Source organism: Fodinibius sp. AD559 (assembly GCF_052712805.1).
The window spans coordinates 575840-633510 of sequence record NZ_JBQPVW010000001.1 but is presented as its reverse complement, the minus strand read 5'-3'; the positions used below and the strand labels follow the sequence as shown (position 1 = coordinate 633510).

Sequence of the window (57671 nt, the reverse complement as noted above, 5' to 3'; positions counted from 1 at the left end):
TGTTAAAAATTGTAGCATTTCTTACCTTTACCTATTCTAAAAGTAATACCAAATTTATACGCTTTTTATGTCTGTAACAAATGATGAAATTGCCGGACGCCTGCGCGAAATTTACCAACTGATGCAGCTTGCCGGTGAAAACCGATTCCGTGCCATTGCTTTTGACCGCGCCGCACAAACCATTGAATCACTAAACGAAGATATTAATGACTATATCGAAAATGATTCGCTAACCGACATCAAAGGCATTGGCAATTCTATTGCCGAGGATATCCAATCGTACGCCGAGACGGGAACCATTGAAGTACTGGAAAGTCTGCGCGAACGTATTCCCGAGGGCATTATTAAATGGCTCGATATTTCGGGATTGGGACCCAAAAATATTGCTAAAATTCACGACCAGCTGGGTATTTCTGAACTTGATGAGCTCAAAAAAGCCTGCCAAGACGGTCGGGTGGCATCTCTCGACGGACTGGGAGAGAAATCGGCACAGAAAATCTTAAAGTCCATTGAGTGGATGGAACAGTTCGACGAACGCTGTCGGCTGGATGAGGCCACCGAAATTGCTGAACCCATGTATAACTTTCTCAAAGATCAGGAAGGCGTTGAGTCTATTGAAATTGCGGGTTCGCTCCGTCGGTCAAAAGAAACTATTGGCGATGTAGATATTCTAATTGGCGCCCAGGAAAAATACATCACAGATTTATTTGACGCTTTTGTGGATCACGACTTGGTCGTCGAAGTGCTGGGACGCGGCGAAACCAAGAGCTCCATCAGAACAGAAAACGGTCGTCAGGCTGACCTTCGCATCGTTAAACCCAAGCAATTTCCCGCTGCACTCATGTACTTTACTGGCAGCAAAGAGCATAACGTGGTTTTGCGTCAACGGGCCCGAGAGCGGGGACTCTCACTCAATGAATATGGACTATTCAAACTTGATGACGAGGGCAACACCGACTTCGACCGACCTATAGATTACAGCTCTGAAACGGATATCTACGAACATCTGGACCTGCATTTTGTACCCCCAGAACTGCGCGAGGACCGCGGAGAGATTGAATTCTATGAATCTCATCAATCCATGAACTTGGTGACCAATGACGATATTCGCGGCGTGCTGCATGCCCACAGTACGTACAGCGACGGCAAGTTTTCCATAAGACAGATGGCCGAAGCCTGTATCGAGCGCGGCTATGAATATTTAGGGATGAGTGACCACTCTCAAACAGCTGCTTATGCAGGTGGATTATCTATTGATGAAATCAAAAAGCAGTGGGAAGAGATTGATCAGCTTAATAAAGAGTTCGCCGATAATGGTGTCGACTTCAAAATATTCAAGGGTATTGAATCGGATATCCTAAGTGACGGAAGCCTGGATTATGAGGATGAAATTCTTGACGGATTCGATTTTGTGATCGCCAGTGTACACAACGGATTGGGGATGTCGCGCGAAAAGATGATGACCCGTTTCCGTAATGCCATCGAAAATCCCTATACCGATATCGTGGGACACCCAACCGGGCGACTTCTGTTACAACGTGACGGCAGTGACCTGGATATGAACGAACTTATTGAGCTGGCCGCAGAGCATAAAACGGCTATCGAAATTAACGCTAATCCCCGCCGCCTCGATTTAGACTGGAGGCATGGCAATAAAGCCAAAGACGTAGGATTGATGTCTGCCATTAATCCCGACGCGCACAGTAAAAAAGGCATTGACTACATTCCCTATGGGGTACGTATTGCCCGAAAAGCAAAATTCGAGAAAGAGCGTATCCTAAACACCAAAAGTACTGACGAACTTAAGGAATGGTTTCAAAGCCACCGGTAACGATTACGACTGTTTCTCTGTCGAGCCACGCTTGACTAAAACAGGATCAGAAACCTGTTGAAAAACAGGACTGTCGGCGGCACCAATCAATTTGGTCATCTGTTTTATAGCGTTAACCCCAATGGTATACATTTTTTGATCAACGGTTGTCAAGTCAAGATATTTACTCAACTTAATATTATCATATCCCATTACAGCCACGTCCTCGGGCACATCAATACCCAACCGTGAAAGTGCATACATCGCTCCAACAGCCAAGGTATCATTCAGACAAAAGATCGCCTCGGGAAATGTTCCCCGTTTGTTGAATTTCTGAATAGCTTCAAAGCCCGACTCTTCCGAAAATCCGGCATGTTTGCTTATTGATCCCCGGACAAAATGCTCGTTTTTCACCTCAATGCCCTGTTCTCTCAGATAATCCTGAAATCCTCCCGTGCGTTCTTTTGTCATAGCTGATTTTTCAGCTGCCGAAATAATACCGATAGACTCATACCCCTGGTTTACCAGATGCTCGGCTGCCAGATAACCCCCTTGATAATCATCAACCTGAAAATAGCTGTGTTCAGAATGAGTAGAATTTACCAGCACCGTTTGTACTTCGGTAGCCTGTAGCTGTTTATGGATGCGTTCGGGGATATCAATTGAAATAATTATCAGCGCATCGGCGATCCCTCGTCCGAAAAACTCTTTTAATCCTTTCTGAGGGTCATCGGAACCGGTATTATAAATCATCATATCCAGATCGGTATAACCAATTTCATCCTTTATCCCCTTAAGCACTTCATTGAAATAGGGTGTTGTAAACGAGGGTACCACCACACCCAAAAGTTCCGCTTTGCTACTGGCCAGCTTTCGGGCCGTTAATCGCGGGGCATAATTCATCTCACGCATCGCTTTTAAAATACGCTTCTTTGTTTTGTCCGAAACGCGCGGCGAATCGTTAAGCACCCGAGAAACAGTAGCCGTACTTACGCCAACTTTTTTGGCAATTTCGTAAATGGTGGGTTTCTTAGCCATAGCACAAGCTATTATCTCACTTTTAAATTATAATCCGTTCCCCTTTTTTATTTTATATAACAAGTCTTACAGCACAAATTGGATAGTACACATATTATTGATGAACTATTTAAACTGCAAAATAAAACCGGCATCTTTCGAGTTAATTACATAAGACATAGCACCAAATAGTATTGAAATTATGAAACGATTATCTATTTATACATTTACACTCCTGCTGGGAATATTCTGGATGATGAGTAATACAACAAATGTTAAAGCCCAACAAACAAAAAAGATTATTTTGGCGGGCTATAAACATGACCCTCCCGTTCCTACCAGTGGCTCGGGGCTCGCTACTGTTACCCTGCATGGCGATACACTAACGGTGAAAGGAAAATTTGAAGATTTAAGTGCTAACTATTCGGGTGCTTATCTAATGGTGAGTATTCGAGGACAGAGCGGGAATCAGCTACACCGTTTAAAAGCAGAGCTGAACGAAGATAAAACGGGAGGCAAGCTACTTGGCAAAGAGAATCGATTTGTGCTTTCAAAAGCACAAAAAGCATTGTTAAAAAAGGGGGGTTTCTATATCAATATTAGCTCCTTTGAAAATCAAAAAGGGGAACTCCGTGGGAATATTGGTCCCTTGGGAAAATGATTATACTTACCCCTCTAATTCTTTAACATGGAATGATCCCTTTTAAAAAATGGGTTATACATCCCAATATCTGAAATCAACTATTAAACGCTGACAATATTTTAATATCATTATGAAAATTGTTCTTTCACCTGCAAAATCATTGGACTATGAAAGCGAACTCCCTACTGATAAAGCCACAGAACCTCGTTTTTTAGAGGAAGCAGAAACCCTAAATAATGAGCTGGCCCAAAAATCTAAAGACGAGCTCAAAGAGCTCATGGACATTAGCCAGAATCTGGCTGACCTAAATTATGAACGTTACCAAAAGTTCTCCACTCCATTTACCAAAGACAACGCCCGTCCCTGCATTTACGCCTTTAACGGCTCCGCCTATAAAGAGTTAGACGCCTTTACCATTGATGAAGAACATATTGATTTCCTTCAAGATAGTCTGCGTATTCTGTCCGGAATGTATGGTATTCTTCGTCCGCTGGATCTGATGCAGCCCTATCGTCTCGAGATGGGAACTAAAATGCAGGTTAATGGACACGATAGGCTATACGATTTTTGGGGCGACAGCCTTACCGAAGCCCTCAACGACGAGCTAAAAGATGATGAGCTATTTGTGAACCTTGCCAGCAAGGAGTATTTCAAAGCACTCCAGGCCGATAAGTTAAAGGTGGATGTGATTAAGCCGAAGTTCAAAGATTTCAAAAATGGAGACTTAAAAGTGATTGGGTTCTACGCCAAGAAGAACCGTGGAACCATGTCACGTTATCTTATCGAAAACGAGATCGATAGCTATGAGGGTTTACTGGGCTTTAACGGCAATGACTACAGCTACAGCGAAGAGCATACCGAAGATAAAACCAAGCCGGTCTTTGTGCGATAATAATTACCTTAAATGAAGTAAGGACACGTCCTCGCGTGTCCTTACAATATCATCAAGCTTATTAAGCTAAGCTCTGAAAACTCCTCCCTTAAACAGACTTAGATAAGAAAAATCAATTTTTGGGTATTGGCTATGAGACAAAAATAAATCTACAAACTTATCATCTTTTTGCCACGTTATGACCCAGCGGGATTTTATCCACCGCATCAAGTGCAGGAGTAGGATCTCCCATAATATAGAAATGGATCCCCGGTGCACCGCCCTCCAACAGTTCGGTACACTGCTGAGTCGCCCACTCAACACCAATTTCTCTGGCATTATTGGGATTGGCTTGTACTTCATTCGATAAGGCTTCCGGAATATTCAGGTGAAAAAATTTAGGTAAGAAATTCAGATGCCGCTCGCGTGTAAGAACCTTTAGGCCCGGTACAATCGGGCACTCTATTCCGGCATCCCTACACTTTTCTACAAAACGGAAATAGGCATCGTTATTAAAAAACATCTGCGTAACGATGTAATCACCGCCCGCATCAACTTTTTCTTTTAGTCTTGCTATATCAAAATCGAGATTAGGGGCCTCAAAATGTTTTTCGGGATAGCCCGCAACACCCACACAAAAATTTGTCTCATGAGCATTTACAATATCTTCAAGATATTCTCCCCTATTCATATCCTTAATCTGTCGTACCAGATCAATGGCATATTTATTATAGGTTCCATTTTTAATGCGGGGAGTAGAATCGTCGGAAGCATCCCCACGAATAGCCAGCACGTTATCGATTCCCAGAAAATTTAACTCGATCAGGGCATCCTCAGTTTCCTCCTTTGTAAATCCTTCGCAAATCAAATGCGGAACCGGATCTACATCATATTTATGCTTAATTGCCGCACAAAGTCCGATTGTCCCTGGTCGCTTTCGCTTGATATGCCGCTTGATCGTTCCATCCGACAGCTCCTCGTAATACGATTCCGCGGCGTGATAAGTCACATCTATAAAAGGCGGATTATACTTCATTACCTTATCTAATGACTCAAAAACCTTACCAACCGAACCCCCTCTTTTGGGAGGAATAATCTCAAATGAGATTAACGGTTCCGTTGCTCTACTGTAATGCTCGATTACTTTCATTTACTATATTTTTCTTTGTACCTTTGAGATCCAAAAACTTTTCTGCAAGTTACGCGATTTTCGTACAGAAAATCTAACAGTGTCTAAGGTAATCACTTCGTAGCTTAGTTGAAAAGTTTTTGTGCAACCACAAGCACCTTATAACTTATTACCTGAAAACTACTTACATGAAATTTGATCAAATTACCGATCTGCTAAAAGATCGCATCCTGATTCTGGACGGCGCCATGGGCACCATGATTCAGAATCACAACCTTTCTGAAGACGACTATCGCGGCGAACGCTTTTCTGATTTTGAGAAAGCAGATGACCTCAAAGGCAACAACGACCTGCTGAGTATTACACAGCCCGAGATCATCAAAGATATTCACCGGCAATTCCTTTCTGCGGGATCTGATATCATTGAAACAAACACATTTAACAGCACCTCCATTTCGCAGGCAGATTATGAAATGCAAGATCTGGCCTATGAGCTCAATGTGGCAGCTGCAGAAAATGCACGCGAAGTGGCCGATGAATTTACGGAGGCAAATCCCAGCAAGCCCCGTTTCGTGGCCGGCGCTATTGGTCCCACAAACAAAACCCTTTCGCTTTCACCGGATGTAGAAGATCCCGGCTACCGCGCAATCACTTTTGATCAGCTTAAAGAAGCTTACGCTGAACAGATTCGCGGGCTGGTCGACGGCGGAGCTGATATCCTGCTCGTCGAAACCATTTTTGATACCCTGAATGCTAAGGCCGCCATTTACGCCATACACAAATATGTCGAAGAAACAGGCAACGAGATTCCCGTTATGATTTCGGGGACCATTGTTGATCAAAGCGGGCGTACGCTTTCCGGCCAAACTACCGAAGCATTCTGGATTTCAGTATCCCATACCAAAAATTTACTAAGTGTGGGGCTTAACTGCTCACTGGGATCCAAGCAAATGCGTCCTTATATCGAGGAGCTCGCTAATATTGCAGATTGCCATACGAGTCTCTATCCCAATGCGGGACTGCCTGATGAGATGGGTGATTACAACGAGACGCCCGAGTTTATGGCCGACCAGCTGCGCGATTATGCTGAATCTGATTTTGTAAACCTTGTTGGCGGATGTTGCGGTACCACTCCCGAACATATTGAAGCTATTGCTGAAGCGGCCAAAGAATGTGAACCACGAGAGATCCCCGAGCAAAAACCGTATTTACGTCTTAGCGGGCTGGAACCGCTGGTAGTTCGTCCCGATACCAACTTTGTGAATATCGGTGAACGTACTAACGTGATGGGTTCGCGAAAGTTTAAGCGACTCATCAAAAACGAAGAGTACGAAGAAGCACTCTCGGTAGCACGTCAACAGGTGGAAAACGGCGCTCAGATCATCGATATCAATATGGATGAGGGCATGCTCGAATCCAAAGAAGTGATGGTGGACTTCCTCCAGCTTATTGCCGCCGAGCCAGATATTTCACGGGTGCCGATCATGATTGACTCCTCCAAATGGTCAGTCCTCAAAGCGGGTCTAAAAGCTGTCCAGGGGAAATGTGTCGTAAACTCTATTTCTCTCAAAGAAGGCGAAGAAGAGTTCAAGGAACATGCACGCGAAATCCTCAACTTTGGAGGTGCTGTGGTCGTCATGGGCTTCGATGAAAAAGGTCAGGCCGATAACTACGAGCGACGCATTGAGATTGCCGAGCGAGCCTACAACATCCTTACCGAAGAAGTTGGTTTTGCCCCGCAGGATATTATCTTAGATCCTAATATTCTGACGGTAGCAACCGGTATCGAGGAGCACAACAACTACGGCGTAGACTTTATTAAAGCTACTGAATGGATTAAAGAGAACCTTCCGTTGGCAAAAGTGAGTGGCGGACTCAGTAATATTTCATTCTCTTTCCGCGGTAATAATAAAGTTCGTGAGGCCATGCATTCGGTGTTCCTGTATCATGCTATCCAAGCAGGACTCGATATGGCCATCGTCAATGCCGGTCAGCTTGAAATATATGAAGAGATTCCCGAGAAACTGCGCGAGCTGGTCGAGGATGTTATCCTAAACCGCCGCGATGATGCCACTGAACGACTGGTTGATTATGCCGAAGAGATCAAGGATGATAAGACCGAAACAAAAGAGAAAACTCAGGAATGGCGCACCAAATCCGTAGAAAAACGGATAGAGCACGCGCTGGTAAAAGGCATTGTTGATCATATTGTGGATGATGTGGAGGAAGCCCGACAAAAATTTGATCAGCCTATTGAGGTAATTGAAGGTCCGATGATGTCCGGCATGGATGTAGTCGGAGATCTTTTTGGATCGGGCAAAATGTTTCTCCCACAGGTGGTAAAAAGTGCCCGCGTGATGAAAAAAGGCGTGGCCCATCTCATCCCCTACATCGAGGAAGAAAAAGAGAAGAATCAAAACAGCGAGCCTAAAGCCAAGGTGCTCTTGGCCACGGTTAAAGGTGATGTCCACGATATCGGTAAAAATATCGTTTCAGTGGTCCTGCGCTGTAATAATTTTGATGTGATTGACCTCGGTGTCATGGTTCCGGCAGATAAAATTCTGGAGGAGGCCCGCAAAAACAATGTCGATATTATTGGGTTGAGCGGCCTCATTACGCCCTCACTGGATGAGATGGTGCACGTTGCTAAGGAACTTAAGCGCGAAGACTTTAAACAGCCATTAATGATTGGGGGAGCTACGACCTCCCGCACGCATACAGCGGTCAAGATTGAACCAAATTATGACCAACCCGTGGTACACGTGCTGGATGCTTCGCGAAGTGTGTCGGTAACGGGAAACCTGGTATCCAAAACGCTGCATGATGAGTTCGTTAAAAAAATCAAAAATGATTACGTGAAACTGCGCGAACGTCATGAGGGGCGTTCCAGCCGTAAGACCTATTTGCCCATTGAAGAAGCACGAGAAAATGCCACGCAGATCGATTGGGAATCATCCGAAATCGTAAAACCGAACCAGCTGGGTATCCAGGAATTTAATAATTATCCGCTGGAAGAAATCCGAAATTACATTGACTGGGGACCGTTTTTTATTGCCTGGCAAATGAAGGGTAAGTTTCCTGATATCCTGGAAGATGAAAAGTACGGCGAAGAGGCACGCAAACTATATAATGATGCCAACGAACTACTGGATAAAATTATTGATCAAAAATTACTAAAAGCTCGTGCGGTTTTAGGTTTGTATCCCGCCAATTCGGTGGGCGATGATGTGAAGCTTTATACCGATGACAACCGTGACGAAGTCCTTACTACATTCCATATGCTGCGTCAGCAAGCTAAAAAACGACGAGGTCAACCCAACAAGGCACTTTCTGATTTTGTGGCTCCAAAAGAATCAGGCATCAAAGATTATATGGGCGGCTTTGCCGTGACAACAGGAATTGGCGCTCCTGAGCTGGTCAAACAGTTCGAAGATGATCACGATGATTACAACGCCATTCTCACCAAAGCGCTGGCCGACCGGCTGGCAGAGGCTTTTACCGAGCTATTGCACGAAAAAGTGCGCAAGAAAATATGGGGTTATGCGCCAAATGAAAGCTACAGTAATGATTCCCTTATCCGTGAGCAGTACGATGGCATTCGTCCTGCACCGGGTTACCCGGCACAACCCGATCATACCGAAAAGCGTATTCTGTTTGATCTGCTGGATGTGGAAGATAAAGCGGGAATTACGCTGACAGAATCTTTTGCCATGCATCCGGCCGCCTCAGTTAGCGGATTGTATTTTGCTCATCCTGAATCGGATTATTTTAATATAGGTGATCTTAAGAAAGATCAGATTGAGGACTATGCCGACCGCAAAGATATGAGCGTTAAAGAAGTTGAGCGCTGGCTGGGACCTAACTTGAATTATGATCCTGAGTAAGGGGGAAGTGTTATTTCTAACCAAGGCTTATAAAGCTTTCAAACTTCAGCAAGTCATATCTTTATTTACTTTTCCTACGAATCCAATACGACACATTCCCGACTAAAATTACAATAGCACTGCCAACAACAGTGTACAGTGGCCAAGCAATCACAAGCGGCTCCCCGGGTAGAATAGCATGAATAGGTCCCTCTACCATAAACAGCAACGAAATCATTCCTGCAAAAAAGCCAATCATCGCATCGGTTTTATCGGGTTCAGTAAAAAATCGGCCGAGTAAAAAGGCGCCCAGCAACCCACCATAAGTATAAGATGCAATCCCGAGGCCAAGCTCTACAACAGCCGGACGTTCGCCCTCCTGCAGTTGTAAAAAGGCAAAGAAGAAAGCAGATCCCGTTAAAATTACGTCCCATATCATTGTAATAATGCGGGATATTTTCAGATCCTCGGCTTGCGTATTTTCCTTTCCAAAATAAGGCTTATACAGATCCAGCGTTGTTGAAGAAGCCAGGGAGTTAAGTGACGAACTGAGACTACTCATTGCCGCTGCAAACAGTGAAGCTATAATCAATCCGGACAGGCCAACCGGCAACTGCTCAACAATAAACTTCGCAAAAATCTCGTCAGTCGTTGCCAGTCCTAATGCTTGAGCAGACTGCGCATCATAAAAAGCGTAGAGCAACAGGCCAATAAACAAAAACAGCCCGAACTGCAGGGCAACTACGACCCCACTCCATACCAACGCCCGCTGACTGTTATCCACATTGCGAGTAGTAAGCAGACGCTGCACGATAAGCTGATCGGTACCATGCGAAGCTACTGAAAATATCGCGCCCCCAATCAATGCTGTAAAAAAGGTATAAGGCTGCGCAATAAAATCCGAGAACGGCTGTCCGAATCCAAAATCAAGGATTTGCAACTTATCCGCATCCGCGGCAACAGATAACGCACCACTCAGACCATTCGGCAAATCAACAAGGATAACCCCAATAGCCAGCGCCGCACCCCCTATATACACGCCCATCTGCATTACATCCATCCACACAACAGCTTTAATCCCCCCAATAAGTGTATAAATAAGTGTAATAATTGATATCGCAGCAATCGCTAACAAGTACACTTCGAAATCAGTCCACCCTATCAACGCACCTCCAAAGCGAAGGATAATCGCAAGAGGAATAGCCGTGGCAAAAAGGCGGACACCATCGGCCAGCAGGCGGGTAATCATAAAAGTCGTACTCGTAGCATTTCTCATAGCGGGACCGAACCGCTGTTCCAAAAACTGGTAGGCCGTAGTTTGCTTTCCCTTAAAATAGGCCGGAAGTAAAAGTTTACTTACCAAAATACGTCCTACAATATAACCCAACGTTATCTGTAAGAAAGTGAGATCCCCCCCATAGGCTACCGCAGGAATACTGATAAAAGTAAGCGTGCTCGTCTCGGTTGCCACCACTGAAAACATGACTGCCCACCACGGTAACCCCTCTCCGCCCATAAAATAATCAGATGTAGAGGACTGACGACCCGCAGCGTATATTCCCAACCCAGCTACACCAACGAGATATATTACAATGACAATATAATCTATTACGGAAAATTCCACCTTGGCGTTCTGTTATTAATATTCACGGTGATTATTTCAAAGTCGGAATTATAGTAATTTATTTTTAGGATTACAGAACATACTATAACATCACGCAGAATTTTCTCTTTTGAACCTTGTACAATTCCACTCTGTAAAAACAGCATTAGCATAAATTTTTAATTGTAATCAATCCTCAAATACCGTTGATTATAACATCTTCGTGATTTCTCAAATCCAACAGTTTTGTTCATGAATTCCGCTATTCAAAAGCTCTATGACATCACTCAAAAACCAAATAGAATCATCATTGGTTTGATGTCAGGGACTTCTCTGGACGGACTGGATATTGCTCTATGCCAGATTAATGGCAGCGGCAAAACAACTGAGGTTGAACTAAAAAACTTCGAGACCATTTCCTATGACCCTAAATTCAAAAAACGTCTCAAGAGCATTACCTCCGTCCCAAAAGCTTCAATGGAAGAAGTCTGTCTACTACACAGCCGGCTCGGTAATTATCACGGTAAACTAATACTTGAGGCACTTGAGAAGTGGGGAATTGACTCAACACAGATTGACTGTATTGCCAGTCACGGGCAAACAATTTATCATGCCCCAAAAAGCCAACACAATCAGCCAGACATGCCCAACGCTACGTTACAGATTGGGGATGGAGATCATGTTGCTCATAAAACGGGTATTCTCACCGTCAGCGATTTTAGGCAAAAACATACTGCGGCCGGAGGTGAAGGTGCACCAATGGCCGCTTTTGTTGATCAAATGCTCTTTACGCATGACACCAAAGAGCGAATTCTTTTAAATATTGGGGGCATTGCCAACTTTACCTACCTGCCACCTCATACATCTGATAAAAAATCAATTACTACGGATACCGGTCCCGGCAATACCCTCATTGATAACGCTGTTCAAAAATATTTTGATGAGGATTTTGATAAGGACGGCCGTATTGCAAAACAGGGTTCTGTAGATCCAACTGTACTTAAAGCACTAAAATCGGATCCCTATTTCCAGAAATCGCTCCCTAAAACAACCGGACCTGAAATTTTTAATCTGAATTGGATTGAGAAGCAGTTGTCAAAAATGGGAATCACAGATCTTCCCTCAGATAATTTAGTTGCTACGCTTACCCAATTGTCGGCAGAGACCATTGCTGAAGCAATCCAAAAAGTTAATTTACAAAATATCCAAACTGCTATCTATGTCAGCGGTGGAGGGCTTCATAATCCGATATTAATAGAATGGATCGACGAGCTTTTACCGAATTGCACTATTCGTAATTTTGAAGAGATCGGCTTTGATCCCGATGCCAAAGAGGCCGTCATTTTTGCCATATTAGCCAACGAAATGCTTGCCGAAGAAGGGTTTTTAATTAATACTGACAGCGAAAAAAAAGTTAATTTTGGAAAGATCTCTTTCCCTGATTAACCTCTACTTCTGCTCTTCAACCCAATCATAAAATTTTTGAATGGCTTTTCCCCGGTGACTGATTTCATTTTTAATCTCCGGCTCCAGCTCGGCAAATGTTTTTTTATAAGCTGCAGGAAGAAATACCGGGTCGTATCCAAATCCACCAGACCCCCGTTCTTCTGAAATAATCATCCCGCGACAAACACCTTCAAAAGTATAACTGTCCTCATCCGTAACAAAGGCGGCAACGGTTCGAAACTGAGCACCTCGCCGCTCCATAGGTATACCCGCAAGCTCATCCAAAAGCTTATCCACATTATCCTGATCCCTTGCATCTTCTCCCGCATATCGTGCCGAAAACACTCCCGGACGACCATTTAAAGCATCCACTTCAAGACCGGTGTCATCAGACAATGCAGGCAGTCCCGTCTTTTTGCACACATATCGAGCTTTTTTTAGAGCATTACCTTCCAGTGTATCGGCGTCCTCCTCAACTTCCTCCAGCTCAGGAAAATCATAGGTTGACTTTAGCTCAATGCCCAATGGTGCCAATGTGGCTCGAAGCTCCTCAATTTTATGCTTGTTTTGCGAAGCTAAAACAATTGTATCCATAATTTTGACTCCTCCTCTCACTTACTCAGCACCTTTCGCTTCATTCAATATTTCCTGCATTTGGTGCCATTTCAATCGAGGACCAAATTGGGATACCACTTTTGATCCGGCAAGACTGGCCAGCTTCCCGGCCCCGGCAAACCCCATTCCGTTCGTGATACCATATAAAAATGCACCGGCATACATATCACCTGCTCCATTTGTATCAATGGCATTTACATCGTAGGGCTCAATATCAATAAACGTGTCGCCATCATAGATCATAGCGCCATTGGCTCCCTGTGTTATGACAAACCGCTCTGCCTCTTTCTTCAACGCTTCACGTGCCTCATCCAGATTATCTTTGCCGGTATAAATTTTCGCCTCTTTTTCATTACAAAAAAGAAGATCAACAGAAGCGCCAATAATTTCATCAAATCGACCTTTGAATCCCTCTACAATAGCAGGATCAGATAAGGTAAGTGCCGTTTTTACATCATTTTGCTGGGCTATTTTCTTCGTTTGATTCATCGTCTCAAAACCGTTTTCTGAGGTCACCAGATATCCTTCGATATACACATATTCAGAATCACGAATAGCCAGCTCATCAATCTCCTTGGTTGACAAATTTTGTGTAATACCCAAATACGTATTCATGGTTCGTTCGGCATCATCGGTAACCATCACCAAGCACTTACCGGTTATACCTTCTTCTCGCTCCTGACGATCAAAATTGGTATCAATGCCGGCCTCTTTCATATCCTCCAAGTACAAATCTCCAAAGTGGTCCTTAGCCACCTTGCAAGAATAAAATGCTTTTCCTCCAAATTGACTTACGGCAAAAACCGTATTCGCTGCTGATCCGCCCGGCTTCTCAACCGTTTCTTCTCTGCTGATATCATCAATAAGACGCGACTGGGTTTTCTCGTCCACCAATGTCATAACACCCTTCTCGACGTCGTGCTTTTCTAAAAACTCATCACCGATTTCGAATTCCATATCCACCAGCGCATTCCCAATACCGTAAACGTTGTACTTCTTTTTCATAAAAGATTCTGATTGTTCAAACTGTAATTTACCTACCAAAGTGCGGAAAATACGAACTCTTAAGGCCCCAATAAAGTTCAGATTGCTAAATAAAAAAGGCACCTGCCTAATAAAAGACAGATGCCGAAGTTGTAAAGGAAATATCGATCCTTATTGCGATATGATTGGATCAGGATCTCCGTCCGGATCGCTTGATGCAGATCCGTCACTTGTTGCATTGCCTCCCGTAACCAATAGCACTCCCGCAGCATGCGGACTTGCCATTGAAGTTCCGCTGATGGTATTTGTTCCTCCATCATTCCAAGTAGAGAGAATATCTACACCGGGTGCGGCATATTCTACAGGCGGATCGGTTGGTCCGGACCAATTAGAAAATGATGCAAACACATCGCTCTCATCCGTAGCAGAAATAGTCCAAACATTATTATACTCAACACGTGCGGGGGAATAATTATTAGCATCATCACCGTCATTTCCTGCAGCCACAGCAAAATAAACACCTTGATCTGCTGCATTACGTACCGCATCATCAACAGCATCAGAAGTACTGCCACCTAAACTCAAATTGGCAACATCACCAGCGGATGCATTTTGGGCAACATAATCAATTCCATCAATAACTCCGGAGTACGAACCACTTCCACGGCTATCTAGTACTTTAACGCCTACGACCGAAGCTCCGGCAGCAACACCTACAACGCCAATATCATTATCAAGTGCAGCAATGGTTCCCGCAACATGGGTACCGTGACCATTTCCATCATCAGCATCTTTGGAATCCTTGCCATTCGTTATAAATGTAGCACTTCGAGACGCATCTACATTTAAGTCAGGATGATCTAAATCAACACCGGTATCAATCACCCATGCGGTTCCGTTGCTGGCTGCGGCACCGCCTACGCGATCAATGCCCCAAGGGGTTACCTGGTTACTTCCTCCGCCATCACCACCGTCATCTTCATCTTTACAACCTGGCCAAGGAGAACATGAACCCGGAGGTGCTAATGTAAACATCTGATCTTCTTCAATATAATCAACCCGATCATCTTTTTTTAGATCAGCTAATTGCCCATCACTTAATTTAGCGGCAAAGCCTTTCAAGGCTACATTATATTCACCGACGACGGATTCTTCTGTAATATTGTAATCGGTAAACATCTTGCTTCTAACCTTTTTTAACTTAGATATATCAGAACCAAGAGCTTTACCTTGCGTATCCTCATCTTTGAAGACCACGATATACTGGCCATCAATAGTTTGATTAGCTTCAGTTTTCAGTTCTTCTTGCTGATTATTCTGATCGACATTAGTAGTTGGCTGATCACAAGCGGTGATCCCAAAGACAACTAATGCAACAATCAAAGTCATTCTAAAAAATGCATTTCGCATAATTTATCCCTGATTTATTAAAATTACATTCGCCAATTTGACGAATATGAAAGAGCAGGATTTTATATTTTGGCCTATTGCCCTACAAGAAATAAGGTAATCCAGCCATCCCGCTATATATTTTAAGATTACCAAACAACCTATTTGTTACGAATTAATCATTTTTTTATAAGAGAACTTTATTTTTAGCAACAATAATTAAATTAAGTACTCTGTTTTTCACTTGTATATTTACCACCTTTAGTTTTCTTTAACATAGAACACTTAAATAGTTTTTATTCATAATAAGCTGCTGTTAATTTCCATTATCTTTGTTTAACAATGCACCAACTCATCCCCTTTTTAGAACAACGTTTATCTCAAAGCCTGCCGGGTAAAAAGGCCCAAATTGAGATGGCTCCGGAACCGGTTGATGGTGGCGAAATTCGAGAGATGGAGCCACCACCGGAAGTCAACAAGAGCAGTGTGCTAATTTTACTTTTCCCCAACGAAGATGATGAAATGGAGCTGGTATTAACGCTGCGAAGCCATGATATTGATCACGGTGGACAAATTAGTTTTCCGGGTGGGCGTGCTGAAAAGGGAGAATCACTACACCAAACGGCCCTTCGGGAAGCAAAGGAGGAAATCGGGATATCTCCTGATATAGTAACAATCATTGGGGAGATCAGTGAGCTATATGTAAGTCACTCTAATAATCTTGTTACTCCGGTTGTTGGCTTTACAGATCGCAGACCTGAGTTTGAAATAAACCCTACCGAAGTCGAAGAAGTGTTTGCAGTAGAATTACATTCTCTGCTACATAAGAAAAATATCACTGTTGAAGATTGGGATCTACACTCTTATACCTACCGAGTCCCCTACTGGAATCTCCACCAGGTCCCTCTCTGGGGTGCCACCGCTATGATGCTCAATGAATTCCTCGATCTATACCGAGAATTTAAGAATAAAAAAAGTTAACCCTTTTGCTCTATCATGAAGGCTGAACACTGTACCCTTTGCGAACTTGAAACCCCTGACCCACCAGTTACAGATTCCGACGTAGATGGCGTTTTTTGTTGCTCGGGATGTCTGCATGTATATAAGCTACTCCAAAATATGGAGGGCGAACAAGCTGAACAACTCCGCAGACAAACAATCCAAAAAAGACGGAAGGAGCAGAAGCAAGATACACTGCCTGAAAATTACGAAGAAGCTTTTTTTAAAGTAAATGGCATGCACTGTTCAACCTGCGAATCGTTCGTCGAAACATTAGCGGATCGACAAGATGGTATCTATAAAAGCGAAGCCAGTTACGCTTCGGAAATGATAAAGGTTTACTATGATCCAACATCTATAGAACCCCGTATCCTTCCGCAGAAATTGAGCAAGCTGGGCTATGAGGTTAAACCGGTAGAATCATCAGAAAAAGAGGAACAGCTCAATGAAGTAGCCCGCATTATTATCGGGGGATTTTTTGGGATCATTGGCCTGTTGCTATATGTACTTTTCCTGTACCCCACCTATTTGGGCGGTGACGGTATAGTACCTTTGACTACCTCGGAAAAACTGTTTTTTATTTCCAACATTTTTGTGATGACCACTTTTGTTTTGGGATACACCGGCTTCCCTATTTTACGCGGAGCATGGGTTTCTCTTTCCGTACTTAAGCCGAATATGGATTTGCTCATTACTATTGCGGCCGTCAGTGCCTATGTATACAGTGTCGGGGCTATGCTTACCGGATCCTCCGAAGTCTACTTTGACGTAACCATGGCGATTATTCTGGTCGTTTCAATCGGTAATTATTATGAGAAAAAAATTAAAGCAGGCAAGCAAGATCTGCTGGCAAAGCTTACCGAAAAACGCATCCACTACGCGCGGTTGCTTCAAAATGGTGACACCAAGGAGATAGCTATTGAAGACCTCAACCCCGGAGATCGCGTATTGGTTAAAGCCGGAGAACGCATCCCCATCGACGGTACCATTGTAGATGGTCAAGGCGTTGTTAATGAATCTCTGATGACGGGTGAATCAATGCCGGTTTCGAAAGGTGTAGGAGATTCTGTACTCAGTGGCACTATTCTTACACAAAATGCTCTTACCATCGAAATTGGTGATACTGTTGAAAGTACCATTGACGATCTAATGCAGATGATGTGGAATATTCAAACGGCCCGTCCCGGCCAACAGCGGCTGGCTGATCGTATTGCTGCTTGGTTTGTCCCTGCTGTTATTCTCTTAGGGATCGCTACGTTTGCCTACCATATATCGAGCGGTGCTGGTGCTACAGAATCGATGCTTGCCTCACTGGCTGTTCTTATTGTCTCTTGTCCCTGTGCCTTGGGACTGGCTACTCCTCTTGCCATTGCTTCGGGCATTCGAAGCGGCCTGGAGAACGAGATTATTTTTAAAACAGCGGCCGTATTTGAAGAACAAATGGATACTGCTACTATTGCTTTTGATAAAACCGGCACCCTAACAACGGGTACGATGCAGCTCTTGGATAAAGGAAATAATCAACAAGCACTCCGCTATGCAGCTCAGTTAGAGCAATATGCTTCTCATCCCATTGCCGAACCTCTTGCTGCATATGCAACAGATCAAAATAGCGCAGATAATTTCACCTCTTATTCTACAGGGATTTCGGGAGAAATAGATGGAAAACATATTTTTGTTGGGCAACCTGAATGGATTGGTGATCACCTGCAAATCACAAAGAAACAGTGGAAACAGATTGATTGCAGTAGAAATGAGGGGAATGTTCCCGTTGCCGTGGGATGGAATGGGCAGGTAGAAAGCATACTGGTAGTCGGAGATCAAGTCCGACCAGAAGCTCCAAATATCATCCAAAGCCTGCAAGCAGCCGGCAAGAAAGTGGCTATTATTACCGGGGATAGTAAACAAGCCGGAGATGCAATACGCAAAAAGCTAAATCCTGACTTCCTCTTTACGGAAACACGTCCCGACTCCAAATCCAATATCATTGAAGAGCTGCGAAAATTTGGCCGAATTGCAATGATCGGTGATGGAAGCAACGATGCTCCCGCTCTTGCTCAAGCTGATTTGGGGATCGCTTTTGGTAATTTAACCGCCATTGCCGCTGATTCAGCTCATGTCGTCATTCCAAAAGAACAACTGACGTTAATTCCAGCTGCTTTTAATGCCATAAGACTAACCAAGAATCGAATCCGTCAGAACCTGGGATGGGCATTTTTATATAATATCATTACCATCCCCCTGGCTATTGCGGGAACCATAAATCCACTATTCGCTGCAGTGGCTATGGCTACGAGTAGTCTGTTGGTGGTAGGAAATTCTTCGCGGAATATGAACCTTATGTCCGAAGAATCTTACTCTTGATTATAGCGAACCGGTATCTTATCCAAAGGTATTGCACGGCTTACCTGAAGTGTGGAATCCCCCGCTATTTGTTGATACATACTTATAAATAGCTTCGTGGGAATATCGCCATTCGGTAAATCCCATTCGCCATATATTTTAACTGGCTTCGATTGCCTTACTTCCCAACTGCTACTATCATTGCCTAATAACATCTTATCGCTTTGTAAGCTCAGGCTGTCAACCCGGATTTGTAGCCTGTTTTGACTTATACTGTCTATTGAAGTCATCCCCAATGCAAACCGCCACTGCTGGGCACTTACTTTAACACGAAGCTGATCAATAAGAACTGCTGATTCCTGGTCGGCAAAAAGGGTGTCCCCTTCACCAAAACCACGCACATCTTCTACATCAAATCCTTGACTATTCGCATCCTTTTCATCTTCAAAAACTTGAACATTAATCAGGTTAAAAAGAGTCATTAACTCCACCAACACGGGAATTCCAATTCCTACGATCACTAAAATTTGTACCAATCGTTTAGTAGAGTTATCAGATTTTTCCTCAGGCATAACTTTTCAATCAAACATTTTAAATCAGTAAAAACACTTCATTAAAAACAAAAAGCCCTTGTCCGTTCAAAACAGCAACAGACAAGGACTTTCTTGCATCTAACAAATTCTAAGTTATCAAGATGGTCTTGGTAATGCTCCCGGTGAAAAGATACCATCGGCTACCATTTCCCAAAGCGGGAAGGCGTAAGCCAGTATTACCAGCACGAGTGCCAAAGTAAACCAAAGCTTCATGTTATCCAATATAGCCGGGGTATGTTCAACACCTGACAGTGGTTTAGGGATATAATCATCAACGGGTTTGTCGGATTTCTCACCGGCAAGCCATGAGGCAACTACAACCCAAAGAAAGAGTATCAGCGAAATGGTAAGTATGGTTCCGCCAATAGCAATCTGCCATTTCATTTCCGTCATAGTCCCAAAAATAGGCTCAAAGTCAAAACCTGAATATTCGGGCTCTGCCGTTCGTCGGGGAACACCAGCAAGTCCGGCACGGTGCATCGCGTTTGACATCAATGTCATTCCCAGGAACCATGCGTATGGCTGTATCAAGGCAAGCGTTTTATGCTTGAGTTTTCTACCGGTAAGCTGTGGAAGCAGCCAGTATGTTATGGCCATAAATGTTAACGCCACGGCCGTTCCTACGGTAAGGTGAAAGTGGCCCGGTACCCAGATCGTATTATGGATAAGAACATTGATATTCATTGACGCATTAATCATTCCGCTAAAACCACCGGCGGCAAACATAATTCCGGCAAGGGCACAACCTACAAACGCGGGGCTGTCCCAAGGCAACTTTTTAATCCATTTAAGATATCCTTTTCCTCCACGCTGACGTGCGCCGTGCTCCATACTGGCTACAACCGTAAACAGCGTAATTAAACTTGGAAGTAGAAGCAGGAGCGTACTTGCCATTGCATAGAATTTAAATCCAACAGAAATTCCTGCATCAGCATATTGGTGGTGGTATCCTACCGGAGTAGAAAGCAGTAGAAAGATGATAAAAACAATTCGAGTCATTGAATCACTGAATAAGCGTCCGCCCGAAAGCTTCGGCAAAATAGCATACCACACGTAGTAAGCTGGCAGCAGCCAGAAGTACACAACAGCATGTCCAAAAAACCAAAATAGTGTTCTCGGCAATAAGGGTTCAATCTCTGTAACCAAGCCAAGCGACCATGGTATTAACAGACCAACAACCTCAAGCGCCAAGCCGATGGTACAAACGTACCACATCAGCATAGTAAAGAGCGCCATAAAAGTGAGGATGGGAATCCGTTCATTGGGGTTTTCTGCGCGCCATTTTCGATACGACCAGAACCAATCTGCACCGGCCATCCACGAACCTATAAGTACAAGTGCCAATCCAATGTAAAACATGGGATGAGCCTGTAAGGGCGGATAAAAAGTGTAAAGCACAGCAGCTCGGATTGAACTATCCGGAACGAGTCCGCCCAAAATAGCTACTGCTGCCATTACCAATCCAATGGTCATTAACCAAAACCATGACCACGTAAAAGTTAAATTTTCAGGTTCACGATCGAGACTCCGCGTTACGCCCCATACAAACAGGCCGGCGATGAAGAATGTGGTGAAGATTAGCGCCAGCAATACACCATGGCCTGTTAATAGCGTATAATATTCCCCGGAATTAAAAAAACCACGAAATACATTGGTGCGGTGGAGCGCTTGGACGAAACCAAAGAAACCCCCAATAGCAAGCGCTATAAAAGCAACAATGAAATTAGCTTTGGCAACTTTTGCAGCTTTCGGATACTTGTGTATAAATGTCATTCTACCAGATTACTTTTGTCAAACTCAGATTTAGGTACTACCTTTATTTTACCCTCCATCACATGGTGGGCCGGTCCGCAATATTCATTACAGACGATACCGTACTCACGTACTTCGGGAAAGATAGTTGTAAACTTTGCCACCTGTCCCGGAATAGACATGGTATTTAGATTGGTCCCCGCGACATCAAAACCGTGCAGCACATCAGGGCTTGTTATATAAAACGTAACCCTGGTATCTACCGGTACTTCAATGGGCTGTGCGGTACCCGGATTAAAGGCAAACTGAATTGTTTGCACATAAACTTCATATTCAGTCTCTCCATTACGAGTAACTTCCCGCACACCGGGATTCCCAAACGGCGTTTCCGATAGGTTTTGCGGATCAACGGTTGCATGATCTCCGACCACCTTTAGATCCATCGCCACAAAACCATACACTACGGTAGCGATAAAAAAGGCAATCAGTACAAAGGATAGTTTTATCCAGAACTGTTCGAACTTATGTATATGCATATCTTTGGTTTATTAACTAATCTATAATGGAAGGAGCATTTCCGGCAAATTCCACGAAATACATAAAAACCCACATCAATGCTACAATGGCAAAGTAGATTAACGTGAGTGTTAATGTTCCGTAAGGCTTATACTCATCGATTGTTATTTCGCGAACAATATCCGGATTCTGTTCTTCCCAACTCTTTGTAGATTCGTTACTGTTAGTTGGATTATTTACTTCTTCTGGCATAACAAGGGATTTTTTTTATTTAGCATGCCCAATTGTTTGGAGACAATTAAGTATTAAATTGGTATAACTTCAAGCCATATATTCTATTTAGATTTAATTTGTCAAAAAAATATCAAGGACTTATAAGAGAAATCCTTTAAAATATATCAGCTTCAAATGGGCATCAATACTGACCACCTATAATAATGATTTCATTCTGAATTAGTCCAATAAGACGAATCAAGCAGGCGATTTCCTATTTTATCAAAAACGGCATAATTAAATCCCTCTTGGACACTATACCCACCAAACTGTCCTTTTTTATTGATAGCAATAAATCCAACCTGGATATTATTCAGAGCATCATTTTGCCGGACAATTCGCCGGACGGCCTTTTTACAGGCTGTCTTTGGATCATCGCCCCGTCGCATATTTTCAACTACCAAATGGCTACCGCATGTTCGAATTACTTCTTCGCCCAAGCCTGTAGCTGCAGCTGCCCCAACCTCATTATCAACAAACAGTCCCGCGCCAATTATAGGAGAATCTCCGACTCTCCCATGCATTTTCCATGCGGTACCACTGGTTGTACAAGCTCCCGACAGATTTCCCTGTTTATCTAAAGCAAGCATTCCAATGGTATCGTGATTTTCTATATTAACTTCAGGCTCGTACTCTGCATTCTTTTTCCATTTCTCCCATTCTTTCCGGGCTTTATCGGTTAAAATATTTTCTTTCTCAAACCCCTGTTCCATTGCAAAATCCAGTGCACCATCTCCCACTAACATGACGTGGGGCGTTTCTTCTTTTACTTTTCGGGCTACCGAAACTGGATGCTTGATATGTTGCAAGGCCCCAACCGAGCCACACCGATTTTCCTGATCCATAATACAAGCATCAAGGGTAACAAATCCATCGCGATCAGGCCGACCGCCGTACCCTACGGTCCGCACTTCGGGGTCAGCCTCGACAACCCGGACTCCAGCTTCCACGGCATTCAAAGCGGATCCACTTTCAGCTAATACTTTCCAAGCAGCTTCATTAGCAGGTATACCGTGATTCCAGGTTGATATAACTACCGGCGTACCCTTCTTTTGGGAAAATGATCTTTTTGTCCATTTCGTAAAAGGAGTTAGACCGCCCAGCAGAGTATATTTCAAAAATTTTTTGCGACTAATCATAATCAATTTTCCAGAGATTAATATATAATTCGAATTTATTTAGCACTATAAAGTACCATAACACTCAAGTTGAAAAGACTATATATTTGCTACGATTCAAGCATATCTGATGCACTCCGTCCCACTTCCATTCCAATGGCAATACCCATTCCGCTTAAACCTGCAGCCACAAACCGATTTCTATCAAGCTGTTTTATAATAGGTGTTTTGGTAGATGAGAATCCCATAATGCCCGACCACTCGTAATCGATATTGCAATGGTTCCCAAGCTTTAATGTTTGTGAGACAAATTCTTTAAGATGAGCTTTAATCGTTTCATTGGTTCCAAACTGGTCGGTCTGCTCTCCATCCTTATCTAAATTTCGCGCTCCGCCAATTAACAGCCTGCTTCCAACATTCCGAAAATAAATATATCCTCGATCGTGATGGAAGATCCCCTTCCACGGTAAATTCTCCTGCTCATTTGTTACCATGACAAATCCGCGCGCCGGATTTATCTCAAGCTCAGGCAACAACCTTCGGACAAAACCATTGGCCGCAAACAATACCTTATTAGATCGAATTTCCGGTCCCTCAGCAATACTAACGATACCATCTTTAGTTACATCCTCCACCCTGCTATTCCACTTGATATCCACCCCGGCAGAACTCACCTTTTTCGCCAGCGCCTCCATCATTTTACCGGGATGCAACGCTCCCTCCAACCTATTTTTTATTACCGGATATCCCTGTAACTCATCTTTCGAATAAACATCATACTCACCGACCAGCTCCTTCATCCATCCGTTAAACCGATCAATTTCGGCCGATACTTTCTCAAACTTCTGTCGTGATTTAAAGAATTCAAATCCACCACAATGGTCATAGCCAATTGCTTCTTCACCCAGCGTCTCTTTCAGCAGCTGGAGTCCTTCATAACGGCGTTTAATTCGTCTTTTAATATTCTCCTCAGACTCTTTTTCCATATCCGCCAGGTGTTCACCGATCGACCCAACACATGCAAAACCAGCATTGCGCGTACTGGCACCCTGTGGCAAATATCCTCGTTCAAGTACCGCTACTCTGGCTGACGGATTTTGTCGCTTATAAAACAGGGCCGAAGATAATCCCACAATGCCTGCACCGATAATGACAAGATCATACGGTTTCAAGAATGAATCTTTTTCCCAGAATGATGATGAATAACTCATACCTTTAATTACTTTAACATGATCTATCGTGTCACAACGAAATTTAAATACAGGTCATTAGCTTTTAGGAATCGGCTCAAAAACTACTGAAGCCATTAAAGCAGCACCCGTTAAAAAGCAATCTTCATCAATATTATACTTGGGATGATGCCAGCTATAGGTCGATTCCGTCTTTTCACTTCCACTTCCTAAAAAGAAAAACGCACCCGGGAACTCCTGCTGATAAAATGCAAAATCTTCGCCGGCCATTATGGGATCATCCAGCAGATGCACCTGTTTATCCCCCAAGATAGTTTGAGCGGCATGAACCAAATTATCCGTCGCCCAATCAGTATTCGTAACTGCGGGATATCCGTAATCAAAGTCAAAAGTATAACGCCCCCCGGAAGCTTCTGTAACACCTTTTGCAATAGCCTCAATACGATTTTTTATCATATCGGCTGTTTCCTGGGCAAATGTTCTAACAGTCCCCAACAGTTCTACTTTTTCGGAGATAATATTATGCGTTGATCCCCCGCTAATTTTTCCCACCGTCACTACCGCTGGCTCGGTGGGGTTCACATTTCTACTTACAATTGTTTGCAACTGATTAACAATTTGGGAGGCCATCACAATGGGATCCACCGCTTGGTGTGGCGAAGCCGCATGTCCCCCTTTCCCAATAACTTCTATCCGAAACTCATCCGGGCGCGCCATCAGTGGTCCTTCTTTTACGGCAATTTGCCCGGGTTCCAACTCAGGGTAGGAATGCAATCCATAAATAACATCTACTCCCTTTTCCTGTAGATATCCCGTATCGCAAAGAAGTCGGCCACCGCCCGGCAGTTTTTCTTCGCCCGGCTGAAATACCAGTAATACCGTTCCCTCTATTTCATCTCTCAAATCAGCAAGAATGTGAGCAACACCCAACAAATTCGCGGTATGGGCATCATGTCCACAGCAGTGGGCAACACCTCCATTTTCTGAAAAAAACTCACTTTTATGATCTCCCTCTTCGCTAATAAGTAAGGCATCAATATCGGCGCGCAGAGCTACCACTTTTGAAGATGACTTTCCTCCTTCAATGATCCCAACACAACCCGTTTCAAGGGGGCGATCAACAGGAATATTGAGCTCATCAAGCTGTTTGATAATATATTCAGTCGTTTCATGCTCTTGAAAACTCAGTTCCGGATGACGATGCAGGTGGCGACGAATACCCACCATTTTGCTATGATATGCTTTTGCCTTCTCTTTAAATTTAGTTATTTCCATATGTCCTGTTTTAGTTAGGATGGGTTGTTACTGAAAATAGAAATTTTCTTGAAAGTCTATGAAGATAATTCTGCAACAATATCAATACAGTATTCGTAAGCTTTTTAAGTTAAACAATGCATTATCCAATGACTTAACCAGAAAACCATGATTAAGCGTAATATTTCTTGGGAAATTGTGATAGCCGGTATCACATTTATCGGTATTGCCATTTATCTGCTTTCTAATGCTTCTTCCGATCCTTCTTCAAAAGCTTCCGCACCAAATTCAGAAAGAAGTATCCGATCGGTTCCAACCCCTCCTTCACCATCAAATTCTATCGTCATTGATTTTCAAAACCTGGAAACGCTTAAAAATCTTGAGAAGCTCCGCAATATCAACGATCTGAAAAATCTTAACCAACTTGAGTTCGAAATCAAAAATCTGGACAAATTAATCCAGCAATATGCACAAAAGGACCTCCATGAGGAAAGTTTAAAGGTGGAACTACAACAACTCGAACGAGAGCTTCAAAAAATTAATCAAAGTGATTTCAACGTCAAACTTCAGGACCAAAAGCTATATATCAACCGAAAGTACGATATAGATAAATCGCATTGGACCGAAGTGAGCTCCGGTGTTTTTGTGTATCAAGATTCGTTTTCTGTCGACGACTTAGAATCGCTAGATTTCTCAGTCGAATTCGGAAACCTGAACATCGTTGGCAATGACTCATCCAGCAGTAAAATTACTCTTCGTGCCACTGGTGATATTAATGATCCTGCCGTCATTGCCCAAGAATTAAGCATTCAAAAAAACATTGACAATACTGATGCCAAATTTGAGGTAAACCCTGCCAGTGGAAGTTCTATTTCCGAAAAAATAAATCTGGAAGCCACCTTGTCAGTCCCCCAACATCTTGCACTTATAGCTAAAACATCCGGCGGACATATTACAGCAAGCCAATTACAAAACACCCAAAAGCTAAATACTTCCGGTGGCCACATTACCCTGTCAGATATTGACGGCACAACCAATGCCAAGACATCCAGCGGACACATCACAGCCAATCGAGTTTTCGGCGATATAACAATGAGTACGGGTGGCGGTCATATCAAGATACAGGAAACCGGTGGCAACCTGGACGTTAAAACAGGCGGCGGTCATATTGATATACAAAATGCCGAAGGCAGTATCTCTGCAAAAACTTCCGGCGGCAATATTTCATCCACTATAAAATCGGCACATGATCAGTTGCGCTTCTCGACTTCTGCCGGTAATATTTCGCTGTCATTGCCCAAAGACATCGCTGCCGATCTGGATATATCCGGTACGTCAGTAAATTTAGATGATGGGTTCAATTTCAACGGCACAAAGAATCGGGGCAGTATTACCGGCACACTAAACGGGGGCGGGCTGCCAATCGTAATCAACTGTGGATATGGGAATGTTAATATTAGTACTAACGATTAATGACTGATTCAAAGGAACAACAATCAAAACTTGTAACTACCCGCGACGGCTCACATACCCTTTACTCCTCCGAATTTGATCAACACTATCACAATCCCAACGGTGCCGTAGCAGAAAGCAAGCACGTTTTTTTTGGGCAATCTCAATTATTGGATGATCTTGAGACCTCTAACCCGGTCACCATCTTAGAGGTTGGTTTTGGCACCGGACTCAACCTTCTTTTACTGATGGACTATTACCTGGATCTGAACTCAGATTCTACAATTAATTTTTACTCTATCGAAGGATTTCCAATCAGTCCCCAAACGGCAGAGAACCTAAACTACAACCAACATCTCAACCATCCCGAACTGGCCAATCACTTATCCGTTATTTTTGATCACTTATCTGACGGAATGAATGAGTTTTCGCTCACTTCCAATATTACGCTTCATTTGTTCAATGGTATGTTCGAGAACTTTAATCCAGAGAATTTGGATGCTGATTATATTTTCCAGGATGCCTTTTCCCCGGATGTCAATCCGGAATTATGGACCGGCGACACATTTAAAAAGTTAGCCAATTTCAGCAATGGGGATGTAATACTGACAACCTATTGCGCGGCCTCCAAAGTCCAGGGAGCAATGGCATGGGCCGGATGGAAAGTAGCTAAAACACAGGGCGCTTTGGGCAAACGGGAGATGATTGTTGCTTCGCTAAGTGAGGAACCACTTGCAGAATTCAAGCACATCAACGAAGAACACTACTCCCGCCGCTACCAGGAAGGAGATTTTGATTAAGGATCCCATCCGCTGGCTGCGTTTGCCATCGCATGGATTGGAGTGAACATCCAGACATTACTACTCGTCCGACTGCAAACCCAGTATTCGGACGAAGATTACTGCTCTTTTTCCTGGTTCTGAAATCGTCGCAGTAGTCGTCCCAAAAACTTATCAGCATAAACCTTATTGATATGATCCATATCAGCCAATAACACCAGTCGCTCCTTACTACGCGAAAAAGCTACATTTAACAGGCGTGGCACAGCCAGTCCATTTTTCTCCTCATCAAATGGACGTACTGAATAATGCCGGCGTCGGCCATACTGCTGCTCCCCGCTCATCACCGTATCAAAAATGATAACATCCTTTTCTCGACCCTGGAAAGTGTGGATCGTCCCAACCTCGATCATCCCAAAATCATTTTCATACAGCTCATTCCGAATATCATAAACCGTACTTCGAAAAGGCACGATAATTCCAATCTCGTCCACCGGCACCTGATTTTTTAGCACCAGCCGCCTCACCATTTTAATCAAAATATGACTGTGTACCTCATTGACCGGACTAAATCCCCGACCCTCATCCTTTTGCGTTAACACGGGACCATATTTTTGACTGTCAATCACGTTAACCGTAGGCGCACTACTTTCTTGCGGGGTTATGGCGGGATCTAAATCTTCATCCGCTTCTGCTGTCTTCAGGCGTCCCTCATAAAACACCGTACTCAATACCTCTGCTAAGTCTTCGTTCAATCGATACTGGGTATCATAAAACGTGGTAAGCGGACGATTTTCATCGTGCCATACAAACAGGTCTTCCGTGGTATCAGCACCCGAAGCAAACGTAAAAATATCTTCCTCCAAAAACTTACGGGCATGTGTATCATCCGTCAACGCAATGGGCGGCAACTGCATGGGATCGCCCACCACCACAATATGCGACGTTGCCTTTGCAGCAAGCACCATCAAGTAGGGCAAATTCGCCATCGATGCCTCATCAATCACAACCGCATCAAACGTTTGTCCATCAAAAAGGTCGGAGGTGCATACCTTGGCCAAAGTTGTAGCTACCAGCTGCTTTTTTTCCAGCTCAACCCGCTCATTTACGGTGATCAATCGATCAATTTCCTCTTCCAGTGCTGCCTCACCACCATGTTCATCAACGCGTTCCCCCAGCATATTTATACGCTCTTCCAGCTCCTCAGGCACACTTTCGCCATGCTCCATCAGGTTATCAATCTCTTTTTGCAGCTTCTGATATTCGCCCAACAGATTATCTAAATTCCCCGCCTTTTCCTTGCCCTCCTGCTTCTTCTGCTCAACGTGCCGATCAAAAAGCACATTCGCCAGACGATCACCCTCCAGGGCCATTTCACCAAATCGAGTAACCTTTTCTTCGAGATGTTCTTTCTCTACGGAAGTCAATGCCTGCAATGCACTCAACAGTCCCACATCCACCGCTCGATTGGTATTGGCTGCAAAAAGCACGCGCTTACCTTTGATCAGATAATTGGCAATCATAAACCCCAGCGTAGACGTCTTGCCCGTACCCGGCGGACCCCAGACATATAGCACTTCATTTTGCAAGGACTTTATAAGCGATTCATACTGAGATTTATTTCTCCTGCTATCATCCAGCACTCGCGTACTTTCATCATCGGTATGATATTTTTCCGGATCGGGGTAAAAAAGTCGCCCCATTCGCTTTCGAGCTTTTTTATCGTTGGATTCGAGCAGTTTTTCCAGCTCCATTCGCAACCGTCGCAGTACAAAATCGTTTTCCCACTCCAGTTTCACCTTGGGTAACGTAGATCCAAAATTATGCGGAAAATGAAGGACCACTTTTTCATCCTCAACCGTCACCGGATAGAGCTCCAGCTCATCCTCGTGATCTTCCATTTCTCCCTTGATGACCTCCGCAAACCGGAGAGAGGTATTCCGGGATTCAAATTCATAGTAAAATGTATTGGCCGGATGATCTTCACGGCGCTTCCCATCAAATAGCACATCACGGGCCGGCTTTTCACGAACCGATTCTATCTCAGATGAGACAGCATCAAGAGCACGGTTAATTAATTTTTTAATCTTTTTGTCGTTACTCATTCAATTATAATAGTTTCTTTCATTCAAGTATCCTTACAAAAGGCAAATGGCAGACGTGCAACGGGAAGTCGAATTTACGTTTCACGTTTGCCTTCTCTCATCTATCCTACTGATCCCAAAGCTCGGCCCTAATGGTATCAGCACTTTGCTCCGAAATACTGTATTCAAGCTTAATACGCTTGCGCTCCGGAATCTTTTTCTCGACAAGCTTTGCACTTTCAGAGGTGTATAAAATCAAATCTGTTTCCCGGACAAACAAAGGTAACGATTCTCCGTACGTGGCCCCGGCCACAAATGATCCGCCAAATTTAATACTCGCCTTCAACTCATCAATAATTTTAGGGATCGACTGATCATCGGCCGTTACCAAACCGATCGTATCGATAGCCGCGCGATCTACAATCGACAACAATGTATCGGGGTTAATGCTATAAACAATAGGCAACAAACGACCCTTTTCGGCAAATTCACGAAACTTATTTACCAGCTGCAACGGCACAAAAAGGGCATCAAACTTTACTGTTTCGTTATACTGGTTGGTATTTAAAATTTCACTTCGGACCCCCACTTCTTTTTTTATCGCATCAGCCAGCATATGTCCCAGCTCATTTGTTTCTCCAATACTGGCACAGGTTTCAATACGATCGGGCCAATCCATGAAGCTGAGCTGTTCCTGGAATAGCTCATCAATTTCAGATTCGTCCAGCCCATAACCAATTAACTCTTCCAGGAGCTTACGCATTTTTTCAGCTCCAATCTCAAGTCGGTCTGCTTTATCAAGATTGGTATTTTGCCGTTCTACGATAAAGCCTTTTCCTCGTTCCCCCCTGATCAGCCCTTCATCCGCTAAAATATGATACGCCTTGCGCACGGTATGGAAACTTGACTCCAGCTGTTGACCCAGCTCACGGGTAGATGGCAATGTTTCTCCCACCTGAAACTGCTTGGTGGCAATCATCAGCCGGATGCGATCAGCTATATATTTGGCAGAGGTTTTCAACGGGAATAAATGCGTTAACGATTAATGCACAAAAGATAGGTGTTTCAACGCTCTTTCTCATTGATCAATTAAAATAAAAAAGCCCACTCCGTTTTCCGAAGCAGGCTTTCCATCAAGGCTAACGAATTGCTATAGACGCAGTCCGTCAAAGTTATATTTTAACGATACCCAGAATGTACGTCCCATTGGTGGGGTACCCAACTGGTCAACCTTTTCAGTATCAAATATATTGTTCACACTGGCTTGAAATGCAAGCCCTGTATCCATGATATCAAAACCGAGTGAGAGGTCGAGCTCAAATTTTGATGGCAACTCTTCCTTATCACTGGTATCTCCGTCATCATCCAACAACACATTGGAGTTCCAATATCCCGACAGAAACTGGTAGCTGTCTTGCCAGCGACCATTGATATTAACAAATGGATCTTGGAACGTATCATTATCAAACAGCTGCTTGGCTGTAAATCCACCTTTAATTTTTAACGGTGGTGTATTTAATGGCAGCTGTGCATCGGTGGTTTCGTTGGTAAAATCAACCAACTTAATTGTCGACATATTAGCATTCATGCTATATCGGTCATTGAAATAGTAGTTTAGTCCAAGATCAAATCCCTGCACTTCCGCTTCACCAAAGTTAATGTAGGTTTGCAAAGCCGTTAAAGCACTACCTTCAACCTGTACTTGTTGGCCATTACGATATGCTATCGTATTTATACCATCAGCGACAACATCCGTGCCAATAAAATTCTTATACCAAGAATAATAGCCTACTACATCGATAAAAAGCTTTTCACCAAAAGCTCCCTTATAGCCCAATTCCATAGAATTGACTTCTTCGGGTGATGTAGGATCAATTGTATTTACAACGTTTCCGGATGGATCTTCAATCGTATATCCCTCAGTGTTTCCACCAATAAGAAATGAATATCCCGGTGCAAAAAGATCAGGAACCGGTATGTAGGCATGACTTTGCAGTATGGTAGGCGTCGTAAATGCTCTGTTATATGTTGCACGAATGTTGTGTCCCGGCACAGCCGTATAAACAACCGATCCCTTGGGACTAAACTGCGTATCATAATCTGTGTTAGCATCTACTCTTGCCGCTGCTACCAACTGCAATTTATCAGGCACTACATCGTAATCCAGCTGGGCATATCCGCCAAACAACTCGCGACTGATATCCTGCCCCCGGCCATCTTCGAGATACGTTCCCTGAGACTCCGGCAAGTAGTTACGGTAATTCAATCCCGCTACTAAGTTCAAGTCACCAAACTGGTTGTTATACTGTAATTCAGAGTCGTAAATTTCGGTATCATCAACAAAAGCAACACTTTCGCGGATGCTTTCGATGTCAATCTGATCCAACGACATTCCGGCATTAACCATCGACTGTACAGCCGGTACTACCTGATTAAGCTGATAACTTCCGGCCTTATTTCCGGTTCGCGTAACCTGTGCAAACCAGTTGGTATGACTTACCTGGAACGTTTGATAATCAACTTGCCAATCCTCTATTCGATTACGTCCATTTCCAGTTAGTGAAAATTGATCAGTCGAAGACCACCCGTAGGTACCGCTTACTTTCCAGCCACCCAATTTGTAATAAAGTGATCCATTGATTTTAGTAGCACCCACATCGTAATCCTCCACTACATCCGTTTCAAAGACGGTATTTGCCGCAGTAGGCTTTGTTCCAGCCGCCTGATAAAAATGCAGACTATCTTCACGCTGAGGTTTAAAATCAACGGCCTGCATATACTGTCCGGTAACTTTGTATCCAAAACTTTCGTTTACCGTTCCCGCTATGCGATAGTTAATATCACGGAGCGACTGATTACCTGCTCGTGCCTCAACGGTTACCCCGGACTGATCCCAGGGATCTTTGGTCGTAACATTGACTACTCCCGAACCTGAGTTGGGTCCATATAGTGCGGCAGCAGGACCTAACACCACCTCTATACTTTTCAAATCAATTTTGCTTGACGGCAAAAAGTTACCTTGCGGTAATCCTGTGCCACCAAGTGTAGCCAACCGGCCATCAATTAAAAACAGCATGCGTGTATTAAAGCTGCTGTTAAATCCACGGGCCGAAATAAGCTGCGTATTCATACCTGCATTGGTGAAATTAACCCCTTTTAAATTCGACAGTGTAGACATAAACGTCGATCCGCCCGAGATTTCGATATCCTCCAGCGAAACCCGCTCGATCGTCGTTGGCGACTCAAGCAGTTTTTCCGGTCTGCGCGAACCTGAAACCACCACCTCGTTGCCACGCCATACCGTCTGCTCCAAACTGATATCCAGCGTCACAGTTTCTCCGGCCTCGACCGTCAACGGATCGCTCTCGAATGTAGCATAACCCAAGTACGTTGCCTTTACCGTATACGTTCCCGGCTCAATATCGGTTATTTGATAGGTCCCCGTTTCATCCGTTGCCGCTCCTTTAGTCGTACCCACCAGAGCAACATTTACACCCGGCATCGTATCACCGGATTCCTGATCAATTACGGTCCCCTCTACTGTACCCGTGTTTTGTGCTACCGTTCCCATTGCTGAGAACAATAAAAAACAAAACACTGCTATTATTGATTGTATTTTCATATGTACTCCCCTTTTTTATTGGGATTTATTATTAAGGTTAAACATCCGACTACTTTATTTTTTTTACTTATCAAAGTTTTTAAATTTTTCAAAAACTAACGGCAAAAATTATTGCTTTTCGGTTTTTTGGAGATGATTCGATAGTGCCTGTCTTGTTATTTCAGGTTTTTCAAGAAAAGGGGTATGCCCACAATCATCTATTTGCTTACGGTAAACCTTTCCTCCCTTCGACTGATATTCAGCAAGACTAAATCTAATTTGTGATTCCATCGGCTGTGGCGGGTATTTTTCTTCTCCCGGCCAGCCTTTTCGCAATTGCATCTTGCCCTGATATCCGGGATCCGAAAAAGACTCATCCGAAATAATATTATCATCCTTGCCATGTATCCATAATAGTGGAGGTTTGGGTTCCGCATTTAAAAAATCGTGCAACAGCGATTGATTATACTTCGGCGAAAGGGCATTTACCGGCCCAAACTTGCCCGGAGCAACGCCCGGCCAATACTTTGATTCCTCGTAATCACCGGGATAGTATTTATCTCCGGTATGAATCTGCAGCATAGCCGTAAGAATATCCTCTTCCCGATTGGCTTCAAATCTCTCTTTCCAAAAAAGTCGATTCATCATATTTCTCGGAGAATACAACGGATGATCGCTCGAGCGATCTCCTTCTATCAAACGCTCTGAAAATGCCTCAACAACAATTCCTCCTCCTGATCCTGAATAATCCGGATTATTCGCCTTGCCCTGGTCACCGTGAATGCCGCCAAATCCCATCGGCGGACCGGGTGAAATGAGCGTTACCGTTAAAATATCTGCCGCATGCCGTGCAATAAGTCCCCAGCAGACAAATCCGCCTAACGAATGTCCCACTACATGAAACGGGAGTAGATCTAATTCCTTAATTAGTGCAGTGATATCATCCAGCCAATCTTCGATACCCCGGGTTGCATCGATAACTTTTTTCTCGGTATCACCAAAGCCACGCATATCGGGCGCAACGCAATAAAAATCATCCGAAAATTGAAGCATAAACTCTTCCCATATGGTGGAAGTACACGTATTGCCGTGCAAAAATAGCATAGTGGTATTCTGCTCACTACCTGCCGTCAGCAGATGCATGCGCAGTCGGTCGGTCTCCACAAACTGCGACGATATTCCAGACAAATGATTAATCTTATTCATGCGATAGTTCCTTAAATTCTTCTTCCAGATCACGTTTCTGGATTTTATTTGAATCGCCAACGGGTAGGGAATCCCTGAAAAATATATGTTTTGGCGTCTGATAACCGGCCAGATATTCCCGGCAATAGCTTTGCAACTCATCTTTTGTCAGAGAGACACCATCCTTAAGCACCACAAAAGCACAACCGGTTTCGCCCCACTGCTCATCAGGCACACCAATGACGGCCACTTGCGCAACGGCGTCATGCTCATAAATTACCTTTTCTACCTGTACGGGATATACATTTTCGCCCCCGCTGATATACATCTCTTTCTTGCGTCCCACCATGTAATAGTAGCCGTCCTCGTCGCAGCGAAACAGATCGCCGGTATGTACCCAGCCGTTATCAATGGCTTCCTCAGTGGCTTCGGGATTTTTCCAGTATCCGGCAAACACGTGCGGCCCCTTCATCAGTAGTTCTCCCACTTCGCCTTGCGGAACTTCCTCATTATTGTCATCCACAATTTTAACCCCTATGTGGAAGTTTGGAAATCCTACTGACCCCTTTTTGCGAATCGCATCCTCGGCCGGCAGTGAGTAGCAATTGGGGCCTGCCTCCGTCAATCCATAGCCCTGACGAATGGGAATTCCTTTCTCTTTATAACGATTAATAATTGGGATGGGACATGATTCTCCTCCGCATATTGCAAATCGAACGCTGCTCACATCTACCTCATCAAAATTGGATTCCTCCATCATCATGCGAAGCATCGTAGGTATCCCGAATAATATAGTAATACCTTCTTCTTCGATCAGCCTATTACACTCTGCGGCATCAAATTCGGGCTGTAACACCAGCTTACCACCATGATGGATGAGCGGCATTAACAAGACATGCCAACCTCCCGTGTGATAAAAGGGCGTGTTCACAAATGCACAATCCTGTCCGGTAAGCTCAAGACTGATTTCGGTATTAATTGAATTCCAGTGAATCTGCTGCCATGAGATCATCGCCCCTTTTGATTTTCCCGTCGTGCCGGAGGTATACAAAATCATAGCAATATCCTCCGGATTTGCTTCATAAATATTGGGCATTGCCTGCGAAGATTTCAGCACTTCAGAAATCTTATCAAAAGAAATAGCTTCAGCAGCCTCATCTTTTATAAATGAAAACTCATCAGAATAAACAGTCAGATGAGCATCGGCATCATCCAACAATTCATACAGTCCGGCTTTGGGTAATCGATAATTCAACGGCACCATAACAATTCCAATCTTGGCGCAGGCAAAAAACAAGATGAGATATTCGATATTGTTTTTTGATACAACCGCCAAACGGTCTCCGGCTTCCAATCCCCACTCCTGTTGCAGGTATCCTGCCAAGCGATTCGCTTTCTTATTCAGATCCTGATACGTAAAACGCTTGCTACTCGCAGTATCAATCACCGCCTCTTTCTGAGGAGCATATCGTTCTCGTTTTTTAAGCCAGTTGTTATAATTCATAATCTACACCGAAGCTTTTGCTTTCTCGTTATCACTCCGAAGTTTAATACCCTTGTTTTTTGCTGCATAAATGGCAAATCCAACTACCACTGCACTTGTAATAGCCAGTGCCGCTGCTACCGCCGGGTTTTCACCATCGGCCTCTGAAAACGGGACGCGAATCTGCCCGTAGTACACCGTAAAATGAACGGTAACAGCTACAAGGGAAGCCCAAATAGGTGCTTCTTTAGGAACGTTCTTAAAAAACATGCCCATCAAAATGGGGACAAATGCTGCTGAGAAATAGGCGTAAACTCCGTTCTGGGCAAAAATACCAACACTCAGTTTGGGATTTACCAGCTGCTGCCACGATAGAAATACCGTTACCACAGCCATCGCCACGATCACAAATCGGTTGTACACCAGCTTGGCGGGAAGTCCAAAAATATCATTTTCGAAAATTTCCTTACCCGCCAAAGGTTCAATGATGTCATTGGTAATCGAAGTGGATAAGGATTGGATCAAACTTTCCAGTGTGGATACCCCGGCCGAAATCAATCCCAGTACAATAATAAGGGCAATAGCTACCGCAAATTCTTTGACTACATAGGCCGATACAATTCCATCCATAGGGAGGGCTTCGCCATCTACCGTTAAATTCGGAAAACTTATACGTGCATATAATCCGGCGATGACCACAAGGAAAAATAAAAACTGCGTAATAATCCCTACTACTAAATAGCGATTCACATCCTCTTCGCGATCCAAAAGAAGTGATTTCGTCAAAATATGGGGCTGACAAACAATGGCGATCCCCACTATAAATGGTGCTATAAAAATCTCGAAGTAATCCCGAAACAGAAAGCTTGAGTCGTTGGTCAATTGAGTAAGTTTGGGATCAATTGCATTTAGCTTATCGATGAAACCGGTTACACCATTGCTAAAATGATCATATCCCGATCCCAGCAACATAATAGCCACTATTACCATAAGTATGGCCTGAATAGTATTGGTATAGACCATTGAATTTGCGCCACCGTACATCATGTATCCAAAAATAAAAATGACAATCCCCAACAGAACGTAAAATTCCCTGATATTGAGAGTGCTTGCCAATACCTTGGTAAGACCCACACAAATAAGTACGATAAAGGTAATGAGCAGCAGGGAAAGGAATCCGAAAAGAATACCAAAACGCCGACTGTCGTACATTTTCCGGATCCAGTCGGCCATACTAAGGGCTTTGACGTTGGTTCCGAAATTTCGGAAGCCCTTGGTAAACAGGATGAGTGAGCCCAGTGTTGCCAACGGAAGGGCTAATCCCATAGCAATGACCCCACTAAATCCATACAGCGAAACAAAGCCGGGATTGATGATAAACGTAGCCGCGCTGGTGATAGAGGCCGCCAGTGAAAGCCCAACGGCAGTGGGTGAAAACAGCACACTTCCCAAAGCATAATCATCCATCTCTTTGGTTTGGCCCGCACCCTTGATTACAAAATAGAGGATCACTCCTGCATAGCACAAGATCAGAATCCAACCGGCCGTTACCATTGAGGATGACGCTAATTCCATCTGGTTAATTATTTTAGTTTGTCATTTCGAGCGGAATCTGTCTTGCCAGATCAAATCGAGAAATCTTTCTTAGCTTTCAGAGAATTCTCGATTCCGAGCAGAAAATCACTGCTCTCCAGTCGAAATGACAATCATATTTAACTTACTGTTACGTAATGACCTCATAACCTCTAAAAGGTTATATCTACTTTTATTTTTCTATTTTCTCTACCATCTATAGGCGCAGGCTCCAAAATGGAGACCGCCCCCCGATCCTACAAATACTAATATATCCCCTTTCGAAACCGACCCGTCGCGAAGTGCCTTATCAAACACCATCGGTATGGCCGCGGAACCCGTATACCCGTATTTATCCATTATGGTTGGTGCCGTATCGCGCTCGAGTGAGAGATTATCCATCGTCTCCCAAATCTGGTTGATATTAATCTGTGTCATATAAGCACCGGCAATATCATCAGTATTAAAGTCTCCTTTTTGGGCTACAGTACGAATCATATCCGTCCACACCTCTGGATTAATTTCTTTGGGAAACTTCTCGACAAACTGGAGGCACTGAATATTATCCTGCGATTCACTTCGCGCGGCGGGCGCAGCTGCTCCACCACCGTAAATACCCATGTGTTTATAATACTCCGGCTTGGTTCGCAAATCGGAAGCTAAAAATCCTTCTTCATTATTTTCAGCGGGCTCCAAAATTACCGCACCGGCTCCATCGGCAAACAACGTAACCGTCTTTTTGTCATTGAGATCCAAAAATCGGCTCATGCCGTAGGCCCCAATCACCATTACTTTTTGATAAACTGAATCGGTTACCATCATGCTGTTAGCCAACGTCAAGGCCGTAGGAAAGCCGGCACAGGCAGTATTGGTATCCAACGAAGTGGCATTTGTCAATTCCATCTTTTGCTGTACCACGGATGCAGTCGACGGTGATATAAAATCGGGCGTATCGGTTGCAATGATCAACAGATCGATATCCTCCTTTTTAAGTCCCGCCATTTCCAATGCCTCTTTGCCTGCTTCTACACACAAGTCACTTGTGGATTGGTCTTCTTCCATCCACCGACGCTCGCGGATCGTCAGGTTTTCGCGGAGCCAGGTATCTACATCCTCACCCAGCTGCTCATTAAACCACTCATTTTTGATAACCCGCTCGGGAGCGTACGAACCACTTGCTATAATTCTGGAATGCCTCATTAAAATACGAGTCCCCCGTCCACTTGAAGTACCGTTCCGGTGATAAACGCTGCCTGCTCGGAAGCCAGAAAGACATACGCCGAAGCGATGTCTTCCGGTTTACCGAGGCGCCCCAAGGGTGTCTGCCCTTTCAACTTTTCTAATACCTTATCTGGAACAGTATTGACCATGGGCGTTTCAATAAATCCGGGCGCTACTGCATTTACGCGCACCCCTTTTCGGCCAAGTTCTCGAGCCCATGTCTTGGTAAGTCCAATTACTCCGGACTTTGTAGCCACGTAATTACTTTGTCCGAAATTACCATACACCCCAACAACCGAACTGGCATTGAGGATAACGCCCGACTCCTGCTCCCGCATTACTTCTGCGGCCGCTTTTCCACAATAGAATACGCCATTCAGATTTACATCAACAACCTGTTGCCATTCTTCAGGACTCATTTTCTTGAGCGTGGCATCGCGGGTTATTCCGGCATTATTGATCAAAATATCTAACTGCCCCCAGCGCTCATGAAGATCACTCATTGCATTTTTAACCATATCAAAATCGGTTACATCCACTTTTTCAAAGTGAACTTTATGCCCTTCATCGGTCCATTTCTTTACCAGCTTATCACCGGATTCCTTATCCATATCCCATAGCTCAACACTGGCTCCTCGATCCAAAAATTGCTGAGCCGTCTCGCAACCAATGCCACCGGCACCACCCGTGATCAGTACTACCTTATCTTCAAAGTCTATCATAATCTACTTGCTGTTTAAAAAATTTAAAATCTCTTTATTTACCATTTCCGGTTGTTCAAAATGCACAAAATGTCCGGCCTGACCGATCAGCTTCAGCTGGCTATTGGGTAATCGTTTATGTCCTGACTCCGCCACTTTTTTTGTGGTTAAATTCCCGTGGAACTGTCGGTTTGGGATCAGCATATCCTGCTTGCCAAAAATAATAAGCGACGGCTGATTAATACTTGATAATTTTTCAAATACCGGTCCGTCCAGCATTGCCTGCACCGATCCGGCATAGGCGCGTGCATAACCGTCAAAATTTTTCGCCGACCGAATGGCCACCCGATCTTCAATCATAAACTGTGCTTCCCTGGGAAACTCATGAAATGTTGCTTTAAACATCTGGCGAATAAGCGAATCAGGTGTAGCTTTAATTGATTGTGGCGTTACGAAATTACTCATCATTGTCCCTTCCTGCTCCGTAAAAGTTTCAAACCCGGCCGGAGCCAACAGTACGAGCTTGCTAATTTTATCCGGGTAGTCTATTGCGGCCTGCAACGCAATTTGACTACCCATGGAATGACCTGCCCAAGTAGCTTTTTCAATTCCCAGTGAATCCTGCAGGTCAGCAACTGTTTTAGCAAAAAACGGAATTGAATAACTATCCACATCTTTGGATGACTTGCCATATCCAGGTAAGTCCAATGCGATAACTCTATAATTTTCCGTCAGCGCCGGTATAGTCTGCTTCCACGCAGGAATATAACTGCCGAGTCCGTGAATCAGGATAATCGCCGGACCTTCACCCTTATCGATATAGGCGACCTCTTGCCGATCCTCTAACTGCTGATACTGCACGGAATACGGATAGTCCAGATCTGAAAACTGAGTGATCTGAGCCTGTAAACTGCCTGGAGAAAAGGCCAGAAACAGTATAAATCCTAATAAAAATACCGCTATTCGTTTTTTAGAGCCCATAGAAAATTAATTTATTAAATATTTGAAAAGTTCCAAACGTTAATCGATAAAAAAATTATTCCATTAGTTCCTTGTGCTTCTCTTCCCACGCTTCTACAAATTTTTTATTGTACTCATCCATCAGCTCGTAAAAAGATTTCATCACCTTCATCTGCTGTTTGATAAATTCAGCATCCTCTGAATCCATCGATTGAGCCATGGTAAGATATTTTTCAGCAATCTCTATATTATCCTGCATCTTGTTTATCTGATTGGCATAAGCCTTACCAAAAATATCATCTGTTGCCTGATAATAATCTTTGCGGTCGCCCGGAATCCACACCTTCTCAATCAGGCCACGTTCTTTAAGTCGCCGACAAATCTGTGAAATTGGCCCCTTACTCATTTCCAGCTGCTCAACAATATCGTCCAGCGATTGTGGATCTTTAGATATAATAAGAAGCCCTACAATACGCCCCATCAGTGGATTTAAACCGAAATTGCTATATCCCTCGGCAAAATCGGCTACAATCTGTTGAGTTAAATCTATATTCTTTGCCATAAATTTTTTCCGTGTGATTACTGCTACCTACACTAAAAGTTCAGTACTATAATTTGAAACTTTTGAAATTTTTGCAAACAAAATGAGACTTATTTTTATAACTATTCATTCCTTTTCAGATTTTTCGCCATCCGCTCAGGCAGTTGCAATTCATTTTTTTCTTTCTAACATTATTCAAAATCAATTGTTGGGGTTACTGTAGAAAGATCCACAAATTCATAACTCAGTATCGAGGGAATCGCTATCAAATTAAATAAAAATATCAGCTTATCACTGTTAGCCCTTATTTTCTTTCTGATAGGCCTTTTTAGTATCTACACAGAGGTATTTAGTGGTATTGATCGGATGATCTTGGATTATAAGTTCCGACACCTCCAGCAGGAAGATTCGAATAAAAAAATTGTGCTGGTTTCCATTGATGAAAAAAGCCTTTCCTATTTTAATAGCAATGGTATGTACTGGCCTTGGCCCAGAGAGTTTTATCAGATTGTAACGGATTATTTCCATGAATCGGGAGCCGAGCTAATTGTTTACGATATTCTCTTTGATACCCCGGATTTTGATCGCAGGAATCTGTCGGGGACCATGAGCGATCGGCGCTTTTTACAATCGCTGAAGCGAAGCAACAATGCAATTCTTGCGTTCAAATCTACAGAAAATGAGGATCCCGCTGTAGACCTTTCCATGAATAATGAACCGCTTATTGAGCATTACAATATTAAAAACGATCCTCCCTATAAAGAACCCCACCTTTTAACTTCCAAACCCCTTGATAAATTTGCCAAAGCGGCAACCGGGCTCGGTAATACGGTTATGAGCCCCGACGAGGATGGCCTTATCCGTTCTATTCACCTTTTTGACAGTTTGGCTTACAAGGGATTTGTTCCCACACTCTCAATGGCAGCTTTTTTAGAGCTACAACCAGACACGGTTTCTCTTGAATGGACTTCAAGTGGCCTCCGTATTGGGGATCAAAATATCCCTCTGCAAGACAATGGCGATTATCTGATTAATTGGTACGAAAAGGGAGGTGTTCGAAATGGTACATTTCCCTATTATTCCTTTCAGGCTATCGTAAAAAGTGCAATCCAAAAGATGCGCAATCCCGATGCCGAGGTATCGGTACCTCCATCGGTGCTTGAAGATAAAATTATTATTGTTGGAGCTTCTGCAGCTGGATTGGGAGATATAAAAAGCACGCCCATAAGCTCGCTGGAACCATTTCCCGGCATGGAAATCCAGGCCACGATCTTAAACAATTTAATAGGCAACAATTTTATCACTCAACCTCCTACCTGGATAGCAATATTAATTCTTCTACTTATTTCTATCGGCATCCCCTTTGTTATTGCCTACTCTCGTCCCGGCAAAGGGGCTGCTGCAATTATCAGTATCTTATTTGCAATTATTGGGATAGGATTAGCACTATTCACTTACGAGCGCATCTGGTTTTCAACGGGACTCTACCTGATTATGGCCACGATTGCTTACAGTGGTTCGGCAGCATATAAATACTTCGCCGAGGAAAAACAGAAAAAAGAGATTCGGTCGGCCTTTGGTCAGTACGTACAGCCAGAATTTGTAGAACAACTTATTGCCCAACCCAATTTACTAAAACTGGGCGGACAGAAAAAAAGGTTAACCGTCCTATTTTCTGATATCGCAGGATTTACATCGATTTCAGAGGAAAAAGCGCCCGAGGAACTGGTCTCTTTTCTAAACGAATATCTCGGGACCATGACCGACATTATATTTAAACATTCTGGCACCGTAGACAAATATATAGGTGATGCCGTAATGGCATTCTGGGGCGCTCCTATTGATCAGGATAATCATGCTGAGCTGGCATGTAGAAGCACCTTAAAAATGATGCAAAAGGTTAAAGAATTAGCTCCGCAGGATACCAATATTCATTCGCGATTCGGTATTGCTACCGGCGATATGATTGTGGGAAATATCGGTTCTTACAACCGTTTTAATTATACGGTACTGGGAGACACCGTAAACTTGGCAGCTCGCCTCGAAGCGGCTAATAAAAAGTTCGGAAGCAATACTATGATTGCTGAAAAAACCTACGAGGACGTCAAAGATGTTTTCTATGGCCGTCAACTTGATTTCCTGGTTGTAAAGGGTAAAACAAAACCGGTGCGGGTGTATGAATTGATGGGAGAAAAATCAGACCCTGATACAGAAGAACTCGAAAAAATCATATCAACTTATCAAAAAGGATTAGATTTTTATCTCAATAGAGAATGGGATAAAGCTATGAACCGATTTCAGGAGGTTCTGTCCTTAAAACCAGAAGACGGACCCTCAGAAACATATATCGAGAGATGTAAAAAATTTAAAGAAGAACCTCCACCAAAAGATTGGGATGGAGTTTTTCACCTAAAAACAAAATAGGGGAAATTATGAGACGTAAATACATATTATTTTCACTGTTCATACTATTTATTACAGGGATCACGGCATTCGTAAAACAGACTAAAACCCTTACGATTAAAAATACCGTTGATATGCGAAACGGACCGGGATCGTATTATGAACTTATGCTGCGACTTCATTCCGGAGCCGAAGTTTCTGAAATTGATAAGGAACAACAGTGGCTGAAAATAAAAGCTAAAGAGAAAGAGGGTTGGATTCCGCAACGAGCGGCCTACGTAGAAAGGGATGAAAAGAAAACTTCTCCCAATCAGGATGAGGTTACACCGGACGCACAAGCGACTTTTGAAGAACTTGAGGGTGAAGAAGATAGTACCCAAGATCCTTACGCATCACCGGCCCAAGTTGCTGCGGCCGTTAAAGGTTTTGCAACCGACTTTACGTCAAGCAAAACCGGCAAAAAAGAAAGTGCTATTCTCGATGATTTCAATGATTTTTTCGAACCCGATGAGTATCATAAATTTCGAAATTTTAGACTCCAACACTGGAGCTGGCAGAAAGCACAGGATCGATTTGAAATAGATCCCGACGAAGTACCCGAATTAAATCCTCTACAAGAACAAGCAGGATGGGGTATCGCTAATGTTATTGCGCAACAGGGATTGGTTAACAACCGGGAATTGCAGCAGTACCTAACGCACATAGCGTTGGTTCTGGCCGAAAATTCCCACCGCTACGAAACACCGGTTCGAGTTTATGTTCTCGACACCAACGAAATAAGCGGATATGCATCTCCCAACGGGATGATATTTGTCTCAAAGGGAGCGCTACAACTTATGCAAAGCGAAACTGAATTTGCCTTCTTTGTTGCCCACGAATTAGCCCATATCGTACATAATCACGGCATTAAAGAAAGCAACCGGCGGGAAACTAAAATTAAAGCGGATGAACGCTTTGAAGAATTGGACCGAGAGTTGGGAGATCGAGAACAAAAATATGAGGAAACAGAAGAAAACCTCACCCAACTGGCCAACGAAATGTATGAATATACGATCAAAGACCGGCTCGAGGAATACGAATTTTCAGCAGACTACTGGGGTATTATCTATATGTATCGCGCGGGATATAACCCGACCGGCGCACTTAACCTACTAAAGCGAATTCGCAGTAACCAGGGGGACTTTGAAGACAGAATTGGTCATGCCAAATGGGAAGGCACTTCACTACGAGACCGAATTATCAGAATTAATAGCCAAATGAATGGCTTTAACCTGCCTCAAAACTTCGGCCATGATTACCGGTCTACCTTTCAACAAAAAATAAACACCCTGGATAATTAATCCCTGTCTTAATTCTGATAAAGCCAGCGAATTGAATTTAGTTAATTCCCTTGGCTTTACTTTTTGAGAGAATTAACTTCGCTTCTCCACCAATTTTTTAAGCTCTGATACCAACATCAGCGACTCAATGGGAGTCATCCGGTTGGGATCACAAGCTTCAAGCTTATCAATGAGCTGCTCGGTATTGGGATCGAGCTGCGCCTGAAACAGCGACGGCTGTGTGATCTGATCCTGCTTCTCCATCTCTTTAGCAGCTTTTTTAACAGCCGCCTTCTTTTTCTTAGCTCCCTCTTCGAGCGTACCATTGCTGTCGGTAAGATCTAAGCTGTGACTTTCAAGATTCGATAGAATTTCCTTCGCCCGCTCAATAACAATTGAGGGTAGTCCGGCCATATCAGCCACCTGGATACCATAACTGTGATCGGCTCCGCCACGGACCAGCTTTCGCAAGAAAATCACCTTATCATCGTGCTCTTTTACCGACACATTATAATTGACAATATGATCGTACATGTTTTCGAGCTCGTTAAGCTCGTGGTAGTGGGTAGCAAAAAGTGTCTTGGCAGCCACCGACGGCTGGTTGTGCAGGTACTCGGCCAGCGCCCAGGCAATACTGAGTCCGTCAAAAGTGCTCGTACCACGGCCCACCTCATCCAATAGAATTAGCGAATTACGAGTAGCATTATTAAGGATATTGGCAGCCTCATTCATCTCAACAAGGAAGGTACTTTCGCCCGCAGCTAAATTATCCGACGCTCCAACACGGGTAAAGATCTTATCCACTAAACCGATATGGGCTTCCTCGGCCGGGACAAAACAACCGATTTGAGCCAGAAGCACAATCAATCCCGTCTGACGCAAGATGATACTCTTCCCCGCCATATTGGGGCCGGTGATAATAAGAATCTGCTCATCCTCATTTTCTACATGGATATCATTGGGAATAAAGGGATCTCCCGGCGGAAGCGTTTTCTCCACTACCGGGTGACGTCCTTTCGTAATATCAATTTTCTGATCGTCGGCAATAGCCGGCTTGCAATAATTATTATGATAGGAAACCTCGGCAAAACTCTGCAGGCAATCCAATTCGGCAATCGCCCGGGCCACCTGCTGAACATCCTCAGCGTACTCTGCTATCTCAATACGCAACTCCTCAAAAAGATCATATTCCAAGCTCTTACTTTGCTCTTCGGAGGATAAAATGCGTTCCTCAACCTCTTTTAAATCGGGTGTAATATAGCGCTCAGAATTCACCAGTGTCTGCTTTCGGATAAAATGCTCGGGCACTTTATCCGCATGGGTATTCGTCACTTCAATATAATATCCATAGACTTTATTATACCCGATTTTCAGCGAGTCAATACCCGTTTCATCAGCCAGCTCATTTTTAATGTCGGCAATATAGTCTTTTCCATTACGAGCAATATTGCGAAGCTCATCCAGCTCCTCATTGTATCCATCTTTAAAAATATCGCCGTCACGCAAGCTGGTGGGAGGATCCTCGACAATCGCTTCTTCAATCTTTTCCTGGACCTCGATAAGCAATTTCATGCGCTCCAGAATATCATTTAACAAATACTCATCCAGGTGATTAAACTGTGATTTAATAATAGGGGTCTGCGCCAGCGAGTCTTTCAGTTTCACTAAATCACGGGGATTCGCACGTCCTACACAAATGCGCGAAATGAGTCGCTCCAGATCTCCTACTTTCTCCAGCTCTTCACGTACCTTTTCGCGCACATCGTGATTTACATTCAGTGATTCTACCGCATTCAGACGAGCACGTATCGGTTTCATTCGTTTTAACGGACGCATTATCCACTTGCGAAGCATTCGTCCACCCATGGCTGTAGCGGTATCATCCAGAATGGAGATCAAGGTGCCCTCGCTACTACTTCCTTCCTGAATCGTCGTGGTAAGCTCAAGATTTCGCTTGGTGGAACCATCCAAGGACATATAATCATTGCTCTCAAACTTCTGGATCCGCTTAATATGTCCGAGTGAAGCCTTCTGTGTTTCCTGGATGTAATGCATCAGCGCGCCGGCCGCCACATGGGCTACCTCCAAATCCTCGATACCAAATCCTTTAAGAGAATGCGTTTCAAAATGATCGGTCAGCAAATTGTATCCATAATCACCTTCATACACCCACTCCTCTATAAACGTCATATTATAATCGAGCAGAAATTCAGGCACATTATTTTTTAGTTCCTGGGGCAACAGCAACTCAGCCGGTGCAATAGACTGCATCAGATCATCCAGCTTATCTTTGGGAACCTCACTTACCGAAAATTCTCCGGTAGATACATCGGCAAAAGCGGCACCTGCAGTTTTTCCATCCCAATACACCGCCGCAGCATAATTATTCCGCTTGTGCTCTAACAATTTTTCCGACATCGTAACACCCGGAGTTGTAATCTCAGTCACCTCCCGGTTTACAATCTTTCGTCCAGCCTCCTTGGCTTCGGCTGGATTTTCAACCTGATCACAAACTGCCACCCTGTATCCTTTCTTCACCAATTTTGGCAGGTAAGTATCCAGCGCATGATGCGGAAATCCTGCCATAGGGGTTTGGTCACCCCCGTTATTTCGTTTGGTAAGCGTAATGCCTAATTCTTTACTGACCAATTCTGCATCATCAGCAAAGCACTCATAAAAATCACCCACTCTAAAAAGCAATATAGCACCTTCATTTTCCTCCTTTATTTGATGATACTGGCGCATCAGCGGGGTTAGCGATTTGGATTTTGTACTCATTTACAAGCGGTATTTTTGTGCTTAGAATTTAATTTTGTAAAGTACGTTAACTTTTGATCAAATTAGGGTAGCAAAATAAATGCGAACAGTGTAACTTTCGCAATCTTATTAATTAGCATTCATTGATCAGTGCAGAAGTATAAGGATTTCTGGCGGCTCATCGTAAAATTGGTAAAAAAGAAAGATGTGTTTTTTAACGCATCCGCCATCACCTTTAACATCTTTATTTGTGCCATCCCTTTTATACTGCTGATGATTTCGATCATCGGATATATCCTTTCCTATGAAAAAGCTTTTTCCGAAATCTTGCGTTATGGCCGTGAGCTTTTTCCAAGTTTTACTTACGAATCAAAATCCGGTGATATTTACCGTGGCGCCGTAACCCTTGAAACACTTTTAGAACCTCTTATTGGGGTCCGACGCCTTTTTGGTATTATTGGTTCAGTAATTCTTGTATTCTTTTCACAGGGATTTTTTCATACCCTTAAGCATGTCGTGTTCGATATTTTTGAAATTGAAGATCGGCGCCATCCCATCCTTGAGATGGTCTATAACTTTTTTACCTTTGGCTTGGTAGGAGGAGCCTTTCTGTTCTTCAGTCTTGTTATTTCACTGGTATCCCTGGTTTCGATCGATAAATTTTCCCTACCCTATACCGATATTGTTTTTGAGGTTAGCTGGGTATATGAGTTTCTTAATCTGCTAATTCCAATTCTTTTTACTCTCATCCTGTTTTATATCATTTTTCGATATATAAGTGAAAAACGGATGAAGCCCCAAGTCGCTTTTCTGGCCACAGTGGTATATACGGCACTTTTTGAATTCGCAAAGATGGGAGTAGGTTACTACCTGGATTATGCCTTGGGCTCCTATCGCTATTTTTACCAAGGATATACCATTCTGGTTATTATTGGTATATGGGCCTTCTATTCAGCTGCCCTTTTCGTTATTACGACGATTATTGCTAAATCATATCAGGAAGTATTTCTGGAGGACAAGAGCAGTCAGGAGAATCCATATACTACAATTTCCTAATTATGAGTAACCAAAAACTTTCCCTCTCATTTTATCAGCGACAAGATGTGGTATCCATAGCCCGCGAACTTGTTGGCAAGGTATTATGTACACGGATTGGTGATGCTCCCTTGACCAGTGGAATTATCACCGAAACGGAGGCTTACTGCGGTCGAGGAGATAAAGCATGCCATGCTAATAATGGCACCCGGACGGATCGAACGGAAACAATGTATCGAGCCGGGGGCATCGCCTATAACTATTTGTGTTATGGTATCCATCATCTGTTTAATGTGGTTACAAATGTAGAAAACAAGGCTGATGCTGTTCTTATCCGCGCTGTTCAGCCATTCGATGGCAAAAATAAGATGTTACAACGCCGCAACAAGCAAGATGTTAATCCTTCGCTAACAGCAGGACCCGGGCGATTAACTCAAGCACTGGGAATTACCACAGGTCTCGATGGAACCGACCTAACCCAAAATACTATCTGGATCGAAGATCGGGAGATTGCTTTTTCCGAGTCCGCCCTGGTAGCAACTGAGCGCGTGGGAGTGGATTATGCCGAAGAAGATGCGAAGCTGTCTTGGCGTTTTTATCCTCAAGAAAGTAAATGGATAAGCCAAAAATAAAAAAAGCCTGTCTCGCTAAGCGAAACAGGCTTTCAAAATATAATAACAAGAAAGAGCGTTAGTTCTGATTGTTTTGCTGCTGCTCTTGTGTAATTTTACGATAGCGTTTGACTACCTCAGGATTTGATTGCAATGCCTTTACGATAGCTTGAAATCGCTGTGGCTTAAGTCCATTATTCTCCATTGCGTTCATAATTTCTTTTTGCTGAACCTTCATCAATTTTGGCTGGACTTCATCAATTGTTTTCTGCTCTTGGTCTGTAACATTCGCAGAGTCAGTTTGAGGATTTCTTTGTTGCATCATAATCTCTTGAAACCGCTCAGGATCCATATCCTTATCAGCTAACAACGAGACAATTTCTGCATCAATTTTTTCATTGACTTCACTGGTAACAGCGGCAAACTTTTTTAACTCTTCATTGGTAATACTATCTGGCTGTGTTTGCTGCATCTTCTGTTGCATGGGATTGCCTTGTGCAAAAACCGAACCGGCCATTAACAGAAAACCAAGTACAAAAGCCGCGGATTGTTTAAAAAACTTCATAAAATATTGAGTGATTTAAAATTAAATAGATCTTGCTTTGAATTAAGCTGTGTTAAGATAGAGATTATTTATTCCGAAATAAAATAACCTATAACTCATTATATAGAATTTAATATTTTTTTGCTTCGTTAAAGGCTCTGAAATTGGCAACGCATGCTTTCCAACTATATTCTATTTTAATAGAATTTTTACACTTAACACTATTTTGACTGCCAAAAAACTTGGCATTTATTTCTACAATGACAGTACTAAAAAATATAAACACCTTTCCTAACAGATGGACTCAAAATAATGCCCTATTCCGCTAAATCTCTGCCAGTAATGGGCTTGCAAAAGCGTTACATCCCGTAGCCTAAAACAAGTTTTATCCCTTTTCTGAGAAGTGAGGCACCACCGGTTTATGACAATCGTGTTCATTATAACTCTCGTATTTGAAATTAATTAGTTTTATAAATAAAAACCGATGAAGCGGTAATACACTAACTCCAAAATAAAATTAGGAGAATAACTTTTCTTCATTGAATAACAACAAGAGCCAATACAAATTTTGAAATAAGCGTTACTCTCAGCAACCTATTTATAATGTATATTTTCGTTCCTCTCCGTCACGCACCCGAATACTTTGCTCCACAGGAAGTACAACAATAAGTCCATCCCCGGAATGTCCCGTACTCCCATTTTCGTGGATAATTTGAATTATATCATCTACATGATTTGCTTCAGAAACCATCTCCAGTTTTATCACCTTAGAATGCAATGCCGGGAATTTAAGCGAACTATGTTGGTCTTTCGGATCACTGTAGCTGCCCATGCCCTCAGCTTCCATTACTGTCATACTCGTATAACCCTTGTTGCTCAGAGCGCGCTGGACCGGCTCAAACATATTGTGACGTATGTATGCTTTAATCAATTTCATAAAATCCCCTTATTTAAAATAGCTATTGTTAATAGTCGTAACCTTTTCAGAACTTAGGCCATATCAATCCTAAGCCTGCAGCTTAATTAATGGTCTAACCCAATCGTTGCTTTCGTCTTGCCACAGCCAGACATCTTAGAACCCATATAAGGATTAATAATCTTTTCCTGATCACTGATCCACTGAGCTCCCTTACCATTATCTGCCATCGGGCAATATTGTAGATACAACATCTCTTCATCAAAATCTTGGTTTTTCAGCGCCTTAATCAGATTAGAAGAGATATTCTTAAAAAATGATCTCAGCTCATCAATATCCCCGGCCTCTACTCCATTGGTCACGGCTTCGACCATAGAACCATGGTGCTCGACATGCATTTGGAAGTGTTTTTCGTGATTATTCATTTCATCATTTCTAATAACCTCATCTCTTAAATCAGACGAAGAGGAAAGAGCCTTTTCGAAATCATCTTCAGCCAGTGCCTCTTTAACATCAAAATAATGCTCCAGCAATGTTGTGAGATGCTCGCTGTGCTGATGTTGCTGTGCAAAAGCTGAAGTTCCTGTAAAAAAGATTACTGAAAGCAGAATAATTGTTTTGAAGCTATTCATAGTCTTTGAACTAATATTTATGTTAATGTTATTTTTATCCTTCTGATTCTGAATTCAAAACTAAATATCAATTTCTTCGATAATTTCACCACAGTTAGTCATTTCTTTACCTAAATATGGGTTCTGTATTTTCTTCTCTTCACTGATCCAGTAGCCTCCTTTATTTCCAAAAGCCATTGGGCAGTACTGATAGTATAAGACATCATCAACACCGAATTCCTGAATACTTTCCACCAACACTTCTGACAGCAGAAAAAAGGCTTTTCGTTGTGAGTCAAGTTCATTACTGCCGGCTATTTGCTCGGCTTGCCGGTTCAGCACTTCCAAGAATTCCATCCATCGGTCATGGATTTCGGTTTCCAACACCGACATATCCACATCTCTTAATTGATCCCGGAACAGATCGGCCTGTTGAGAAGCTTTTTGGGGATCGGAATCCACCAAAGCATCCTTTATATGAAGGTACTCACTGATAGCCTGTCTTAACTGATCTCGGAATTCTTGCGGAACTTCGGCATTAATTCCACTTATCTCCGCCCGACTATCGGTATGCTCACTATGGTCTTCTTCCTGCTGTATCTCCTGTTCTTCCATTCCGCCGTGATTATGTCCAGCACGATTTGCTCCACTCCCGGGGTTTCGGTTCATCATACTGAGGTTATCAGCCAGTTGAGCGGCACTGTCTAACTTGAAGTTACCGTGGGTAACCACTTCTTCACCCTCTTCAAGTCCCTCCTCTATGACATAGTAATTACCAGCACGCTGACCGAGTGTAACTACTCGCGGCTCAAAAGAGGGAATTTCACTATCCGGTTGTTCCACAAAAACAATCGAACGCTTGCCGGTCCACATAACGGCTGATTTTGGGATCATGAGCTTTTCTCCATTATCGACAGCTCCGCTTACTATCCCCCGGGCAAGCATCTCCGGCTTTAACGTGCCATCCGTATTATCTACCTCTGCCCGTACACGGGCTGTCCGTGTTTGCGGATTGATAAATGGATCAACGTAGGTAATTTCTGCTTCAAAGGTTTTGCCGGGGTAACTGCGGACGGTAAAATCAACTGGATCACCCTGATCAATGGCTCCGATATCAGTTTCATACGCATCAAACAGCACCCAGAGCCTTGAGAGATCAGCCACTTTATACATTACAGTTCCTTCATCCACATAATCTTTTGTATCCACATTTTTTTGAGTGACATATCCGCTGCGTGTGGCCATAATGGGTATTGCATCGGTTACTTCTCCGGATAATTCAATGCGCTGAATTTCACTTTTCGGAAGCCCCCACAAGCGCAGCTTTCTACGTGTTGATTCATACAATCCGGGATTTCTTTGCTTGTTTCTGGCCGCTTCAAGCAGTTCACGTTGCGCAGAGATCAGTTCCGGTGAATAAACGGTAGCTAATTTCTCACCTTCATCAACGTACGTCCCCGTAAAATCGACAAAGAGCTCTTCAATACGTCCTGGAAATTGCGCAGTAATGGATGATACTCGTCGTTCGTCGACAGCCACACGCCCCGGAAGGCGAACTTCCAACTCAGGAATTCCTCGTTCAACGGTCGACGTTTGAATTTCTGCCAGCTTAACGGCAGCCTCGGTCATAGTAAATACTGTTTCTCCCTGATCTTCTGCCTGGTCGACGGAGATAAGCTCCATGCCGCAAATCGGACAATTTCCGGGTTCATTTTGTCGGATCTGGGGATGCATACTACAGGTATAAACGATATTCCCCTCCTCGTCGGTATGCGTTTCTTCCACATGTTGGTCTATATCTGTTGCCTCTTCCACGGCAGAGCCGCCAAAGAACAGCCATCCAAGGAAAAATCCCACTAATAAAATTCCGGCTATTTTTCCTATCTGTTTATAGTTTAATTCTTTTTTCATGGTATTTGATATTTTAGCTTTCAACAGTCAGCCATCAGTTTTATTAGCTAAATGCAGACAGCTGATAACTTTTAATCAGAATTTATATTTATCGTATTTATTCACTTTTACTCTTTTTCCATCTCTTCTGGTGACGTATTGTGCTCACCCGCCAGAGCTTCTATTTCAGCTGTGGCAATATTTTGCTCCACGTAAGCAGTGTTAAGCATCATTTCATATTTCAACAACTGTTGCTGCAATTGAATAATCTGTTCAAAGTCGCCACGCCCCCCGGCATATTCAGACAATCCTATTTTGAGTGCCTGACGTGTCTTTGGAACCAACCGTTCTTCATGCAGAGCGATTCGACGTTCAGCATCACGGTACTGCTGCAACAGGGATTCTACCTTGGCGGTTAAACGATTTGTAACATTCTCCTGTTCTTCGCGGGCGACCCGAGCTTTAATACGAGCTTCTTGCCGTTGTGCTTGATATTTGGAGCGCGATAGTGGAACACGTATGGTTACCGAACCTGTCAGCCCCGCTCGTTCGCCGGGCATCACAGACATATACATATAATTCTTATTCATTACCATCAGCCCGAGACCCAGTGACGGTCGCCCCTCCAGTCGCGCCTGTTCCTCAGCAATAAGAGCTGTTTCTTCTTGAAGTTCCCTTCCGCGAAGCTCCGGATTCCGATCATAGATCACTTGCCGCAAGCGTTCTTTACTTCTTGTCAGCTTCGGATTATACATTTTATCCGGTATTTGAACTTCTGCCTCTGCCGGTCGATTCAGCAATGAATTAAATTGAACTTTCATTGCCTCCAGCTCCTCTTCCGTATTTAAAATCTGCGTTTCAAGGTTATCTTGTTCAATTTGAATGCGAAGCAGATCCACTTGGCTAACTTTTCCGCTTTCATACTGTGTTTGCACCTGCCGCTCAAGCTGACTTAGCAAACCCCTGTTCTGGCGAAATATCATCAAATGATGATGCAGCTCATGCATTCGATACCAACGCTCTTTTACATTTTCGACGAGCTCGTTACGTGCCTCTTCAAACGCTGTCCACTCTACTTCCGCCACTTTTTTTACTTGTTCTTCTCTTTTACCGAGCGTCCCAAACCAGGGAAACATCTGTGTAGCACTTACGGTGGTTCGGGTCAAGGGGCTACTCTGCTCCATTGGATTAATATGGTATTGAAACATTATTTCGGGATCCGGCAGGGCGCCAACCTGCGGCACTTGCTTCAGTCGAGCATAATATTGCTGAAACAATCCTTCAATCCGTGGGTTTTTGACTAATGCCTCTTCTATATATTGATCTAATACAAGGCTGTCTTTGACAGCTTCATCGGATCCAGGTGAAGGAAGATCCTGTGCCTGGAGATTCGCACCGAGAAATAAAAAGAAAATCAGTGCGAGCAGGTTTTTCAATCCCCCTAAGTCCCCCTTTGCCAAGGGGGACTTCAAAGCAATCAGGCTTAAATCATGAAAGAAATTCCTCCTTAGAAAAGGAGGACAGGAGGATTGACAGCCGGTTATTATTGGGTTTGTCATGGTAATCAGCTTAGCTTGATCTATTGGTATTTTTATTATTTTCTATCAGCGGCATTTGCCCCATTTTCTCTTCTATCTTCCACCTGGATTCCTGCCAGACAGCATAGAGTACGGGTACCACAAAAAGCGTAACAATAGCAACCATCATACCCCCAAAGGTAGGTATAGCCATGGGAATCATAATATCGGCTCCCCGTCCGCTTGAAGTAAGAATTGGCAACAGTGCCAGCGTAGTGGTGGCAGTTGTCATCAGAGTCGGACGAATACGTAAACTCCCCGCTTTTATGATAATTTCATGTAGTTCCTCGATACTTTCAGGTTTATGCCGGTCCATCAGCTGATGGATATAGGTGGCAATAACAACAGCGCCGTCTGCAGCAATGCCGAATAGAGCAATAAAACCAACCCAGACAGCAACACTGAGATTTACAACCCCCATCTGGAACAGGTCGCGCATATTGGTACCGAATAGCTCGAAATTCATAAACCACGGCTGTCCGTACAGCCAAAGCATGATAAAACCACCTGCCCAAGCTACAAATATGCTGCTGAAGATCATGGCCGTCGTCGAGATAGATCGGAACTGGAAGTAGAGAATAAGGAAAATGATAAGCAGAGTAATAGGCATTACTACTGAGAGGCGTTTCTCAGCCCGTACTTGGTTTTCATAATTACCGGCAAATTCGAAACTGAGTCCCGATGGTACAGAAAGCTCTCCATCGTCAATCTTTGTATTAATAACCTGCCGAGCCGCTTCTACAACCTCTACTTCAGAAAAGCCATCCCGCTTATCAAAGGTCACATAACCCGTTAAGAATGTATCTTCACTTTTAACTACCTGCGGACCCTGCCGATACTTGACTTCTCCGAGCATACCCAGCGGAATGTTTGTACCCGACGCCGTAGAAATAAACATCCGCTCGATATCTTCCGGACTATCGCGATATTCCCTGGCATATCTAACCCGTACCGGGTACCGCTCGCGACCCTCCACCGTTTGGGTCAACGCCATCCCGCCCATAGCAACTTCCAGGTACTGCTGAACATCCGCTATTTTTAATCCATAACGAGCCAGCGCTTCACGGTCCCATTCAATTTCCAGATAGGGTTTACCCACAATACGATCTGCGAAAACAGTCTGGCTTTGCACCTCTTCTACTTCCCGAAGAATCTCCTCCAGGCGAAGCCCGAAATCTTCAATTGTTGCAAGATCTGGCCCTTTCACCTTGATGCCCATAGGAGCACGCATTCCCGACTGTAGCATAATCTGTCTGGTTTCAATCGGCTGCAATTTGGGGGCTGAAGTCAATCCCGGCACACGACTGGCATCAATAATCTCATTCCAAATATCATCCGGACTTTGAATATGGTCACGCCATTGCCGGTAATACTTCCCGTCTGAGTCATGGATTAATTCTCCGGATTCATTGCGCATATATTCTCCATCCTCGTTGATCGCAAAACGGATGCGTCGCCCGTCTTCATCTCGTTTATACTCACTTTTATACTGAATAATATTTTCATACATCGAAACCGGAGCGGGATCCAGTGCGGTTTCTGCCCTTCCAAGCTTTCCTACGACAATATCAACTTCGGGAATCGACGAGACAGCCATATCAACTTTTTGCATATAATCTTTTGCCTCTTCAACACCCACGTGTGGCATAGTCGTTGGCATCAGCAGAAAAGCGCCTTCATCCAGCGGAGGCATAAATTCTTCCCCAAGTCCGGGAAAAGTTTCTTCCATGGAAGTCCAGACCGCTGTTTCCTGCACCGGAACACCTACCGAATCAAATCCTTTTTCTACCCATCCGAATATTGTACCATATCCCAGCCATATGGTTACTCCCAATATCACCAGTACCAATGGAATGGAAAGAAAGGTTTTTCGATAATAAAGTGCCCATTTTAGAATGGGACGGAAATAGCGAATAAAGAGGAAAAAGATCCCTATCAAAACCGCAGCGATACCGCCTACAAAAATAAAATTTGCAAGCAGTGATACTTCCGGACCCAATGGCAGCCAGGCTTTCGACAGCAGCCATGTGACGAAGATAGCTGCAACAAAATTATTAATCCGAACAGCGTGCCGCTCATCGTATGTTTCTAAGTAGAGCGAAGCAAGTGTGTTGACTCCGAATAGTATCAACAGCCATCCGGCCCAAGGAAGTACGGAAAAAATTATGCTTATTAATCCCAACACAACAATAAATCCATTCCAGGCTATTTTCAGCGGACGCTTTTTGATGCGCACTGAAAAGAACCAATGGGCAAAAGGCGGTATAATAATCAGTGAGATAATAATAGAAGCAATCAGTGCAAACGTCTTGGTGTAGGCCAGCGGAATAAATAGCTTTCCTTCGGCGGCCACCATCGTAAAGACGGGTAAGAAACTAATAACAGTCGTTGAAACAGCAGTAACTACTGCCGAAGAAACCTCACTCGTTGCTCTAAAAATAACCTCCAGCAATGGCTCCTCATCGCCGGCTTCGTCGATATGCCGGATCATATTTTCGGTGAGGATCACCGCCATATCCACCATTGTACCTATGGCAATGGCAATACCGGTCAATGCTACAATATTCGCCTCCACGCCGCCGTACTTCATGGCGATGAACGTCATTAACACAGCTACGGGAAGTAAGCCGGAAATCAACACCGATGACCGCAGGTTCATCACCATGACAATAACCACAATGATGGTTACCAAAATCTGTAGAAATAGGGCTTCTTCCAGCGTTCCCAGCGTCTCCATGATAAGTTCGGTGCGGTCATAAAACGGCACTATTGTAACCTTTGATTCGGTACCATCATCCAACATTTTAGAAGGTAATCCTGCAGAAATTTCGCTGATCTGCTCTTTGACATTCTGAATAACCTGTAGCGGATTTTCTCCCTGGCGTGCTACAACCACACCACCCACTGCTTCGGCACCGGACTTGTCGAGAGCGCCTCTTTGCATTGCTGGTCCGTATATAACATGTGCTATATCCTGAATGCGAATAGGCGTATTATTTCTACTTACCACCACCGCTTTTT

Annotated in this window: 43 protein-coding genes (1 of these 43 cut by a window edge); 13 read left to right on the top strand and 30 right to left on the bottom strand. The window is 43.6% G+C overall.

Annotation, left to right across the window (positions count from 1 at the left end):
* The first annotated feature begins 67 nt into the window (after positions 1–67).
* Positions 68–1831 (top strand): DNA polymerase/3'-5' exonuclease PolX, encoded by a 1764-nt coding sequence (polX, locus tag ACQ4LT_RS02950; RefSeq protein WP_445664511.1) that lies wholly within the window; start codon positions 68–70, stop codon positions 1829–1831.
* Between the two features lie 3 nt (positions 1832–1834).
* Here polX and ACQ4LT_RS02945 read toward each other — a convergent pair whose 3' ends face one another.
* Entirely contained in the window at positions 1835–2848 is a 1014-nt protein-coding gene (locus tag ACQ4LT_RS02945) for a LacI family DNA-binding transcriptional regulator (RefSeq protein ID WP_445664510.1), read from the bottom strand.
* Positions 2849–3029: 181 nt separating this feature from the next.
* Between ACQ4LT_RS02945 and ACQ4LT_RS02940 the strand changes: the two genes are divergently transcribed.
* Positions 3030–3488, top strand: a complete 459-nt coding sequence (locus ACQ4LT_RS02940; protein WP_445664509.1) for a CHRD domain-containing protein — start codon at positions 3030–3032, stop codon at positions 3486–3488.
* A 112-nt stretch (positions 3489–3600) separates the two neighbouring features.
* Positions 3601–4362, top strand: coding sequence for a peroxide stress protein YaaA (gene yaaA / locus ACQ4LT_RS02935; RefSeq protein WP_445664508.1), 762 nt, complete (start codon positions 3601–3603; stop codon positions 4360–4362).
* A gap of 160 nt (positions 4363–4522) precedes the next feature.
* On the opposite strand, the gene ACQ4LT_RS02930 is transcribed toward yaaA, so the two are convergent.
* A complete protein-coding gene (locus tag ACQ4LT_RS02930; protein ID WP_445664507.1) occupies positions 4523–5491 on the bottom strand; it encodes a methylenetetrahydrofolate reductase in 969 nt (322 codons plus the stop codon).
* Between the two features lie 167 nt (positions 5492–5658).
* On the opposite strand from ACQ4LT_RS02930, the gene metH reads away from it, so the two are divergent.
* A complete protein-coding gene (gene metH, locus ACQ4LT_RS02925) occupies positions 5659–9354 on the top strand; it encodes a methionine synthase (protein ID WP_445664506.1) in 3696 nt (1231 codons plus the stop codon).
* 61 nt (positions 9355–9415) lie between these two features.
* Here the strand turns inward: metH and ACQ4LT_RS02920 are convergent, their stop codons facing one another.
* Positions 9416–10957, bottom strand: a complete 1542-nt coding sequence (locus tag ACQ4LT_RS02920) for a sodium:solute symporter (RefSeq protein ID WP_445664505.1) — start codon at positions 10955–10957, stop codon at positions 9416–9418.
* 231 nt (positions 10958–11188) lie between these two features.
* Here ACQ4LT_RS02920 and ACQ4LT_RS02915 point away from each other — a divergent pair, with 231 nt between their 5' ends.
* Positions 11189–12382, top strand: coding sequence for an anhydro-N-acetylmuramic acid kinase (locus tag ACQ4LT_RS02915; protein ID WP_445664504.1), 1194 nt, complete (start codon positions 11189–11191; stop codon positions 12380–12382).
* Positions 12383–12385: 3 nt separating this feature from the next.
* Here ACQ4LT_RS02915 and ACQ4LT_RS02910 read toward each other — a convergent pair whose 3' ends face one another.
* From ACQ4LT_RS02910 to ACQ4LT_RS02900, 3 genes are all read right to left on the bottom strand, one after another.
* On the bottom strand, positions 12386–12976 hold the full coding sequence (locus ACQ4LT_RS02910; RefSeq protein ID WP_445664503.1) for an XTP/dITP diphosphatase: 591 nt from the start codon (positions 12974–12976) through the stop codon (positions 12386–12388).
* 21 nt (positions 12977–12997) lie between these two features.
* The gene (locus tag ACQ4LT_RS02905) at positions 12998–14002 is read right to left on the bottom strand and encodes an adenosine kinase (RefSeq protein WP_445664502.1); all 1005 of its coding nucleotides are present in this window, start codon (positions 14000–14002) and stop codon (positions 12998–13000) included.
* 150 nt (positions 14003–14152) lie between these two features.
* Complete coding sequence (locus ACQ4LT_RS02900; protein ID WP_445664501.1) at positions 14153–15391, bottom strand: S8 family peptidase; 1239 nt, start codon at positions 15389–15391, stop codon at positions 14153–14155.
* Between the two features lie 321 nt (positions 15392–15712).
* On the opposite strand from ACQ4LT_RS02900, the gene ACQ4LT_RS02895 reads away from it, so the two are divergent.
* Together ACQ4LT_RS02895 and ACQ4LT_RS02890 are read left to right on the top strand one after the other, a co-directional pair.
* Entirely contained in the window at positions 15713–16351 is a 639-nt protein-coding gene (locus tag ACQ4LT_RS02895; RefSeq protein ID WP_445664500.1) for an NUDIX hydrolase, read from the top strand.
* Between the two features lie 15 nt (positions 16352–16366).
* Entirely contained in the window at positions 16367–18733 is a 2367-nt protein-coding gene (locus tag ACQ4LT_RS02890) for a heavy metal translocating P-type ATPase (protein ID WP_445664499.1), read from the top strand.
* Here ACQ4LT_RS02890 and ACQ4LT_RS02885 read toward each other — a convergent pair.
* The 7 genes from ACQ4LT_RS02885 to ACQ4LT_RS02855 form a co-directional block, all read right to left on the bottom strand.
* Positions 18724–19284 (bottom strand): hypothetical protein, encoded by a 561-nt coding sequence (locus tag ACQ4LT_RS02885; protein WP_445664498.1) that lies wholly within the window; start codon positions 19282–19284, stop codon positions 18724–18726. The genes ACQ4LT_RS02890 and ACQ4LT_RS02885 overlap by 10 nt on opposite strands.
* Before the next feature lie 117 nt (positions 19285–19401).
* Positions 19402–21078 (bottom strand): b(o/a)3-type cytochrome-c oxidase subunit 1, encoded by a 1677-nt coding sequence (locus ACQ4LT_RS02880; protein ID WP_445664497.1) that lies wholly within the window; start codon positions 21076–21078, stop codon positions 19402–19404.
* On the bottom strand, positions 21075–21593 hold the full coding sequence (locus ACQ4LT_RS02875) for a cytochrome C oxidase subunit II (protein WP_445664496.1): 519 nt from the start codon (positions 21591–21593) through the stop codon (positions 21075–21077). Before ACQ4LT_RS02875 ends, ACQ4LT_RS02880 begins: the two co-directional genes overlap by 4 nt.
* 16 nt (positions 21594–21609) lie before the next feature.
* Entirely contained in the window at positions 21610–21825 is a 216-nt protein-coding gene (locus ACQ4LT_RS02870; protein ID WP_445664495.1) for a hypothetical protein, read from the bottom strand.
* A gap of 191 nt (positions 21826–22016) precedes the next feature.
* Complete coding sequence (locus ACQ4LT_RS02865) at positions 22017–22985, bottom strand: isoaspartyl peptidase/L-asparaginase family protein (RefSeq protein WP_445664494.1); 969 nt, start codon at positions 22983–22985, stop codon at positions 22017–22019.
* Positions 22986–23074: 89 nt separating this feature from the next.
* Positions 23075–24175 carry an NAD(P)/FAD-dependent oxidoreductase gene (locus tag ACQ4LT_RS02860; RefSeq protein WP_445664493.1) on the bottom strand — a complete coding sequence of 367 codons (1101 nt, stop codon included), beginning with the start codon at positions 24173–24175 and terminating at the stop codon, positions 23075–23077.
* A gap of 57 nt (positions 24176–24232) precedes the next feature.
* Entirely contained in the window at positions 24233–25429 is a 1197-nt protein-coding gene (locus tag ACQ4LT_RS02855; RefSeq protein ID WP_445664492.1) for a M20 metallopeptidase family protein, read from the bottom strand.
* A 147-nt stretch (positions 25430–25576) separates the two neighbouring features.
* Here ACQ4LT_RS02855 and ACQ4LT_RS02850 point away from each other — a divergent pair, with 147 nt between their 5' ends.
* Both ACQ4LT_RS02850 and mnmD read left to right on the top strand, forming a co-directional pair.
* A complete protein-coding gene (locus tag ACQ4LT_RS02850) occupies positions 25577–26881 on the top strand; it encodes a DUF4097 family beta strand repeat-containing protein (protein WP_445664491.1) in 1305 nt (434 codons plus the stop codon).
* Positions 26881–27660 carry a tRNA (5-methylaminomethyl-2-thiouridine)(34)-methyltransferase MnmD gene (gene mnmD, locus ACQ4LT_RS02845; protein WP_445664490.1) on the top strand — a complete coding sequence of 260 codons (780 nt, stop codon included), beginning with the start codon at positions 26881–26883 and terminating at the stop codon, positions 27658–27660. Before ACQ4LT_RS02850 ends, mnmD begins: the two co-directional genes overlap by 1 nt.
* A 98-nt stretch (positions 27661–27758) precedes the next feature.
* On the opposite strand, the gene ACQ4LT_RS02840 is transcribed toward mnmD, so the two are convergent.
* The 10 genes from ACQ4LT_RS02840 to ACQ4LT_RS02795 all read right to left on the bottom strand — a co-directional run bounded on the left by ACQ4LT_RS02840 (position 27759) and on the right by ACQ4LT_RS02795 (position 41008).
* Complete coding sequence (locus tag ACQ4LT_RS02840; RefSeq protein WP_445664489.1) at positions 27759–29744, bottom strand: DEAD/DEAH box helicase; 1986 nt, start codon at positions 29742–29744, stop codon at positions 27759–27761.
* A gap of 106 nt (positions 29745–29850) precedes the next feature.
* Entirely contained in the window at positions 29851–30744 is an 894-nt protein-coding gene (locus ACQ4LT_RS02835; protein WP_445664488.1) for a GntR family transcriptional regulator, read from the bottom strand.
* A gap of 129 nt (positions 30745–30873) precedes the next feature.
* Entirely contained in the window at positions 30874–33345 is a 2472-nt protein-coding gene (locus ACQ4LT_RS02830) for a TonB-dependent receptor (protein WP_445664487.1), read from the bottom strand.
* Between the two features lie 108 nt (positions 33346–33453).
* Positions 33454–34530 (bottom strand): alpha/beta fold hydrolase, encoded by a 1077-nt coding sequence (locus tag ACQ4LT_RS02825; RefSeq protein WP_445664486.1) that lies wholly within the window; start codon positions 34528–34530, stop codon positions 33454–33456.
* The gene (locus tag ACQ4LT_RS02820; protein WP_445664485.1) at positions 34523–36013 is read right to left on the bottom strand and encodes a class I adenylate-forming enzyme family protein; all 1491 of its coding nucleotides are present in this window, start codon (positions 36011–36013) and stop codon (positions 34523–34525) included. Before ACQ4LT_RS02820 ends, ACQ4LT_RS02825 begins: the two co-directional genes overlap by 8 nt.
* Before the next feature lie 3 nt (positions 36014–36016).
* On the bottom strand, positions 36017–37567 hold the full coding sequence (locus ACQ4LT_RS02815; protein WP_445664484.1) for a sodium/pantothenate symporter: 1551 nt from the start codon (positions 37565–37567) through the stop codon (positions 36017–36019).
* Positions 37568–37774: 207 nt separating this feature from the next.
* Positions 37775–38764, bottom strand: coding sequence for a 3-oxoacyl-ACP synthase III family protein (locus ACQ4LT_RS02810; protein ID WP_445664483.1), 990 nt, complete (start codon positions 38762–38764; stop codon positions 37775–37777).
* Positions 38764–39507 carry a 3-oxoacyl-ACP reductase FabG gene (gene fabG, locus ACQ4LT_RS02805; RefSeq protein WP_445664482.1) on the bottom strand — a complete coding sequence of 248 codons (744 nt, stop codon included), beginning with the start codon at positions 39505–39507 and terminating at the stop codon, positions 38764–38766. Before fabG ends, ACQ4LT_RS02810 begins: the two co-directional genes overlap by 1 nt.
* Before the next feature lie 3 nt (positions 39508–39510).
* A complete protein-coding gene (locus ACQ4LT_RS02800) occupies positions 39511–40467 on the bottom strand; it encodes an alpha/beta hydrolase (RefSeq protein WP_445664481.1) in 957 nt (318 codons plus the stop codon).
* A 55-nt stretch (positions 40468–40522) separates the two neighbouring features.
* A complete protein-coding gene (locus ACQ4LT_RS02795) occupies positions 40523–41008 on the bottom strand; it encodes a GbsR/MarR family transcriptional regulator (protein ID WP_445664480.1) in 486 nt (161 codons plus the stop codon).
* Positions 41009–41236: 228 nt separating this feature from the next.
* On the opposite strand from ACQ4LT_RS02795, the gene ACQ4LT_RS02790 reads away from it, so the two are divergent.
* Together ACQ4LT_RS02790 and ACQ4LT_RS02785 are read left to right on the top strand one after the other, a co-directional pair.
* A complete protein-coding gene (locus ACQ4LT_RS02790; RefSeq protein WP_445664549.1) occupies positions 41237–43411 on the top strand; it encodes a CHASE2 domain-containing protein in 2175 nt (724 codons plus the stop codon).
* An 8-nt stretch (positions 43412–43419) separates the two neighbouring features.
* The gene (locus ACQ4LT_RS02785) at positions 43420–44730 is read left to right on the top strand and encodes a M48 family metalloprotease (protein WP_445664479.1); all 1311 of its coding nucleotides are present in this window, start codon (positions 43420–43422) and stop codon (positions 44728–44730) included.
* A 72-nt stretch (positions 44731–44802) separates the two neighbouring features.
* Here ACQ4LT_RS02785 and mutS read toward each other — a convergent pair whose 3' ends face one another.
* Entirely contained in the window at positions 44803–47487 is a 2685-nt protein-coding gene (gene mutS, locus ACQ4LT_RS02780; protein WP_445664478.1) for a DNA mismatch repair protein MutS, read from the bottom strand.
* 129 nt (positions 47488–47616) lie between these two features.
* On the opposite strand from mutS, the gene ACQ4LT_RS02775 reads away from it, so the two are divergent.
* Positions 47617–48522, top strand: coding sequence for a YihY/virulence factor BrkB family protein (locus tag ACQ4LT_RS02775; RefSeq protein WP_445664477.1), 906 nt, complete (start codon positions 47617–47619; stop codon positions 48520–48522).
* Positions 48523–48524: 2 nt separating this feature from the next.
* Positions 48525–49133, top strand: coding sequence for a DNA-3-methyladenine glycosylase (locus ACQ4LT_RS02770; protein WP_445664476.1), 609 nt, complete (start codon positions 48525–48527; stop codon positions 49131–49133).
* A gap of 58 nt (positions 49134–49191) precedes the next feature.
* Here ACQ4LT_RS02770 and ACQ4LT_RS02765 read toward each other — a convergent pair whose 3' ends face one another.
* The 6 genes from ACQ4LT_RS02765 to ACQ4LT_RS02740 form a co-directional block, all read right to left on the bottom strand.
* Positions 49192–49677 carry a DUF4168 domain-containing protein gene (locus tag ACQ4LT_RS02765; protein ID WP_445664475.1) on the bottom strand — a complete coding sequence of 162 codons (486 nt, stop codon included), beginning with the start codon at positions 49675–49677 and terminating at the stop codon, positions 49192–49194.
* A 577-nt stretch (positions 49678–50254) separates the two neighbouring features.
* Positions 50255–50593 (bottom strand): P-II family nitrogen regulator, encoded by a 339-nt coding sequence (locus tag ACQ4LT_RS02760; protein WP_445664474.1) that lies wholly within the window; start codon positions 50591–50593, stop codon positions 50255–50257.
* An 86-nt stretch (positions 50594–50679) separates the two neighbouring features.
* Positions 50680–51204, bottom strand: a complete 525-nt coding sequence (locus ACQ4LT_RS02755; protein ID WP_445664473.1) for a DUF3347 domain-containing protein — start codon at positions 51202–51204, stop codon at positions 50680–50682.
* Positions 51205–51264: 60 nt separating this feature from the next.
* Entirely contained in the window at positions 51265–53094 is a 1830-nt protein-coding gene (locus tag ACQ4LT_RS02750) for an efflux RND transporter periplasmic adaptor subunit (RefSeq protein ID WP_445664472.1), read from the bottom strand.
* 107 nt (positions 53095–53201) lie between these two features.
* The gene (locus ACQ4LT_RS02745) at positions 53202–54509 is read right to left on the bottom strand and encodes a TolC family protein (protein ID WP_445664471.1); all 1308 of its coding nucleotides are present in this window, start codon (positions 54507–54509) and stop codon (positions 53202–53204) included.
* A 133-nt stretch (positions 54510–54642) separates the two neighbouring features.
* Positions 54643–57671 carry the 3' portion of an efflux RND transporter permease subunit gene (locus ACQ4LT_RS02740; RefSeq protein WP_445664548.1) on the bottom strand. The gene runs 787 nt beyond the window's last position, so 3029 of the gene's 3816 nt are visible here — the last part of the coding sequence; the start codon falls outside the window, past its right edge — the gene reads right to left on this strand; the stop codon is at positions 54643–54645.

Bases quoted from the DNA above. Each gene is read 5' to 3' on its own strand.
- ACQ4LT_RS02915 (WP_445664504.1), top strand. From the start codon at position 11,189: ATGAATTCCGCTATTCAAAAGCTCTATGACATCACTCAAAAACCAAAT.
- ACQ4LT_RS02945 (WP_445664510.1), bottom strand. From the start codon at position 2,848: ATGGCTAAGAAACCCACCATTTACGAAATTGCCAAAAAAGTTGGCGTA.
- mutS (WP_445664478.1), bottom strand. From the start codon at position 47,487: ATGAGTACAAAATCCAAATCGCTAACCCCGCTGATGCGCCAGTATCAT.
- ACQ4LT_RS02930 (WP_445664507.1), bottom strand. From the start codon at position 5,491: ATGAAAGTAATCGAGCATTACAGTAGAGCAACGGAACCGTTAATCTCA.
- ACQ4LT_RS02815 (WP_445664484.1), bottom strand. From the start codon at position 37,567: ATGGAATTAGCGTCATCCTCAATGGTAACGGCCGGTTGGATTCTGATC.
- ACQ4LT_RS02760 (WP_445664474.1), bottom strand. From the start codon at position 50,593: ATGAAATTGATTAAAGCATACATACGTCACAATATGTTTGAGCCGGTC.
- polX (WP_445664511.1), top strand. From the start codon at position 68: ATGTCTGTAACAAATGATGAAATTGCCGGACGCCTGCGCGAAATTTAC.
- ACQ4LT_RS02810 (WP_445664483.1), bottom strand. From the start codon at position 38,764: ATGAGGCATTCCAGAATTATAGCAAGTGGTTCGTACGCTCCCGAGCGG.
- ACQ4LT_RS02785 (WP_445664479.1), top strand. From the start codon at position 43,420: ATGAGACGTAAATACATATTATTTTCACTGTTCATACTATTTATTACA.
- metH (WP_445664506.1), top strand. From the start codon at position 5,659: ATGAAATTTGATCAAATTACCGATCTGCTAAAAGATCGCATCCTGATT.
- yaaA (WP_445664508.1), top strand. From the start codon at position 3,601: ATGAAAATTGTTCTTTCACCTGCAAAATCATTGGACTATGAAAGCGAA.
- mnmD (WP_445664490.1), top strand. From the start codon at position 26,881: ATGACTGATTCAAAGGAACAACAATCAAAACTTGTAACTACCCGCGAC.
- ACQ4LT_RS02750 (WP_445664472.1), bottom strand. From the start codon at position 53,094: ATGAAAAAAGAATTAAACTATAAACAGATAGGAAAAATAGCCGGAATT.
- ACQ4LT_RS02850 (WP_445664491.1), top strand. From the start codon at position 25,577: ATGATTAAGCGTAATATTTCTTGGGAAATTGTGATAGCCGGTATCACA.
- ACQ4LT_RS02770 (WP_445664476.1), top strand. From the start codon at position 48,525: ATGAGTAACCAAAAACTTTCCCTCTCATTTTATCAGCGACAAGATGTG.
- fabG (WP_445664482.1), bottom strand. From the start codon at position 39,507: ATGATAGACTTTGAAGATAAGGTAGTACTGATCACGGGTGGTGCCGGT.
- ACQ4LT_RS02765 (WP_445664475.1), bottom strand. From the start codon at position 49,677: ATGAAGTTTTTTAAACAATCCGCGGCTTTTGTACTTGGTTTTCTGTTA.
- ACQ4LT_RS02865 (WP_445664494.1), bottom strand. From the start codon at position 22,985: ATGATTAGTCGCAAAAAATTTTTGAAATATACTCTGCTGGGCGGTCTA.
- ACQ4LT_RS02755 (WP_445664473.1), bottom strand. From the start codon at position 51,204: ATGAATAGCTTCAAAACAATTATTCTGCTTTCAGTAATCTTTTTTACA.
- ACQ4LT_RS02875 (WP_445664496.1), bottom strand. From the start codon at position 21,593: ATGCATATACATAAGTTCGAACAGTTCTGGATAAAACTATCCTTTGTA.
- ACQ4LT_RS02855 (WP_445664492.1), bottom strand. From the start codon at position 25,429: ATGGAAATAACTAAATTTAAAGAGAAGGCAAAAGCATATCATAGCAAA.
- ACQ4LT_RS02825 (WP_445664486.1), bottom strand. From the start codon at position 34,530: ATGAATAAGATTAATCATTTGTCTGGAATATCGTCGCAGTTTGTGGAG.
- ACQ4LT_RS02905 (WP_445664502.1), bottom strand. From the start codon at position 14,002: ATGAAAAAGAAGTACAACGTTTACGGTATTGGGAATGCGCTGGTGGAT.
- ACQ4LT_RS02940 (WP_445664509.1), top strand. From the start codon at position 3,030: ATGAAACGATTATCTATTTATACATTTACACTCCTGCTGGGAATATTC.
- ACQ4LT_RS02800 (WP_445664481.1), bottom strand. From the start codon at position 40,467: ATGGGCTCTAAAAAACGAATAGCGGTATTTTTATTAGGATTTATACTG.
- ACQ4LT_RS02840 (WP_445664489.1), bottom strand. From the start codon at position 29,744: ATGAGTAACGACAAAAAGATTAAAAAATTAATTAACCGTGCTCTTGAT.
- ACQ4LT_RS02900 (WP_445664501.1), bottom strand. From the start codon at position 15,391: ATGCGAAATGCATTTTTTAGAATGACTTTGATTGTTGCATTAGTTGTC.
- ACQ4LT_RS02895 (WP_445664500.1), top strand. From the start codon at position 15,713: ATGCACCAACTCATCCCCTTTTTAGAACAACGTTTATCTCAAAGCCTG.
- ACQ4LT_RS02880 (WP_445664497.1), bottom strand. From the start codon at position 21,078: ATGACATTTATACACAAGTATCCGAAAGCTGCAAAAGTTGCCAAAGCT.
- ACQ4LT_RS02820 (WP_445664485.1), bottom strand. From the start codon at position 36,013: ATGAATTATAACAACTGGCTTAAAAAACGAGAACGATATGCTCCTCAG.
- ACQ4LT_RS02885 (WP_445664498.1), bottom strand. From the start codon at position 19,284: ATGCCTGAGGAAAAATCTGATAACTCTACTAAACGATTGGTACAAATT.
- ACQ4LT_RS02910 (WP_445664503.1), bottom strand. From the start codon at position 12,976: ATGGATACAATTGTTTTAGCTTCGCAAAACAAGCATAAAATTGAGGAG.
- ACQ4LT_RS02795 (WP_445664480.1), bottom strand. From the start codon at position 41,008: ATGGCAAAGAATATAGATTTAACTCAACAGATTGTAGCCGATTTTGCC.
- ACQ4LT_RS02860 (WP_445664493.1), bottom strand. From the start codon at position 24,175: ATGAGTTATTCATCATCATTCTGGGAAAAAGATTCATTCTTGAAACCG.
- ACQ4LT_RS02890 (WP_445664499.1), top strand. From the start codon at position 16,367: ATGAAGGCTGAACACTGTACCCTTTGCGAACTTGAAACCCCTGACCCA.
- ACQ4LT_RS02870 (WP_445664495.1), bottom strand. From the start codon at position 21,825: ATGCCAGAAGAAGTAAATAATCCAACTAACAGTAACGAATCTACAAAG.
- ACQ4LT_RS02830 (WP_445664487.1), bottom strand. From the start codon at position 33,345: ATGAAAATACAATCAATAATAGCAGTGTTTTGTTTTTTATTGTTCTCA.